Source organism: Vibrio sp. B1ASS3 (assembly GCF_905175355.1).
GTDB classification, from domain to species: Bacteria; Pseudomonadota; Gammaproteobacteria; order Enterobacterales; family Vibrionaceae; genus Vibrio; species Vibrio owensii.
Map to the genome: position 1 here is coordinate 1,211,103 of NZ_HG992743.1, position 57,671 is coordinate 1,268,773.

The following is a 57,671-nucleotide window of genomic DNA, read 5'->3' on the forward strand; positions in this document are numbered from 1 at the left end:
CATTGAATTCGACACGTTCTTCACGATCCAAACCCTCCACAGGGTGGTCGAAAATCAGCTTATTCCCCCGTGTAAGAACGGAAATAAAGCAGAATACCTTCACGGTCATAGATACTTGAAATAAACCGCTCAGCTTCATGCATCGCTTTACGTGCGATAGCCTCTACAAAATCTAACTCTTTATCTTCGCCTAATGGATATACGGAGTCTGGAAAGTTGTATTCCGTGCTATCAATAACGTCTTGCGCGCTTTTATTCGCGTACGCATCAAGCTTTTCTTCTGTCAGTAAACCAAGCATGATCACTTTCTGCTTCATCTAGTCACGCTTTCCGTATACAAGCCGAACTGCTTTACTTCATAGGAGATCACCAGCGCCCCTATCAGCGTTATCGATGTCATGAACAGAAGTGAAGACACGAACAACGACAGGTATAAGTTTTTTAGCTTCATCCTGAACCTCTTCGTGCGTTATGTATCGGCAACTTTCGTCAGTTCAACGATGTTTTTTACATTGAACTTATCCAGAACGCGTCGCTTGTAGGTGCTAACAGTCTTGTCACTGATAGACAGGACATCTGCGATATCTCGGTTACTCTTCCCTTGCAGTAGTAACTTCATGACGGCGCTTTCACGGCTGGATAACGTCGGTACATTTCGATGTTCTTCTACCGTTTGTTTGAATTTGAAGAACGAGTACCCTTTCGCTACGGCTTCTATCGCATCTTTCAAAATTTCATGGTTTTCGGACTTACACACATAACCATCAGCGCCCGAGCGAAACGCCATTTGACTGTACATGTGGCTGGTCTCAGCAGAGAAGAAGATGACCTTGCCACTGAAACCATGAGATTTAATACGCTTATAAAAATCGTACCCATCACAGTCCGCGAGATTCACATCCAAAATGAGCAGACCGATATCCGATTCTTTCAGTGTTTTTAGTGCGTCTTTTGAGCTTGTTGCCGTCATAACTTCATTTGCAATGCCTAGGCTTTCGACCAAGGATTTAATAGCAATGCAAACCAGTGGGTGATCATCAAAGATCAAGCAGTTCATTTTATTCATCATTCTTTTCGTTCAATATCGTTATTGCTTCTAATGGCATAGGTTTATCGATGTAATAGCCTTGGCACACATCAACGGTGTATTGGCGCATGGCCTCTAGCGTCACCTCGTCTTCCACCCCCTCTGCGACGACGCTAATGTTTAAGCTTTTTGCTAGTGCGCATATCGCTAACACTATGTTTTTCTTTTTCGGGTCATGAACTAACCCTTGAACGAATGAACGGTCGATTTTCAGCTCGTTGAAAGGCAATTGAGCAAGCTTTTCTAACGAGGATGAACCGGTACCGAAATCATCAATACTGATCGTTACTCCATTCATTCGAAATTTAAGTAGGTTCTTGTAGAGCGCTGGACTGGTTTGAAATGTGTCTCGCTCTGTTATCTCTATCGTAAATCGGTCCGGACTGATGCCATGCTCCTGACAACGGAAGATAAATTGGTTCGCAAATTCCGCGTCTTCTAGGTTGTCATGATCGACATTGAGGGAGACATGTTGCTTGAGTCCGCGATTTTTCATGTCGTATAACGCGTTGCTAAACACTGCATCAAATAACTCTGCTGATAAGTGACAACGTTCCACGATCGAAAGGAAATTATGCGGAGCGAGCACGCCGTAAATCGGATGAAACCAACGAGCAAGCGCCTCATAACCGATAATCTCGCCGGAGTTGGCATCTGCTAAAGGTTGGTAATAGTTTTTGACTTTACCCTCAGCCAATGCGAACAAAAACTCTTGGTCCTGAACGCAGATATCTTGTTGGAAATGTGTATTTTTAGCCGGCTCAAGCCCCGACCTTCTTAGCATTTCGACTACTTGGCTTTCATCGTAGGGTTTAAGTAACTTACCCAGAACTTCAAAACTGAACGTCTCACACATGGCGCGTACAGCCGTGACGATTGTCAGTTCCATCGCACTGACCAGCACGACTTTGCCGCGATAACCAATCTGGTTAAGCATTTCCATCATGTCGATGCCATCTTTGTTTGGCATTTGCAGATCACAGAAGATAATGTCGATATTCGCCGATTTTGCGTGGGCAATGGCTTTATCGACGTCATCGAATGACGCAACGTCTACGTCGTGACGCAGCAACATTTGCTTTAACAGCGTAATTTGCAGTGGATGGTCATCAATCACCATCGCGTTTAGTGGTTTATTCATGAGCTTTTATCCAATGTTCTGCGAGGTTGATTTCTTGTTCGATTCGGTCAATAAGGCCAGTGACATGTGATTCAAAGTCGGCGTCGCTCGCCTGCTCTGCTTCAACACACAGTTCGGCTAAAATGCTAACGCCAATGGCACCGAGTGCTCCTTTAATGCCGTGGATAATGCGTTTTTTCTCTAATTTACTTTCTGCTTGTTTTAAGTTGGAAACGTCTTGTGTCATCGAGCTTTTAAACACATTCGCGATCTCATGCGCATCTTGCTTCCTAAATTTCTCGATCCACTCAGGCCACTTCGCCTCTTTTTCCTGACCAAGGTAAGGCAGCAGCTTCGACTTGAGTTTTTCTAAGTCATAAGGCTTGTATAAGATGTCATCAATTCCGATGTTTTTGGCTCGCTCATTGGCTAAGCGAGAATCCTCTGCTGTCACGCCAATTACAGGGATCGAAGCGTGCTCTGGTGTTGCTTTGAGCTTCTTCACTAGCTCAAAGCCATCCATCTCTGGCATATGGAAATCGGTCAGCACTAAGATCACTTGATCGTCACGGTTAACGTATTGCCACGCTTCTAACCCGTTACTGACGATCACAGGCTCAATGCCAAGCTCTCGCAGTTGCATCGTAATCACGCTTTGGTTAATCGGGTTATCTTCTGCAACCAAAACCGAACCGTGCTTCCAATACACATCACTGAGTTTTTTAGTTTGCTTTGGCTTCAATGAACAATCTTGTGTTAACAGCGCCAAAAGTGTGTCGGGGTACTTAGCGTCTGAAGGAGAAAGCTCACATTCGCGGTTCTCCCCACACACCAAATTGAGACCTTGGAATTTGCCTTGAGATGAAAACTTACCCGCCAAGCATGGCGCTACATCCGTAGACTCCATTCCCCAAACCAGACACCAATCACGCACATTCGCAGGTAAGGTTGGTGAGAAGGTATAACGAATGGCCTCTTGCGGTTCGGCTTCGCAGAAAATCACTGGTAGCTTCACCACCATTGTCGTGCCTAGGCCGAATTGGGAATCGATGCAGAGATCCCCGCCCATGCATTCCACAAGGCGGTCAACAATGCTCAAGCCCAGCCCAGTGCCACCGTACTTACGTGTGATCGTGTCATCGGCTTGCACGAACGGTTGAAGAATGCCGTCAAGCTGTGTCTCCGTCATGCCGATACCTGTGTCTGCAATCTTCAGGATCAACTGCCCTTCATTCATAGCAACGCTGACGCTGATTTCACCATCGGTGGTAAATTTCACCGCGTTAGACAGTAAGTTTGTGGTGATCTGAACCAAACGCACGGCATCAACTTTCAACCAAGGGTTCACAAACGGTTTGAAAGTCACACGGTAATCCAAACCTTTGCTTACGGCCTTTGGCTCGAAGCTACGCACAACATCACTGAGTGTGGTCACCACATTGGTTTTGGTCGGCGTGACTTTTAATTGTCCCGCTTCAAGCTTGGAGTAATCAAGAACCTCATCCACCAGTAGGTTCAAGTGATTAAGAGAACGCATCGCTTGAGTGATGAGTTCTTTACTAGACTCTCGATTCGTCTGACGGGTCAACAAGTCCAACAAGCCATGTGCTGCAGACAGCGGAGTTCTCAGCTCGTGGCTCATTGTCGCCAAAAAGTTTTCTCGCGCACGAACCGCTGTTTGTGCCTTCTCTTGGGCATCAATGAGCGCAAACTCTCGCTCTTTTTGCTCGGTGATGTCTTGTAAAACGGTTAGAACGAACTTCTTCTTACTGCTCGGTGAAAGAATCGATTTACGCTCTCGATAAACATGCTGAATACCGAGCTTACAAGCATTGGATGCGGTCGTATCCGATATACGCTTTCCTGCAATCACTTGGCGCAGTTCGCGTACGTTATCCACCAGGAGTTTCGCCCCTTTTCGGCTTTGAATCGTACAGCCTTTGCAGCGATTATTGCGGTACAAAGAACAGTTGCTCATCTGGATCTGGTTGTCTTCACCGTGGATAAAAACAATGCTGTTGATCTCTTGTATTATCTCCATCAGCCACTGTTTTTCTTTTTCTTCGTTGGTCGCGTTGAGCTCAGCCAGGTTCACTTTTAACTTAAGATGAGCCAGAACGAAGTAAACAATAGCAAGCAAGATGACGAACACCACCGCGACAAACAGAACGATGGTAAAGATATGCTCTTCGTCGTATCCATAGACCAAGTTGAAGTTACGGTATGTACGGTTGAGTTTGTCTATCTCTTTGGCATCGATCGTGTCGATGATGCTGTCGAGGATCTTCTTTAACTTGGTGTTGTGGTTTGCTACAGCAAAAGCAATAGAAAGCGTAAGGACGTCTTTCTCGCTGATAAGCAGCCCATCGATATTATCTTGCGCAATCATGCTGTGAACGATGTCGTCCGGGACATAAGCGACATAGATCTCCCCCGATTTCAAATCGCTAAGCAACTGCTTTAAATCGTCGTAACGAGTGAAACGCTCTTCTTTCCATGAATCTAGATTCACCAACCCCTGCTTCTTTAGGCTCATTAATATGCCCGATTTCGCATCGTGAGGCGGATGACTGTCTACATCGAGCGCTTCAATCGCGACAAAGTTGTTGTGCATAAAAGGTTTGGTGATGAGCCAATCTGAAGAACGCGCATGATCTACGTAGGCGACAGGAACAATGTCGGCGCTAAATGCAGTCAAACCACTGTTTAAGCTGCTGCTAGGTTTTAAATACTCAAACTTGAGTCCCGTCCTAGATTGAATGAGGTCAATAAAATCCGGTAGGAAGCCATCTAAACGACCAGTGTGCGCATTTCTGAACAGAAACGGGAACGCCTCTTCGCTACTGCTGTAAGTGATGGTCTCTTTGTTCTTGAGATCACGGCGATATTCCACCAGCAACTTGTCGTTGACGTGATAAGGATTTTTCGATGCAACAGAGCGAATGTTTTTACCATTGCGCTCCCAGCTTAGAATGCGGTCGATTCTATCGACAAGCGCTTGGTTTTCCTTAGAGGTAATAAAGCTCACATCCTCCTCGTTTAACCAACTTGGGATATCAACCGAGCCATTCACAATGTCGTTCTGATCTAGATATTGGTTGATCGCGACATAGGTTGAGATCAGCGCATTTGCACGGCCAGCTCTCACCTCTTCAAATGCTTTGGCTCGTGTTTGAACTTCGCGAATTTTGGTTGCGCCCATTTCTTTCAGGAACTCGCAATAGACGGTTCCTACCACGCATACCCATTGCAGTTCTCGAGGGTCACGTTTGTAATAACTGTTTTCACGATACCAAACCGCAACAGTGCTAGAGAAAAAAGGCTCTGAGAAAATGAATCGCTCCTCGCGCTCCGGGGTTTTACTAAAACCGACAGCCCCATCAATCTTGCCACTTTCAATATCATTAAGGATATCGGGAATGTTGTGATAAGAGCGCAGAATAAGCTTGAGATTGAGAACCTTCGCAATGTTCGTCAGGTACTCTAGGTTAATACCATAGAAGGCGTTCACCTTGATGCCGGCATTAGGGTCATCGGACATTTGTGCGATCACGCCAACCACAACGACATCACTTGGTTCTTCCGCAGCGAGAGAATAGTTTGAAGACGCAATTCCGATGAATGCGGCAAAAAATACAACAGTTTTTCTTAGAATGCTGAACATAACGACTTCCACAACTTGGGAGGTCAGACTAATTTGCACAGCTTAAATGTCAAACTTCGCGACTAGGCAAATTAATGTTATCTTATTGATTAAATGCTAATTTTTTACGGTTAGTAAGGGCATTCTGACAACATTATCCACCTTGGACTACAACGAAATTGCGTTTACCATCTCATCATCAACACGAAACTGTTTGCACAACAAATAAACAGCATAACGTGCGTCGCAATAAACTAAAAAGTATAATTCGACACCATTTTATGATGAAAAAAAGGCCACGCTGGTTAAGTGTGGCCTTGATGATTATTCAACCAGACATGCTATTTCATTAAGACAATGAAACTGATTTTTCCCGTTATTCTTGGCTAGATACATCGCCATATCGGCTTCATTGATTTTCTCGTCCAATGTCGAACCGTCTTCTCTCGACCAATAACTCACACCGATGCTGGCAGAGATGTCACACGTTACGTCACCAAACTGAAATGGCTTGGATAAACTTTCTATGATGCGTTGTGCAATTGGCTTACAACTTGTCGCATCCCTTACGGCAATCAAAAACTCATAACCAGCCAAACGCGAAACTAAATCTCTACGGGCAACGCAGTTCATCAAGCGTTGAGCAACGACTTTGAGCAGTTGATCGCCTATCGCGTGCCCATATTTATCATTGACGGCTTTAAATCCATCTAAGTCAACAAACAAGATATGCTGAGAAGCACCGATATCGTGCTTTTCTTGCAGACGGCGCATTGCTTTAGAGCGGTTTGCAAGCCCAGTAAGCGGGTCATGATTCGCTTGGTAGTTCAAACGCTTCAATTCAATATCAATGGTGAGATCAGTAAAGGAAACCACAAAGGCTTCTGCTCGGCCCGCTTCACTCTTCAATACACGTACTTTCAACTCACAAGGCATCACCCGCCCTTGTTGGTTTTTGAGCTCTACGTGCGTCTTGTAGTGCCCAGTTTTGAGCAATCGCAGTTTGACGGCCTTTGTTACTTCAAAAGGCGACAACAGCTCTAACGTTTTTAACGCATCTACTTCACCAAACCACTGTGTCGCGGCGTGGTTTTGAGTTTGAGTGGCTAATGCTCGATTAAGCACTAAGATTGCGTCTTGGTTTTGATCGAACATCAGATCCAACAACTTTCGTCGCTGCTCGGAAAGCGTTTGCTCCGTGATATCTTGCAACTGAATCAGACTGCTCTTTTCCGTGTCCATTGGATTACAAGAGATGAGATAACGTTTGGTCTTATCCAAACTGCGAACTTCAACACCTTTTACGGTGGTGTGCGTGTCGATGGCAAACATCACACGCTCAATTTTTGACAGAGGCTCAAAGCGGCTCACGAGCAAACGTCTGATTTCAGAGTTAACCTCCATGCCTCGTAATTCTTTAGACGCAATCGGGTTAAAGTACGTCACCCTATGACTCGAAGAAACCACCAGGACGCAACGCTGCATTGCATCGAGCGCACTGTGTATATAACGGTTTTTGTCCTCAACGCGTTTTAAAACCTGTGCGACCTGAGACTCACGCTCTGCCAAGCTCATGGTCATTTCATTAAAGCACTCTGTCAGCTTCCCTACTTCATCCTGGTGGTAAACAGGCAGAGCTTTACGAATCACCCCGACTTTACTCATATGCTCTATTGAGCGATGCAGAGACAAAAGCGGCAACGAAATAAGTGAGTGCAGCAGCTTCGCCAACGCCCATGCACACATAGACAGCAGCATCACGATAACGCCAAGCGATAACCACATTTTGCGCTCATTGATGAGTAAGTTTTCTAACGATACCCAGATCTCTAACGCGCCAAGCTTTTCATCACCTAAGACCACATCATAATGACGCATCACGACATTAAGGTGCGAGCATTTCAAGGTACGGCTTTGCCATTCACAGCCTTTTGGTAGATCTTCAATAGATGCGATGGTTTTATCATATTGATTCACCACCAGCGCTGAAATCACATCAGGATCAAAACTCAAGTTAATCAGTTGTTCTTTCGCGGTGTATGAATCGTCAAACATCAATGCTGCTTGAAGTGTATTCGCAACCCCCTGACCAAGAATATTGGTACGACGCTCTAACGCGCTTTCTTGGGCTAGGACTAAGTATTGAATGGCAAGCGTACCAAGACCTATAACTATGAGAGTAATCATAAGCCAAGTTGGAAGCATCATTTTGTGACGCAGTGGCAATCGAGCGAGACGGGAGCGAATCATGGCACCACCCCATCTTCGACTAGAATCGATATACTGAGCAACTGTGCCCGAAGCTGTACTTGAGTGGGTGCCACATGGTCGCGCGATACCATAGGGCGGATGCGGTTATTCACTTTCACAAATGCAACCATTCCTCCCATCAAAACAAACTGTTCACCATTGCTGATTAACAACGAATGAGGATAAGTTTCTCTCAGCGTTTCAATCTGGGAAGACTTCGCTTGTGGAATATAAAGAATATGGCAAGTACTCGGCTTTACATCGCTCGACAGGTCATAGTAACGAGAGAGCTGAGGCTTGCGAGCAACAATGCGTTTTAAATGCTCAGCGACGGAGTCACCCTCAGACACACAATATTCTACAGGCGCAATAGACTTGCCTGTTGCCCCCCAATCGGCGAGTAAAGCAAATCGGTACAAGTAGACCGCTTTCAAATCGGCATCGTCATACTGGCCGAACGCGAACGTCGCACTCAATAGTGCCCATAAGGTTATGCCCCATTTAAAGGCCGAACTCTTCTCGAATCGTCTCACCATCTGGCGTAATCCCAATCTAGCGTCAACCAATACTGTGTGCCATTAGCAAAAGAGTTGTAATTGTTAGGAAACTCTTTGCTTTGGTCAGCCCCTAAGTTCTCGACCGACGCGGTAATCTCTGGCATACAATCGTTGTACTGCCAGCTTAGAGATGCATCAAAGGAAACGACTTCAGGCCAGTTGTAGTCTTTATTGGCAACAGACACTGGATTCAATGCGGACTCGTAATCTTCATGCAGTTCCGATTCAGAAACATATTGACCACTGACACTTACCCACCATTGCGGTGTGATGTCCCACATTACTTGTGCATTCACAAAGTGGTTTGGCTCATTTTCAATCATTCGTTTTACAGCATCATTATTCGAGCAGATGGCACCTTCACAATGACCAACAATTCGCTTATAGCTGTAGTTTGCGTTGATTTGGAGATCATCGCGGGGTTGCCATTTGACTGCGACCTCTCCACCAAAGCTTTCGCTCCATATCGGGTCAATCAGCTTAGATGTATATTGCTCCACCACAGTGCCAATAGTTCCCGGAGATGAGCCCTCCGCGATAATGTTTTGAGTCGCAGATTCAGTTTTATAAACGCGAATGTTTTCATGTCGGGTGTAAAAGGCACCGATGCTGAATTGCAAACGGTGTGCATCCCAAAAACGATAACCAAGTTCATACGTAGATACAGACTCGACATCCAGATCTTCATTGCCTTTAAGCAACGTACTGTAGTAGTAATCGTAATAGTTGTTATCGCTGAACATTACGTTCTGCATGTATTGGTTTTCACGCAGGTAAGTACTCAACTCAAGGCGTGACGGCGTCACTATCGTTTTCCCCCAACCTGCCCAAATTCTTTGGTTGCTTGCAAGTTCATAACTCAAGCGAACTTGCGGTTGCGGATCGATATCGTGAGTCAGGTTATTGTATTGCCAACGGTTGCCCAACGTTAACTTGGTCTTGTCCATGACGGAAATATTCCAGTTCATGTACAAGCCATAAGACTGGTTAAGAAAATCAGGGTCTTCCGCTACACGTAAATAAGGCATTGTCACCTCATCACGCTTTGAAAAGGTGCCAAATTGCTCGTCAATCAGGCGTACGTTGCCACCAAGGGTTAACTCGGTACCCCATAAATCAGAGAAAGTGTAATGTGAATCAAGATCGGTTCTGAAAAACTGGGCATTAGCATGAGTACTGTCGTTAGAGCTGTAGGTAAACCAAACTTCGTTTTCCCAGCTGTCACCATTGGCGCGATCAAAAATATGATGGCCACCAACGAAGTACTCTTGCATCGTCATTTCGGTTTCAAAAGAACGCATGGGCTCTGCACCAGGCATGATGAAATGCGGTTGGAAGTTACCCCAGTTGTAATCTTCACGGGAACGAATGCCACCGCCCTGAACACTCAATGTATGTTCATGTTTCTGATAATCCAAACGACCACCGAAGCGCTCGTTATACACATTGAAATGCTGAAACGGCTGTACACGTGCTTCATCGCTGGTCCACGGCATGTGATCAACGAACTCGCCGTAAAGACTGTAGTTTGCGTATTCACCAGCAGAGCCCGCATGATGGAGCTGATATTCACTGTAATCGTAGTTTCCGAAACTGGCTGACACCTTCCCTTTTGCCGCACCGTCTGCTTCTTTTGTGATGACGTTAATAACACCGGTTACGGCGTTGCCGCCCCATACTGTGCCAACTGGACCGAGTACAATTTCGATCTGAGCTATGTTGTCCATACTGACGGGGATTAAATCCCAATCCACACCAGAAGACATCGGGTTAAACACACTACGACCATCAACCATGACCAGCATTTTATTGTTCAAGGTTTCATTTTTGCCACGCACGGTTACACCCCAATCGTAATTGGAGTATTTCGCAACATGCAGTCCGGGTGCCAAAGATAACGCATCAGCCACAGAACGCGCACCAGAGCGTTTAATCTCTTTTGCGGTAATGACATATACAGACGCGGGTGTATCTGCGAGGGATTGCGAGGTTCGAGTGGCCGAAACAACCTTGGTTTCAGCCAAGGAGCACAATGGCATTTCTAGTAAAGAATCTAGATCATAGTTAGCAGAGGCAGGAGCAACAGCTCCGAACATGGATGCAATCACGAGGTTTAACGACAAACGCATAGGGGTATTTCTCAACGTTTGAACGCAAAAAATGGTATCTGGGGGAAGAGGTTCAAACGTTAAATTACAGTGTATCTATATGAGTACAGTGTACCATTTGCCCTAATGTGGTTCATTTTAAACCAACGCCAATTACGCTGAGTTATTTTTGTCGAGACGATTAATTGATGTGCCAGATGGTCGGTGTTGGGGGTAGAGAGTAAAAAAGCGCCTAAAGGCGCTTATTGTATATGACTTACCTGGAAAATAGCTCACGAGCTTAACTGTCTATGCATCATAGTTATTGGTTTACAGCAAATTAATGCATCATCAGATAGTGAAAGTAAAGACCGCAATATTATTGCTTACTATTTAAGGATAATAAGCGAGCGCATTACTTCGCACTCGCTATGCTGCTAACCGAAACGATGCTCTATTATTGTTGGGGATTGTTTAGACAATTCCTCTGCCAAATCAGGTGAAAACCTTAAGACGCCTTCTTCATAAACAATACCGTAGCTATCATGCCCAGTATCATATTGGCTTTGGAGAACAGCAGGTAAAAAAACATACATGTTTTCAAAACCTTCGCCATTTGCTTCATAAGAAAGTACAGTTTGCGAACAAAAATCGGAAGGCACCTTTAAAGTATCCCTAACAAACACTCCAGGTGTTGGGAAGAAAACGAGAACTAAATCAGCAACTTTAGGGAACAGTGAACTCGAGATGGTTTCCTGAAACATACCATTTTGCTTATATTTCTGCTCTATCATGCAAACTCCATAGGAATGAATTCAATACCAGTAACACCTTCAGCCTCAAGCGCGACCTTAACACGCTCACTTACATAGTAAGGGTCTTTATAAGTTGATAAGGTGAAGCAATCATGCTCGATATTCGCTGATTTAAATTTATCTAAGTCTAGAATCTCTTCCAAAACACTAGAATATCCGCCCAGTGTTTTACTGAAATCCTCTGCCTCAGAGGCATCAGGATCGAGTAGATCATAATGAGCCGTCACATTAATGAAAGCAAACTCAGTTAAGACATTATCATTTTTTACGTCGACAGGGATGAACTGTATACCTCTAAACCCTTTATCAAAAAAACTTGTTGTACTTTTTTACTTGCCAACATTCCTATGGGAACTTTTAAAAAATCAGATACTCCTTTTTCGTCATACTGCGTGTTCAAATAAACTGTTGGCTTATTTTTTAAGTACTTAAATTGAGGTTGGTAGTATTGAAGTACAGAGTTCCATGGGCTTTTGACAGTAAACGTCCCTTCGCCTGATTCGAACTTTTCAAACATTAAGTAATAATTCATTTTAATAACCTAGCAATAAAAAGCGAATGCACTTTAGTGCACTCGCTATGTTGCTAGCCGAATCGATGCTCTATTGTTGTAAGAGATTGTTTTGACAAAGCCTCAGCCAAATCAGGTGAAAACCTTAAAACGCCCTCTCCATAGACAATACCGTGACTAGCATTACCAGCGTCATACTGACTTTGAAGAACAGCAGGTAAAAAAACATACATATTTTCGAACACTTCGCCACTTTTCTCATAATATGCAGCCATTTGTGCATAGAATGTATTTGGAACGTTCACAGTATCCCGAACAAAGATTCCAGGAGAAGGGAAAAAAACTAAGACTAAATCAGCTATTTTAGGAAATAATGACTTCGAGTCAGTCTCCTGAAACATACCTTCTTGCTGAAACTTTTGCTCTATCATGCAAACTCCATAGGAACAAATTCAATACCCGTTACTCTTTTAGCTTCTAAAGCTGTCTTTACGTCCTCACTTATGAAACAAGCTAACTTATAATTTGATAAAGTAAAACAGTCATGTTTTATTTCTGCTTCGAGAAACTTACTCTTATCTATCAAAACATCAGAAACTCTACCATATCCACCGTAAATACTTTTAAACCTCTTCGCTTTCGATGCATTGGGCTCAAGTAAATCGTAGCTAGCAACGTAATTCATAAACGAGAAACTAGACTCTACACCTTCATTGTGAACTTCTACCGGAATGAACTGAATACCTTTAAAGCCATTCATTTCAAATACTTCTTGAACTTTACTACTAGCTAAATATCCGAGTGCAATTTTTAAAAAATCAGACATGCCTCTCTCTTCATAAGTCTCGTCTACCGTTAACACGGGTTTATGAGTTAATAACTTAAATTGAGCTGTGTAAGAATCTAATTGCTGAGGCTCTTGTTCAGAAAACGAGCCTTCACCTTTTTCGAATTTCCCAAATAATAAATAGTATTTCATACCTAAACACCTAGCTTTGATGCAACTTTACCTTTGTAAGTAATACGTTTGAGTTTTCCATTTCGAGTCACTCTGAAGTCGTGATGTAACTCTATGTTTTTCCTAGAATTCAATCTGTGAATGCATGTTTCGCTTTGTGCAGTTATTGATGCATGAGTTAATTGATTACAACACCCTTTCCCACCACTATCATAAGTATCATGAAATTTATCATTCAATGCGCCGTTTCGACTAAATGTAATTATATCTTCATATATATCATTACTAATATCTATTAGTTCATCACATATATCTTTTGCTGCCGCCTTATCACAATAGTACGACGCATGGATAGCATCTGAGACCAATTTCAACTGCGTTTTCACGTTTATTGTGTAAGGACTAGGATGCGGACCACTATGCAAAGGTAGTTCATAAAAACATGCTAATTCTGGAATAGTCGGAAGGACAACAATATTGTGCCAATCATTTAGCTCATAGCCGAGAGCAGGTAATTTTTTATACAATAGCGAATTATTTTTCATTTCATCTACGGTAATTATATGATGAGCAGCTAATATACTCCCTACAGAAAACTTTTGTCCCTGCTCTATAACACCAGCTAACTGTGCTTGAATGAACTGTCGTTTCGCCTCTCCCTTATCCCAAAGATGTTGTGGTCTTTTGTAAGCTCTCCCATCAGGCGCTAAGTCATAGCATCTGGCATATAACGGATGTATATAAGGAGAGGAACTAAGTCTTCCATTTTGCTCTTTCAAAAAGACCCAAGGATATTGTTTGTTCTTTTTTGTTCCTCGTTTTACGAATCCAAATTCACTGTCACTTTTTTTATAGTACTTCCCTTTAAAGCCTTTCTCTTTGCAATAATTAGCAGCGGAATCACCTTGTTTTTTCTTTCCTACCTTTTTATCGCAGAGCCAACACTCATCAGGCTTCTTATTTTTCTTATCTTGACTTACTTTTTCATCATGTTGTGGAGACTCCGCACTTCCTTTACTAGAGTGAGACCCAGCATTGGATTTGTTTTTTCCTCTTTTTAAGCTGAGATCAACCTTGTCTTTCAAAAACATTAGAGCATCAGGTATGTGCTGCTGGGCTTGCTTTTCAACAGTTTCAACTTGAACTTTGAAATTGATAATTTCAGTTGCATACTCGTTGTAACCAAATAGCGAAGCTTTTTTCGCCAATTCATCAAGAACTTCAGTAAAACTAAAAATTGTTTCGGAAATAATTTGAAGGACTTCGAACTTGATGGCGTTCCAATCAAGATTCAAGATAAACTTCTCAACATCACCTTTACCATACTCCCGAAGCATTGCGAAAAGGTCATCTCTAGACTTATCGTGCTTTACTGCTTTACCGACGCCTTTCATGACAGAACCTATCGTCGGTACTGCACCAATACCCGATAATGCGAGATCTAACCACGCATCTGCGTTGTTTTGGTTTTCTTCTTCCGTCAAAAATAGAATGTTTGCTGTTATATCCCTGGCATCTAGCACTTGGTCAATACCGGGAATTACTCCCAGCATTGTATTTAACATTATCTGACCAGTTGTAGGATCTTTATTAAAGTCCCCTACAATGACACCCCATAACCAACCTCTTACAGTCGAAGCCTGATTTCTGGTGGCTTCCCAAAAACCAACTTCTCCTATTTTGGTCTGTTCGATCAACAAATGAGGATCAAAACTATTTTTATAAAATGGGTTTTCGTTAATGTACTTTTCATCTGGTTTAAAGTCTCTAATATCCTCTCCATACTCAATCTCAAATATGCCCTTAGAAATACCGGAGATCGTTGCTGAACCCTTTGTATCGAGGATACCTTCAAACACAGAACCTGAAGAGTCCGTCAACTTATAAGGGGCTTGAAAACCTTCACCATCATCGTAAGTTACCTTAACAACAACCGTATACGTCCCTTCCTGATCTTCCGTAACAGAAACCGATGGATTTTGAGCGCCACCCAAACACATGGTATTGGCTTTGTTCATGGTCATTTGATCGGATAGGCGACATACGCCCTTGCCTTCAAACTTAACCGTTGGTGAGGCTGAAATGAATTTTGCTTCGGCTTCTATGGTGCCAGATGCAACGCCTTTTTTGTCGCCGCCCGCATCACCGGTACTTTTTGAGAATGTACTGCCTTTGATTGCGACACTGTTGCCACCGTCCATAGAGATAGTCGTTGTGCCACCAGCAAGGTCTGCTGATTTAGCATTGTTGCCATAAGGGATAGGAACGATCGGCTTGCCGACCTTCGTTAAACAAACATCTGGGAGCGTTGCATTCGCTTCACCACCTGAGCCTTTATGAACTATCGAAAGTCCATTTGCACCAACTGTTACGCCCATAACCAATCCATTTGAATTTTGTTGATTGAATAATAAAAGAGATCGCATATTGCAATCTCTCTAAATGACTAGTGAATTTCACTAAACCGCTAGTGAAATTCACGACAAAGCTTAAAACTGGCAGAAGATCTCATTTCGAGATCTTCTGTTTATCGATACACTTCAAGCAATTGCTGGAACTTTAAATCTATAACGATGTAGGTCGCGGCATACATGATCGCGAAGGTTATCGCACTGATGCCTAAAATCAGTTTGGGTGAAATCACCCTTTTTAACGGTTTCTTGAGGTATTTAGCCTTAAGGTTAACGAGAGAGACTTTCTCTTGCTCTGCCAAACGTTCGTCACGTACTAAGCGATAAATGGTATTGCCGATTTCTGCGAGTTTTTCGTTTCCGCGTTCTTCACGGCCGTATTTGCCCTGAAAGCCAAGTTGAAGCAGCAAATACAGAAACTCGATAACGTGACGATACTTGCGTGGGTCTGCTTTTAAACGCTCGAGAATAACGAAGAACTTATCACCGCCAGATGTTTCGTTGTGGAACTCTGACAACAAACTGTTCTGGCTCCAATGGCTATTAGCGCCCCACTCTTGTCGGCAAACCGATTCATCAATCGCAGCACACAAACAGTATCGGATGACCAAAATGGATGCGCGATCCAATTCCATTTCATTGAGCTTACGTTCACCTTTTCTTATCTCGCGAGCCACTTGTTCACGAAACGGCATTGGGTCATCAAGCCAAGGAATCGACGACATACAAGACAAACTGGCTATCAACCATGAGAACTGATCGACCAAAGGGTTGATGCCCATGTTTTCGATGTTTAGGTCTTGTACCGCGATATTACGAGACAAGTCAGGCGCTGGCATCACCTCCATCGGTTTGCCAGGCTCTGGTTGGAATAAGACTACGGTGACATCGGTTTCTGCATAACTCATAGACGAACAGCCCATAGTTGCAACGACAAGTTAGCAAAGTCGCCGGCTACGTGAACCGCTATCGCAGCAGTGTTTTTCAGTGCCACCCACTCTTCGCCTGTCTTATCCAGTTCGAAGTAGGTGTAGCCAGCGTGGTAAGGCAACGCACGAGGCACAACTGGCATTGGTTTTATCTCGATACCTGGCAGTTGCAGATTGATCAAGTCACGAATGTTGTCGATAGAACCGATCTTCGTTTGGCTAACAAACTGGGTGTGAAGAACATCCAAAGTAACATCTGCTTTAACCGCAAGGATAAAGGTCGTTGTGTCGATGATCTTACTGTCTGGAATCGCTGCAGTTCTAATACCGTAGTTTTGGTCTTTCAACGTCAGTGGGATTGCGCGTTGCTCTGACATCACACTTAACGTCATTTTTGCGCTATCAAGCGTACGCGATAGACAACTGGTTAAGTCGCCATGGTTGTACTTAGTGAACTCGACTGGTCGACGAGATGCAGAACACAAGGTTGAAAGCTCGCCTTCTGCTTGAAGAAGAATGCGATAAAACGACTCAGGGTGAATACCTTCTGCACTGGCGAAATGCCAAAACAATGGTTCATATCGGTTGAGAGCTTGAAGCAGCATAAAATCAGAAACTGAAGATACACCTTGCTGGTCAACAACACCTAAACGCTGAACGATAGACTCTGCGCGATGTTTCAACATAGAGGCAAACTCGGTTGCGAACTTGTTCAGTACAGTTGAAGCATGAATATCAATACAAGTCGGAATAAAGCTATCATCTAAGATGACACTGCCATCTGGCTTCACTTCTGAGATCTTTAGAATTGGAATAGATGTGTACGCACTCTTGTCTTCATGGTCATACATCAAGCAAAAGTTAAGCTTACCGACCACGATGTTTGCCATGTCTTCCGAATCATAACAAGCGTCGACTGCTTCTTGCGATTCCATCGTATAACGAGCACCGTCTTTCTTAGTGCCGAATAGTTCAGAACGCTCAGAGGGTAATGGACAACAAAGATAAACCACTTTATCGGCAATTGAAGGATCGACATCTTTTACTTCTGGTAGTTCAGCGAGCAGCGGCAGGTCAAAAGGCGTTCGGTCTTGAAGAATGCCTTCAGCGCGGGTAATACCAATTTTGCCCAGCGCTAACAGCTGAGAGTTAATCTCTAAACGCTTAATTCCCCAATGCAAAGGCGATGCATTAGCGCTCAACATACTCGACAGTTTACTTTGCGAACGATCGAGTTGCTGAAAGTGCTGCGGCTTCATGAACATTCCATCTTGCCAAACAACTGGATTGTATAAAGACATGATTTTATTCCTTAAAAGTAAACTTGTTCAATGCCGCGAGTGTTGTCAGAAATTAACTCACTGCCTTCTAACTTAAGTTTGATGTAGTACTCGCTCTTCTCTTCAATCACTTCAACTTTGCGCCAAGAAGAGCCATCAATATCGCGAAACGCTACCGAAAATCCGACAGCGCGAGTGGCAGGGTCAAGCTCCAAAAATTCATGGATTTTGTCACCCGGTTGCATTTGGTATTCGTAACGTTTGATGTATTCATCGCCTAACGACGCTTTGTCGTTTTCAAACAGTGCGAAGAAATCTAAGCTGCGAAATAGCACTGGTGATGTCAGTTCATGAACACGCAAAATAACTGGGGAGGATTGACCACCTTCACGAACATTAAGCACAGAAGATGCCTCAATCACTAATTCGACTGAGGACGTTTCGGGTGTAATTCCCGTTGATTCTTTAAATTGGTCCCACATGGAACAACCGGATAGCAAAGCACATCCGAGCAACATCGCAATACTACGCATGACTTCCCTTAATCGCTTTGGTGTAGTTTTTCTTGATCAGACCTTTCAATGACATCTCATTCATCTGGCGACGGTTATTGGCGTAAAACTCCACATATTCACCCCACAACTTTGATTTAGTGGTGAACATAGATTTACTTGCCACATCGCTTGCAAACGTGACAGGGTCATTCGTCTCTGACTGCTCGATCAGCAACTCATTGAGTGCCTTATTAAAAATAATTTGATGGTCGTTGAGCTCATCCAACATTTGCTCTACCAATTCGTTAGGAGATAGAAGGTTCTGGCTGTTTAGCGTCAACATCAGTTCCGCAAGATTCGAATCCGCTTCAGTTAATCCCTGTTCACCTTTAAGTGATTCCACCTCATGAAGGTCTTTTTGCAAATTGTCGATACACAGACGAAGACACGTTCCCATTTGCTTAAACAGCAAGGCTTCGTCGCTGATCAAATCTGGATTACTGATCCCTAAACCTTCGTAGAAGGCTTTACTAATGTCAGAGGAAGCGCCTTCTTTCTCTGGGTTCAACGATTCATTGCTAACAAAGCCCACTTTCGTTTCTGTAACTTTTGATTCTTGCTGAGCAGATTGCGTCGAAGGAATAAAGGCTTGTGTTACCTCCTCCCATTTCTGACCAACAGGTTCTGTTTTTTGTACCGACTGTTGGACTGGTGGTGGAGTTGGTTGTTCAAATTGTTGTGGGCGAGATTGGTGTACTTCAGGTTGTACTTTCTCAGCTTGAGAGATAAACGCTTCAGAGTTGTCTGTTCTCTCTGAATTCACAAAATCTTCAGGAATAAAACTGTTTTCTCGACGAGGCTGTGTTTCTGGTTCAACAGATGCATTACTCGTGGCGGTTCCAGCCAACCAATCTTCTGGAATTAGGTTCGGAATATCGAATTCAGAGTGGATACTGAAACTATCATCCACAACTTGTCTTGTGTTTTCGATTGGCTTAGTTTGCACGGCCTCAGGCTTTTCGACATCACGGATAAGATGGTCATCTTCACGCTGCATCGAAAACTTAAGATGTGCAATAGGATCATCGCTGTCCACATCGTCCTGTTTCGTTTCCATGAACAGGTCTTCTAACGCGCCGACTTTTTCGTCTTCCTCAACGACAGCCTCACCCAAATTAACTAGCGGATCATTTGAGACACGTTCTGGAGCAATATCGGCAGCAATATCTTGAGCCGCTGAAACATGCTCTAAAGAAACACCAATTTCGTACTGGCCAAGGGATACCACGTCACCGTCGACAATCGAAACTGGTTGGTTTTTAAGAATCTTATTGCCGTTTACCATAGTGCCATTGGTTGACACATCACTGATGTAATATGTGTCGCCGTAAACACTAATAAGGCAGTGGGTCCCGGAGATAAAACGATTATGGTCAGTTAAAGGCAGTGTACAACTTGGCGCACGCCCTACTGAGCCACCACCTTCGGGCATTTCAATATGCTTAGCGCCCGTATATTCCTCCGGGCACTTTGAAATGAATAGGACTAGCTGATGTGTTTGCATTGCTAAACCTTAAAATAGTAAAGAGACAGAAAGCTCTACCCCACCAACTCCGTCATTGACTACCGGAAGAATGTAGGAAGCTTGAGGAATAATCTGAATATGTGCATCTGGGTTACTGCCCAGTTTGATTGCAGTGCCGAGAGTAACAACTGCACCAAGTTCGAATTGGTCGATGTCATCAATACTTTCGTAACGAAAGCCATCCGAGTCTACTTTCCAGCGATTCGAATACTGCGAGTAACCAAGAGAAAGCCCGGCGCCAACGTATGGAGTAAAGATACTCCAAGAGCTCAGTGCGTATTGAGGAACGACACGAAGCTCATAGTTTGTGACCTCTTGGTAAATCCCATTTGAAGGAGCGTCAACATCCTCTGTAAGGTAATTAAGACCAAGCCACCAGCGCCAGCGGTTGTTGTTTTCGTCGATCGGACGTGTGTGCACAAGACCATACCGCAACGTATCTACGTCTCCGCTAGAACCTTCGTCATAGTCAATGCTCTCAATCGTAAGCATACTGACCGAGCCACCATACCGCTCACCTTTCGCGACAGCAAAAGTAGAGAACAAACACATGGCTGAGATTAGCCCAACTTGACTTGGTTTTAGCATTTCATCCCTCTTGGAAAACCTAGTAATAATATTCAGGGACGAAAGATATCAAGTCTCTTTTCTTTTTCAATATGGTTAAAAATAGCCCCATTAAATAAGGCAAATTACCTATAAATAAAAGCAATATAACTACTGATATATTCATAAAATCGGCAAAGGTTATTTGTACAGATATTGTGGTCACAATCAAAACAACTAAATTAGCGCGCTCTTAATTAGAAAACCCACTATCATCTAGATTCAGAAATGTTAAACAAATGATTAGTTTTCGATATTGAGACACTTTCGAGACCGACATTGTCTTAATTTTAATAATTTGATCTTAATTCAAAAAAATAACTTTTCTCATAACTACGCTTAATATTAGGAAATCCATTAATTTCATTTTTTGTCTCAACAATTGGAATATACATCACTAAAGCTAATACCAAACAAATCAACATAACCGACTTTTTTTTGTGAAGGAACGTCACACTAAGTTAATTTATATTGATTTAGATATTATTTAAGATTCAAATTCTTTCTTTTGCCTATAAAATCCCTCAAAAAAAGATGATAGCAGTGCATTTATAATTAAATGGTCAACTTCTGCCTTCCATATAATCAGTTGGAATTAAAAAAATATGTTTTTCAGCGACTTCACTCGAAGACCGATCGATGAAAGTAACCCTAGTGGATCAAATCCTAATGGCTTAGATGATTTTGACGAAATAAAGCGTCAAATAAATAACTTAAATAAAGTAACCGGAAGAGTCTCATGGAAGACTGTTCAGACTCTGTCAAAGAAGATTCTTAGCACTCAAGGTAAAGACTTTCGATGTAGCTGTTACTTTACGGTAGCCGCCACCCACAACGATGGCTTAAAAGGCTTAGTTGAGGGTTTGAACTCGTTGCTTGATTTGTGTGTCGTGTATTGGTACACCGCCTACCCTGAACACGCAAAGGCTAATGCTCGTATCAGTGCCATCGAATGGATGGTTGAATACACCGAGAAACGAATCAAAAAACAACGAGTTTTACCAGAAGAACTTCCTCTCATCGAAGCGGCACATCAATTATGTTTACGCATCGAGGAAGAGTTGCGTCTTCACTATGGCATTAAGGCTCCATCTTTTGGTCGTATTCGTCGTATCTTGAATCAATGGATTGAAGAGATTAAGGAAGCGAAAGCCAAAGAAGTCATGGCATTAGAAGCGAAGCAAACTAAGCCAGAGCCGCCTAAACCAGTCACTGGAATTAAAGTTGATATCGCACCACCACCGAAGACCAATGCGAAACATATACCACCAGCTCAAGAGCCTGAAACATCCAAATCAAGCCGCGTTGTGCTGCTCTCCGTGGTTGGACTACTGGGTGCGGCTTTGGCTTCTCACTTTATTTATAAGCAACATCAGTTTCAGACACTAAAAGTTGAGATTGAGCATGCCTCTTTGACAGAGCTGACGAACATCGTCGGCTCATTTAGCGTTGAAAACAAAGATCACTCCCTCTCTTTACGTTCAGCAACGATAGAACGATTAGATACGTTGATGACGGATTGGACGCTCGATCCTGTAAAAGTAAGCAGAGTAAATACGATTGATGAGCTCACTCATGAATTGACGGAAATCTACCCTGACTCATCTTCGGCTCAACAACTTCGTGAGAATTTTTTAGATCAACGTTCTCGTTTCGAAAATGAATTCGATGTCATATACAAACGCTTTACCTATGCTAGGACGGTATTCGCTAATGTCGCTAATCAGAATTCAGATAAAGACTCTAAGAAGGCGTATGAGTATAGCAATTCGCTATTTCCCCTTCTGGGTCGAATAGAGTTTGCAGAAAAAAATGCGCAGCAAAAGGAAATTGAGCGCTCCCTCCTTTTACTGAACACCTACCTATATAAGATTAATCAGTTAAAAACTGCGTCAAACGACAATAAATAACAATACAAGTAAAGAAGTTATAGGCTTATGTTCAAACAAAAAATACTAAGAAACCCGATCGTGGTTTCTACCATAGTGGCTTTAATCTTGGCTGTAATATTTGCAGCAGTATATTTATTCTTACTCGAAGATGCAGATAAGCTTTATCTATGGATTGGTCTAGGAGTCATTGCTACCTTTTATCTTATATTCCAGTTTTCACTGTGGCTTAAGAAAAAGAACAACTCAAAAGCACAACGTTTAGAAACCGAAGAAGAGGCGCTTTCAATGGTGATTCGCCCTCTTCTTTCTAACGCTGGAAAAAAGCCAATTTATCTAATGATTGGTAATAAAGGTTCTGGACGACGCCAATTTTTGTTTAACTCCAGTGCGATTAAACCGATGGACCGTTCTCGTACGGCAAAAAATGACTTCTTTGAATGGTATGAGTCTGACAGTGCCGTTTATGTCAAACCAGACCAACGCCTCGTATTTCAAGAGGTATCCAGTAGCGACGCATCACTGTGGAATACATTCGTTGATGAAGTTATTCGTCATCGCCCAAGAAAACCATTTTCTGGATGTCTATTCTTTACAGACTTTGAATTCATGATCGTTTCAGAATCAGAACAAAAAGACTACACGATTACTGCCCTGTTGCAGAGACTAAGCTCTATCAGCGAGAAAACGTCTTCAGCACTGCCTGTTTACATGATGATGTCTAAGCTTGATAAGCTAGATGGTTTCAAAGAATACGTTCATTTCAGCTCTCTTAAGACTCGAGTAGAGTTTCTTTCCATTCCTTTAAAAGAAGCGAAAGGCGTAATCACTGAGTACTATCGTGACGGATTCCGTAACTTAGTGAAAGTGCTGGAAACGAATGCGTTAGACGCATCCGCAAACTCAGCGGATATCGACGAAAAACAAGCCATTCTTGCTTTCCCAAAACAGTTTGAACTTTGCCAAGCAGAAATTAGTTATGTACTTGAACGCCTTTGTGATGCAAACAGTGGTGTTTACTCTCTCGATATTCGTGAGATCTTCTTCTGTTCTAGCTTGCAAGGCGGTCGTAAGTACAACTTGTTGGCGAAAAGCTGCAGCAATTACTTCAATTTGCCGATCATTGCTTCTGAGCACACACAACTTACAGAAACCCCTTACTTCTCTCGTTTCTTGATTGATTCTCAGATCTTACCGGAGAGCGACTTTGCGGGAGAAAACAAAACGTATCTGCGCTTGATTCAGCGCCAAAGCCATTTAGCTATGCTGGCATCAGTTATTCTATTAGCTGGCGGCGGCTATTTCTTTGTCACAACACTAGATAGCAACTTACGTGTGATTAACCAACTGCTCGGCATTGACGACAAAGGGCAGGTAGAACAAGAAGCAAGCTTTAATCAGCTATTAGTGAGTGCGACTCGTGCAATTCAACCTTCATACAGCGCATGGTTAGAAGGTTCTCGTGCGCTTGATGAAGAAGTACTACCTTTGAACATCAGCCGCTTGGACCAAACGACAAGACTGGCCTACGAAGCACTGCTCAAAGAAGTCTCACAACAGCTCATGCCAGTTGTTGAGAAAGGCTACCGTCTGGAACTGACTCATAATCAGCACGACATTACTGCGACACTGCCTTTACTCAAAGGCTACTTAATGCTGAATGATCCATCCAAGCGCGATATTCAATTCCTACGTCGTCAGACGCTACAAACACTGAACGATTTGAGTGACAAACCAGATGTTGTGAATCAGGCAATGCGTTACTTGGATGCTTATTTCCGTACCCAGTTTGCCCCTGTCGACATCAACATGGACATTGTTCGCGCTACTCGACGCTCATTGCTTGCTCACTCTAACGTAGATCTTGTTTATGCTGGTATATTGAACCAAGCAGATGCCATCGACCTTGGTACGCTCGATCTTCAACGCGCGGTTGGCTTCGAATTCAATAACGTTTTCAACGAACCACTCGACGATAACCGCTTGGTCATCGATAAGGTTTACACTTCAACAGGCTTTAGTACCTTCTATCGCCCTCGTGTGGATTTGATGTCACAACAAGTGATCAGTGACAACTGGGTTCTTGGTTTATCTAACCACGTGATCCCTACGAAACAAGAGCAGGATGCGTTTAAGACACAGGTACGTAAGAAATACACCGATGACTACATCAACTACTGGCGTAATGCACTGAGTGAACTGAAAGTACAGCACTACAGCAATGTGGGCGACTTAACGAATGCAATCGACCTGATTTCCGGTCCGTCTTCTCCAATGACCACTGTATTAAAACAAGTGTACGCGAACACCCAGTTTTCTCCGGTTGGTGAAAAGAATGCATTAATTGCCAATGTAAACCCTAAGCTAGCGGAAGTTGCAGATACGGCCTCAGAAGCAGTAGAAGAAGCCGTACAGCCAGATTACTTACTGATGAAACGTGTTGAGCAAGCCTTCCACTTGTTAAACCAACTTCAAGTCAGTGAGACACCTAACTCCCCTACTCCATGGGATGAAACCATTGCAGCGTTAAGCCGTGTTCGTACTTACATGAAAGACATCGCTGATGCACCAGATCCACAAATGGCCGCACTTGCAGCAGCCCAACACCGCATGAACAGTACAGAAGCGGATCCGCTTATCAAACTGAAGCAGATCGCGCAGAAGTCTCCAGAGCCAGTGCGTAGTTGGTTACTTGATGTGGTACAGCAAAGCTGGTCAGTGATGATTGCTGAGTCCGCAAAAGGCATTCAAACCCAATGGTACAGCGAGATTTACACCAAATTTAAAGAGCTAGGGCTTGGTAAATACCCATTTGATCTGAACGCGACAGAAGAGATCTCAATTGAAGACTTCGAGCTGTTGTTCGCATCAGGTGGTTTATTAGACACGTTTATTCAGAAGAACTTCGCACCGTTTTACGATACTAACTTGTGGACACCAAAACAGGTAGATGGCGAAACCATGCCTCTTTCTCCTGCCCTATTGGTGCAATTGCGCAACTACAACGTTATCCGCGATACGTTAATCAATAAGAGCACAAACCGTGTTTACATCCCGTTCAGTGCGAAAGTACTAGACCTTGATTCGAGTGCTATCAGAGCCAGTCTGAAAATTTCAGACACTGATATCAACTACTATCATGGTCCGAGCCGAATTCGTGAAATGGAGTGGCCGCCGCAGAACGGTGACTTCAATATAAGAATCACGATCCAAGATGTGACAGACGAAGGCAAACAACACGTTCTAAATAAGAGTGGTCAGTGGGCGATATACAGATTGCTAGGTGATTCGACCCTGACAAACACTCATAACGGTAGCTTCGTCAGTGACATAAAAGTGTCAGGAAGGGATTTGAGCCTTCGTATCACCCCTTTGACACAGAAAAACCCATTCACTCTAGCTGAGCTGTATAACTTTACACTCCCAGAGTCGATTTAATAACAATATAAAAACCAGAATAGGCAGAACACATGATTTCAAACATGACTTTACAAGGCTTAGACAAGTTAGATCGTAAAATACTTTCCAGTCTGTTATCTAACGGGCGAGAGTCGATTGCGAATCTATCTCGAAATATCGGTTTGTCTCGTACTGCTGTTGCAGAAAGAATTAATAGATTGGAAAAAACGGGGATTATAAAAGGCTACACTGCACAAATCCGCGTTGAAAATGAAGGTCGCAAAGCTGCCAGCTACCTACTGATTTCTTGCGAAAAGGGCAAAAAAAACGACGTAACAAATGCCCTTAAAGAAATTCCAGAGGTACGACTGACAAGCGTTGTAGGTGGTAGCTTCGATATTATCGCGCTTATAGAAGCACCAGACCTTCAGTCTATTCACCATCTATGTAATGAGATTGAATCTTTTAGCGGTATTCAGAAGCTCGACACGACGGTTGTTCTTCATCAACCAATCAGCCGATAAGTTTTTGGTTCCCGCCAAATATTCTATACAGACGAAAAAGCCGCGAACAACTCGCGGCTTTATTGTAACTGGCGTTTTCCCCATCATATGCTAAGCATTAGATGCTGCCAATCAGGCGAATCTTAGCGTCTTTGTCACCCGGATTACCAAGCCAAAATGTTTGCCCTAACTGGTTCCCTTCCCCATTCCCCAGTTGGTTTTCAGGGATAGTATCGAGGTTAACCGTTAACTTAAGATCCCAAGACATCGGGTCACGCAAAATAAAACGCATCAAACCTACTAAGGTTTTATGTAACTCACCATCGTATGAAAACTGCTTAAAAGTTTCAAAATCAATGTTGTCGATGCACAAATTAAACTTACCGTTTAAGTCTGCAATGCTTTGCCCCAAATGTAAGCTTTGACCCAACACACAATTGGAACGGTTTAGTTTGTTTCGCTGACTCTCAGCAATTTCAACACGCCTATATACCCACTCTTCGATACGGACACTAGGTAACGAAAAGTAGTGTGAAACTATACCTGAAATCAACTTAGGAGAACGTGTGCGTGTGGACAGTTGATTCACGTAAGAGAGAATTTTCGCTCGATCTAACTCAGCGACGTCGCAATCTTGCATTACGCCGGATAGACCAGCCAAATGCAGTATACGCCCGGAAAAAGCGTCGTTCGCACCACTTTGATACTGTACATGGTAACGGTATTTCTTCCATACGCGATATAGCAAACTGGTATAGCGATTATGGAAGAAATCAAAAAAGTCTTTTACCGGATTGTCATCTGGGTCTCGCCCTGCAAGTTTCTCAGTATAAGAAGCTGGCAGTGGTGAGCTAGAACCATGCAATCCAAGAAAGTTCGTTTCTACGCGTGAATACTGCTGCCCGTTTCTTTCCATATGAGTGATAAAGTCCATATCACTCTTCGGAAAACACAGATTTGGCGACACACTGAACTCAATGCGTTCTTGATGGAAGTATTTGTTCTCACCGACCGCGACAAAATTGGAATTTGGCTCAAGTTGGTAGTGTTTCTCCAACAAAAGCACCGCTTGGTAGAAGCTAAACTCATTCGACTTATCAGAAAGTGTATTAATCATAGAATCGTCTGCTGTCCAATCAGGCTTGCCCAGTTGTACACTTCGCCAGTGGCTTCATCAAACACCTCCAGTTCAGTAAAAGAGTTCACACTCGAATACAGACGGATGAATTCGTTCAGTACCGTTGCCATAAGGAACATATCGCCTTCATTCACGAAGAACTTAGAGTTAGTCACCAACTTGAATTGGTTACCACGTACAGAAACGCCACGGAATACGCGGTCAATTGGTTTCATCTCTGACGAGATAATGCCATCAAGTCGATGAATCGACGCGCGGTGGGCTTGTCTATCGACACGAGAATGGAAGTCGTAAGTCGAGAGCAACACTTTCAACACATCGATATTCGCTAAAGACAAGTAGTTGAGCGACATGTTAGCAATCAGCTGCCATTGAAGCTCGCCGTTCACCTGAGGGCTTACCGATTGTGTTGGCTTAGTGATGTTTTTAAACGTCGCATACGTTGGTGACTTGTGGGTCGCGTAAGTGATGTCACCCACAGAAAGACGTTCTGCCAAATCCGCGTTGCTGCATTGCAGTTTCATCAATACGGTTTCAGTCCCAAGATCCGCAATGTCGCCATTGTGAGTATGGAATGAGATATAGCGCTCTAACCCTCTTCCGCTAACTCGCTCACCTACTTTGGATTTGTAGAACTCTCGCTTATCACGTTGGTTGATTTGGTGCTCAAACGACTCAAATTCGATTAACGGTTTACGGCGGCGTTCGTCCTTGCTCCAACTTTCCACTTGCTCAATCCCATACACTTCATAGTGTTCTTGAGTATTGCTTTGAGGGCGAACTTTATATTCATTACGGCGATGCTCTAGACGAATTGGATCACCGTCTTTTTGGAACAGGTTCACCGCAGGCGTGCAGTGCAACCTTAAGTGTTTATCTTTAAGCACCACTTCTGAAGGCAAAGCACGCTTAAAGTGGAATTTGATTTTGACCGTGCTACGTTGCGGAATGCCTTTTAACCACTCTAATCCCTTGATGTCGAAGAACATGAACTTATCTGGCAAAGAGAAGAATTCTTGTAGCAAGCGGTAACCTGCGAAGGAGTTTTTGCTGTAAGGCAGCAGCGCCTCATCTTCTTCATGCCCTACTGGCTTAACGTATTCTGGACCAAGACGATGTTTGTAGCCGCCACCGACATCCAGTTCAACGTAATCCAAATAACGGAATAACCATAAAAACACCGTGCGAGTGATATGAATCTCACCATGCAGGTGTAGGCGCAGCGTATCTAAACCGATACGAGACAGCTCAAGGCCATGCTCCGTCGATAACGTCACATCAATCGCTGAACTGGTGCGGCTGTTGGTTTGTTCGATATTAGTGATCGTGATTGGATACAGATTCACATCGTAGCAAGTGCGGAACAAACACTGCGTTCCTTCTACTTGTTCACTCGCCATCTCCGCGCCACGTTTCACCACGGTTTTCTCAGTAACACTTCCCGTATGTGGTTTCAGCTCGCTGATGCATAAAGACGGAATTGAACGCATGTAATGCGGCCAGAGCAAAGTCATCAGAGATTGCGTCAGCTCGGGCAGTTCGTCGTCAATCTTTTCACGGATACGTCCGGTCAGAAAAGCAAAACCTTCAAGCAGTCGCTCGACGTCTGGATCGAAGGTTCCTTCAGAGAGAAAGTGAGTTAACTTCGGGTGATATTTGGCAAACTCACTACCCGACTCGCGCAAATACGTGAGTTCATCTTGAAAGTATTTACTGTTACTCAAGTGGCACCTACTAAACGTTAAATTGGCCGTCGGTTCCCATGTAGACATCGATCGACATTGGGACTTTACCGCCGTTATGGGAAACTTCGCCGCGAATACCAAAGCCAAGTTGTAATGGGTTATGGTGGTCTTCACGGTAATGAACCTCGACATTCAGCAGTCGGGGCTCAAAGCGTTCTATGGTTGATGTGATGTTTTTTTGAATGTGGCGAACGAGGTTTGTGTTATTGGAAAGCACATCGTTGAAATCAGGCAGGCCGTACTCATCATCAATCATGGCGTTGCCAGAATGTGTGTTCAATAAGTCGGCAAGGTGCGAATGAATAGACTCAATCAGATGCTTGTGAGACACCACTTTCTCGTAGCAGTTTTTTGGCTCACCCAATTCAATCCGTTCTAGAAGACGATAACCTTTTTCCATGTTCGGTCCTACGAAAAAAGCAGCCAGTCTTCACTGGCTGCTTGATGGTTTCAGTAATGGGTTATTGGTCTAGTTTACCAACTAGAGACAAGTCGAAGCTTGCGCCCATGTACTTGAAGTGAGGACGTACAGACATCGATACTTTGTACCAACCTGGATCGCCTTCTACGTCTGATACCTCTACCTTCGCAGCGCGAAGTGGACGGCGACCACGAACTTCCGCTGGCGGGTTCTCCTGGTCAGAAACGTATTGACGGATCCACTTGTTCAGTTCGATTTCTAGGTCAGAACGCTCTTTCCAAGAACCGATTTGCTCACGCTGTAGCACTTTGATGTAGTGCGCCAGACGGTTGATGATGAACATGTAAGGAAGCTGAGTACCCAGCTTGTAGTTCATCTCTGCTTGTTTGCCTTCAGGCGTGTTCGCAAACACTTTTGGTTTTTGAACAGAGTTTGCAGAGAAGAACGCCGCGTTGTCAGAACCTTTACGCATGGTTAGAGCAATGAAGCCCTCTTCCGCTAGTTCGTACTCACGACGGTCAGAAACAAGGATCTCAGTTGGGATCTTAGTTTCGATTTGACCCATTGCTTCAAAGTTGTAAACCGGTAGGTCTTGAACCGCACCACCACTTTGAGGACCAATGATGTTCGGACACCAGCGGTATTTAGCGAATGACTCACTGATCTTAGATGCCATCGCGTACGCTGAGTTGCCCCATAGGTAGTTGTCGTGGCTGTCTGTTACCTTCTCATCGTAGTCAAACGCCTTAATTGGGTTATCTTCTACAGAGTAAGGTGTACGTAGCATGAAGCGAGACGTACATAGACCTAGGTAACGCGCATCTTCGTGCTCACGCAGACCACGCCATTTCGCGTACTGTGGACCTTCGAATACAGACTTAAGATCTTTTAGGTTTGGTAGCTCTTCGTAGCTGTCTAGACCAAAGAATTTAGCCGATGCAGACGTGATGAACGGTGCGTGAGACATTGCACCCACGTTCGCCATGTATTCCATCAGTTTGATGTCAGGCGTTGATGCTGACATGTCAAAATCACAGATTACTGCACCAACAGGTTTACCACCGAATTGGCCGTATTCACGTGTGTAGATCTGCTTGTAAAGACCAGACTTCACCACTTCTGGTGCGTCTTCGAAGTCATCAAGAACTTCGTCTTTCTTCGCTGAGATCAATTCAATTTGAATGTTCTCACGGAAGTCAGTGTGGTCAACAAGGTACTTAAGACCACGCCACGTAGATTCAACCGCTTGAACTTCTTCGCTGTGAAGAATCGCATCAACCTGGTTCGACAGTTTTTGGTCGATTTCAGAGATCATCAGATCAACCAAAGATTGGTCTACTTTCTCTGTGTTCGAGCTGCTTAGTAGCTCACTGATGAATGCTTCTACGCCGCGTTTTGCAACGTCAAAACCTTCATCACTTGGCTTTAAACGAGTTTCATTAAGAATGCTATCCAGAAGTGAGCCTGATTCAACTAAGGCTGCTTCTTGTTCTGGCGCTTGTGCTTCTGCAGACATGATATCCCTTACTCTTCTTTCGCTTCTTGGTCGGCGCCAATGCTTAGTTCATCCAACAGTTTCTTTCTCGCTTCTTCGTCTTGAAGAACCGATGCGATCTTCTTACGGAACGCAGGAACGTTTCCTAGAGGACCTTTCAATGCAACCAAGGCTTCGCGAAGTTCAAGCAAGCTGTTTAGCTCAGGTACGCTTTTCGCGATTGCTTCAGGAGAGAAGTCCTTCATGTTTTGGAACGTCAGATCAACGCCGATTTGACCACCTTCTTCTTCAGAAAGACGGTTTTCAACATTCACTTTAACGTTTGGAGACATGCCTTCTAGCACTTCGTTAAAGTTGTCTTTATCGATATTGATTGGAGTACGTTCTTCGATTGGCGTCTCATCTGCACGTGCAGTAAAGTCGCCAACTACCATCATGCTCAGCGGCAGCTCTACGTCATCTTGCGTATCACCAGTTGCTGGAACATAACGGATATTAATTCGCTCTTTAGGAGCCACCGAGCCGTCACGTGACATAATTAGTTCCTTATTTAACTCTTTAATTAGTCATAAATTGCTTTCCACTCTTCATACTTCTCAGGCAAAAGATCCTTACTTCTGAATAACTGATGGAGTGTTTTTCGAATCAGGTCTTCCAACTGTGACGATAAGTGGGGTTCCCAGCTCGCGAGATTAAACGCTTTTTGTACTTCCCAACCCTTCTCAAGATAAGGCAGACACAACGGGTATAATCCAACAGACTGGTAAGCTGCTATCAATTGTAAATACAGCATAAACTGTCCACGTCCCGAGCTATCCAGCTCGAGTTTGCGGGCAAGTTCTGCGGCATATTCCCCTAGGTTTTCTAGAGTGATATCCTCCATCGGCAGCGAGTCTTCTTGCGAAATAACAACCGTTTGAACAACGGATTGAGACGTCGAAGAAGTTGCATCCTGAGTCGATAACCAGCTCAAGGTCGCTTCATCTGCAATGGTAAAGAATTCTTAAATGAGAGGTGCTCGATGCCCTCTAGCGAATCAACAAAACGCTGCACTTCTTGTTTCACAGCCGTCGCTGCATCGTCGAAGCCCAAATTAATGAGCATCGAATACACGAAGTAATGACCTGTCAGCCAAAACGGCGCATCCGTTAGTGTGCGCTCCAAACGTTTAATGATGTCGATGTCGCTTTCTTGATTGGCTTTGTCTCTGTATTCCGCCTGTTGATCGGAAGACACTGCCAAGCTCAATGGCGTTTGATTGTTTTGATGATCAGGCAGACCATCAATATCATCCCAAGTCAGATGACGATAAATTCGGTAAGCCAGCGGATCACTTGGATTTGCATGAAGCATGACTTCTGCAACCTTCTTCAAGGTGCGCTTAGAAGCCGTCGGTGAAGAGAAGTCCGTATCGACATCCACTTCTTTTGCTACCGCTTTCTTAACTGGTGCAGGTTTAGGGGCCGGCGTAACCGTCTTTGCTGGAGCGGTTTGCACTTCGCTCTGTGCCGGCTTTTCTACTGCGGCAGACTGTGCAGTTGGCGTAGATATCGCCTGTTCAACAGTGACCGATGCGTCATCTATTTGGTCATCAGCCGCAGCTTGTTGAGATAAGACGTTGAGCTGAGTGCGAATCTCAAAGAAATCCGCTTCTGAGTCTTGGTAAACATCGTCGAATTGTCGCTGAACCTCTTCAATGGTCGAAATACAGCTTGAAACCAACTCCCATGACTGAGCACTTTCTGCTAACTTACCGCTTACCAATTTAAACTGATGGTTCAGCCATTCGACCGCGCCATCTCTGCCCCGCTTTCGCGAAGGATACAGTTCAACGCCAAAGCGATTTAACGCCTCACTAAGCAGCTTTAGACCTTGCTCAAAGCCTTGAAGACCAAACTCTTCCGTTAGCGCGCGTACAAGGTAACAAATGGCTTTTAAGTCTTTGCTATGGTGCTCTAGCACTTCAGTCGCATGCGTTTTTACGACGCCCCAATCGACCGTTTCACCAAACAGGGAACCGAATTTCTTTACTTCAGATTCCATCATCTCGTAGCAAAACTCGTAGCGAGCATCTTCACCCACCGGCGTTGCATCAGAGATAGGGGCCAATAAGCGTTCGATATCGATAACAGACATTAGCCTCTCCCCTCTGCTAGATAATCTCTCAGAGCGCGTTCAACGGCGATTGCACCGCGTGCCGGGCGAGAAAGTTGATGACTTTTATCGATAGAATCCGTAGCCATGCTCTCAAGCAGATCGGTAATTTCACTAAACTTCTTCGGCGCGTTTCGCTCAAGGTCAGCCAGTGAATCGTGCAATTTTTGCTTATCAAACACCGACTGTTCAGTCACGGTGCTAAATAGAATGTATTCGCTACGAGCAACAATCAGATCCTTGACCTTTTTGTTCAGCGCCGGCGTGTTACCAAAATAACTCTTAGCGGCCTTCGCCTCTTCAATGGCTTTGGTGTAGTAATGATCTTTTGCGTGCTGCTCGATAGAGTCGTTGATGTTTGCCATCACCTTGTTTGGCAACACTTGGCTGTAGAAGTAAGCTTCCGATTGATTTAGCAACCAAGCCGCTTTCATCTCTTCGTCAGCCAACTTAGCTTCACCATCAAGGATTAGATTAGCAATCTGCTCGTCTTTGCTTCCCGCAACAGCAGAGATTTTCATCGAATCAACCGACGCGACATTCAAACCTGCCATTACTTTGGTTAAGGTTTTGTCTGCGTATGGGAATAAAGCACCATCATCGACCAATTTTTCTCGTAACGTCACCAACTCTTTACGCAAATCTACTAGCGTCTTCGGTAAGTCATCCGCTAGAGCTTGATAAGAGGTCAATTGCGCCTGATTATTTTTGTACAGCTTAGACAGTTTCATTTGCTGCACTTGGTAGGCTTCACGATAAGGTGCCGTCGACATGACGTCTTTTTCCATATCATTGAGCGCCTGCTCAATCGCCCAAGGAGGCTGAGCCAAGAAAGAAGCGGTTTGTGCTGGTTTGATCGTACTCGCCAAAGGAGTTTCGTTTTGTGAAATTGTCGGTTCCGACTTCACAATCGTTTTCCACTCAGGCTGGCTTTGTTCGTATAAGTAATGGCCTGTAATTGCCATCACGCTCAATACCAAGCTAGCTTCGAGCACTTTAAAGCGACCGTAGCCGGCTTTGTCTTGCGGTTTACAATGCGTCAGCAATAAGTCGGCATTACGCAAGCTGCTGAAAATCGGCGCATTCGACTGTGAATCAATAGATTGAGTGTCAATGCGTGCAAGTTGCTGTGCAAAAGAAATCGCAGTGTAGCCATGCCCTCTTGGGTTATTAATCACTTGCTTAAGCAGCTTCCAAATATGGTTTGGAATTAATGCCGGACGCTTGCGATCTTTTAATTGCTTGTGCCAAGCGTCACCAAAGATCGAACCAATAAATAAATGGCCCGTCAGTAATGCAAGTGAATAAACATCGTCTTGTGGCTCGGTTGTACCTGTCTCAAGATAAAGAGGTGAAGCGTAACTTAAACTTGCCTCAGCATGAGACTCATTTTCACCGATGTAGCGCGCGGCACCAAAGTCGATCAACTTAACGTAGTCGCCCTCACTAACAAGAACATTTGACGGCTTTATATCAAGATGGCAAATACCTCGGGTATGCATAAACTCCAGCGCACCCGCAAGTTGATACACTAACCAAGCAATGTGGTCGTGGCGAAAACCTTTAGAGGAATGGCGTTCCATCTTCTCTGCCAGTGATTCACCTTGAATCCACTCGTACATTAAATATGGGCGTTCGAATTCGTTACCGATCTTAATAAAATCAGCGACGCTTGGGTGCTGAGAGAGCTCTAATCTGCTTGCTTCATTGACCAACATTTTATTGGCAATATCTGGGGCGTCTTCATTGACGACTTTACAGCAGATTTGTTTTTCTGGTTGACCCTTTTTGGCGAGATGATAGACGGTCGTCCTACCATTTTTCGATAACAGTGTGTCTAGCACATCAAATTGTGAAAAAAGTACATACTCAAGCTTTGGCTTATTTTTTTGCGCCAATCTTTGCTCGTTCTGTTTCTTTTTCTCAATGGCTTTAACAACCAATTGATCAATATAACCTTTGGCTGCTCCCTGCTTATCAGACACTTTGCACTCTTTTATCGAACAAATATTATTAGGCCGAAATAATATTTGCTGAAACATCCTTGTTTCAAGGCTGGTATTTAAAACGAACAGTAACGCTATTACTTTAGTTATAATTACTAAGTTATTAGACTCTTTGACTTACGCTTTCACTACATAAGTTATGTTGTTTTCATCGATTAAATACCTTACCGAGATTATGAGAGCATTTTAATAAGGTTTTGCGTGTTGTTTCGTACTAGCACGCCAGTAATTGAAGCAACCCTTTGTCGCCATTAAAATCAAACATTAATAGCGATGCAGGTTGGTTAAAATGATGATTTTTAACCGTAAATCCAATCAAAGCGAGTGAAGAACTACTGCCCATCGTGCCCCATAACTCATTGATAAGCTGCGGCTGTTCTGGATTGGTGAAACGTTCTGCTTTGGCCCCCAATGCAAAGCCGTAATCTTCCGTGTGCATACGGAGATTCGTCATATCGGAATACACTTCACCAAATGAATCGAGCTTTTTACTCGCGCGCTGAACAAGGCGAAACATGCCTCTTCGGTCTGACGTATTTAATTCCGTATCAATATAGCCAAGCTGCGCTTGAGGTTTAAGTTTCAATGTTTCTACCGTATTTCTTCGGCAGAGAATTAAACCAGCCCCTCCCTCACTCGGAATAATGCCCCACGGATTATTGGTACTCATGACCATGGCATCATCAATGAGCGCTTGCATCGTATCCACCATAGAATCGACGCTAATACACATCATGGCATCGTATTTATCCAAAGACTTCATAGCCTGTAGCACGAAGCTAGGCCCACTGGTATGCACTGCTTCGACCACAGAAAGAAAGTCAGAATAGTCACTTTCACCAAGCCATTCTTGCATCTTCACTAATGAAATTGTCGTTGGCACAGCAATAAGTAATGGAATCGGCTTCAAAGAACGAGGTAACTGCGCTAGCAAGGAATCCAGTAAATTTGCAGTTAATTCGCACGCTTTTTCAAATAACGCGCTCTCTTTTGTGTACTCGATTTTGGCAAAGGTAAAACGCTCAATGCCGTCTTTACCAACCACTTGATCAAATCTGGCTAAATCAGCGTTTGCGACACTGGTTGCGATATCCAGATTCATGCCAGTAGGTGTCATCACTTCCATCCCCAGTACGTAACGGCCTGTTGAATTATGCATGCTCGCTTACCTCTTCCAACTTAGTGATCGATGTCGACACCAGCAAATGCTCTTTCCCCTGACAAGGAAACGCCGCGGTGTAACTGATTGATATGGTTTTCTTTTCAGCATCCACGAATAAGGTGTACATCGCCATATCAGCTTGGTAGCTGTTGTCTTTGAACGTCGCGATTGCGCGATATTTCTCTTTAGGAATTCGGAATGAAAGCGTGTCATCATGACAGAAACCACTCATCATCAAGCGCTCACCACCATGAAGAAAGCCTTTGCATTGTTGGTCAACAGGCGCGCTTTGTAAGAACCGCTTATCAAAGTCGAGCGGTAACATTGGCTTGCGGTTTTCAATCCAATCCTCATCAAATGTCCCCGCTAGTTTTTGGCGCGATTCAAAGAATGGAGGAACAGGACCAAAGCCCGCTACGCGAAGGTTTTTCGAAGTAGAACTCCACTCTTCTCTCGGGTAGAAAACCGAAGGCACTTTCTGTTCGAGCAGTTCTTTGTTGGAATCGGCAACGCCGCCACCAACTCGGTTACGTAAATCACCACCAATTGCACAGGTGTAATCTATGTCTTTTTCAATAAAGGGAATAGGCTTACTGAGCGTGATACTGCCACCATGTTCAACCCAAACGCGTTCACCATGAATCGCGAGGGTTTTATCAATGTGGCCATCAATCAACACGCGACACTCTTGGTATGTCACTGGCTTTTTCGCGTAGCTGCGCGCTTTGCCGTAAACAAGCACATCTGTGTTGTCTTTGGTATACGCAAACTCGTGGTCAACTTTCATCGCAGAGAAACCTTCTTCGCCCAAATATTGGGGATCATCAAAGATTTCACTTTCACCTAATTCGTGCCAAACCACACCATCGAATTGCCAAGTACGTTTGGCGACCACAACCCACACTTCATCGCCGTTTTCGTCACGTTGAAAACGACCTTTAAGTGATAGCTCAGGGTGCGCCTCAATATCCCATAACTGCATTGCTATTCCTTAAGTTGAATCGTTCGCTCGCAGAAGGTGCGGCCTTTAAATTGTTGAAGTTCCAGTCTTGCTGATGAATCGGCATCGCCATATCCCAAGGTACGTAAGCTCTGGATTGAATGCAGATTTGGCGCCATAACCAATCGCGGAACAGCACATCAACGTTGGCATCTTGCATCGCAGCTAAAGTAGACTCGAAGCTCAATGCGTAACCCAAACGGCTTGGTAGATTTTGGATGTGTTTTTCATCTTCCACCCATTCATTGAGCAGGTCGACGATCTCTTCCCACTCATATTCAACACCAACGTCTTCGGGAGTAAGGGGTAGAAGCTTTCCGTAAACCACATACAAAGCTTGAATCCAAGTTTCACCGTCATCTTCTTCCAGAGTTTCCAAGTGCTCGATGATTTCTGGCACTAACTTCCAATCACCACTCAGGGCAAAATCAACGGGAGCTAATGAAGAGGAAATATCAAACGCTTCAAACTCTTTAAGCTCTAATAGCTTCGCGAAGGTCAGTACTTGAGCAGAAGGCAAACCACTCGGCACAATACCAAAACACTGACGGAACCAGGTGCCTCTGTCGCGCTTAGTGATCAAACGTTCAAACAGATATTGTTCAGAGTTCGCATTGTCATTAATCCATTCAATCCCCTCTTCCACATCTTGCAATGCCAGTAGAGGTAGCGCGATATTAGAACGAATAATTTCCGATTTGTGCCAACGTTTAATTAACGCAACACTCAAAGCTTGACGCAGACGCAAGCACTCGAAGTACAACGTACTCGATTTTGCCTTCCCCTCAATCAGTTCAGACATCACGCTATCAATGTGTTCAACTGGAGATTGCGTGACAATGACCATAGCCGTTTTAGTATCTAACGCTTCGAGTAAGCTCAATCCACATAAAAGGTTATCCAACTCAGAGCCCAACTCACCCTGAAGCATCAACCAGCCGTAGATTTCTGGCTCTTGGCCTCTTAATTGATGAATCAAGCCCGGTGCTAATCGATAAAACGACAAGTACACCTGCTTGAGCTCTTCAATTTGACGCTCAATCAGTTTGAGATACTCCAACTCACGACTTGGATAGCCCCGCTTGTGAATTTGAATTCGCTGCTTGATTAAAAATCCGATGCTTTCAGAAGCAATGGACAGCTTTTCATTACAAAAGCTCAGCCAAGTTGGCGGTAATTGGGAAAGGTCGTTCACAGCACGCTCAGCTCTTGCTAACACGCCTTCGACTTCTTGATTGGTTATTGGTGCCTTTAGGTGCTCGACACCGATTCTTTGTCGCATCTACTTATCCGTTTTTAGCGTGCGATAACGCGATTGCAATTAGTTAACTCGAGTGGCTAGTCAATTCGTTACCACGAGATAAAGAGTTAAAACGAGCTAACTAGTTAATTGCGATCGTTCCGCCTTGAATTTTTTGTGCTTTCTCTGCTTGAGAAGTGACGTATTTCGCTTTAGTGGTAATTCGGCCATCACGCCCGCTGTAGCGAGTTTCTGTCTCACCACTTCTGACGATCAGTTCTTGCTCGGTCTCGATGACCATCTTCTTTGCTCGCAGTACAAACTCCTCAGAGTCGTCCAGAATGGAGAAGAAAATGTCTGTCACGAGAGGCAAGCTTAAGTCGTCGTTCAAAAATTCGATTCGACAACTTAATCGATTATCGATAGCCATTTGAAGTTCAGAGCGGCGAAATCCACGCCCTAACCTTGCGGTAAGTGGTTGGTTAAATGGGTTGCCATCAAAATCAACGCGAACACTGCCCGTTGATTCGTTGATAGCGACTATGGTTCCAAAACGCGAAAAGCAAGCCGGTGAATCGGCTTGCTGCTTCGTGATGGTTTCTGTAATAAGAGGTTGTTTTTCCATCATTAGTTAATCGCTACGTTACCACCTTTCACGACGACTTTATCGCTACCTTCAATGGTGATTGAAGAACCAGAGAGCTTGATTGAACCGTCGCTGTTCATCACTAATGAAGAACCGCCGGTTTTCAGCACAATCTTGTCACCACTGATGATTTGCGTTGCGCCATCGGCTTTGTATGACGTATTACCTTTCACCGACACGGTTAAGTTGCCGCCAACGGTTTGGTTATCATCCGCACCAATGTCTGAGCTCTTCGATGCACCAACCGTTAAGTTGCTGTTCTCACCCACATCCAGATCATCATTCTTACCAATCTTAGTCGTGCGGTTATCACCAATTTCCAAATCAGAATTGTTTTTCACATACTGAGTTTCGTTGGCGTTGTAAGTGACAGTGACATCTTGCTCTACGGTTTCCGTAAAGGTGCTGTTTACTTGTGTTGTCTTGTGACCATCAATGGTTTCTTTGTGATCACCGTGTACTTCGTTAGTTTGATGACGCGCTACCTTTAAGAACTCATCCTGACCGATATCTCGGTAACGGTTGTTGAGTACTTTCGTCGACATGTCTTTTTGAGCGTGAATGTAGACTTCTTCTTGGTTCGCTTCGTCCTCAAAGCTCAGTTCGTTGTAGCCTGTGCCTTTGTGCGTTTGAGTACGGAACGTGGTACGCGTTTTGTTTTCTGGCAACGAGTATGGAGGGAAATGCAGGCCGTTATAAACCGCGCCTGTCACTAGCGGACGGTCTGGGTCCCCTTCAAGGAAGGTTACTACAACTTCATGGCCAATACGTGGCAAATAAACCGCACCCCAAGTTGGAGCCGCCATAGATTGGCTAACGCGAATCCAACAACTCGCATGTTCATCATTATCGCCATAGCGATCCCAATGGAACTGAACTTTGATTCGTCCAAGCTTATCGGTGTAGATCTCTTCGCCTGCAGGGCCTACGACAACAGCGGTTTGCGGGCCATCAACAAGTGGCGCTGCCATTTTTGGTGCTTTAAATACCACATCGCGTGGAATACAAGAAAACTGGTTGTAGTAGGTAGTCGGCATCCCACTGGTTTCGTCTTCATGCACTTGTGGATCTTGCCCAGTGTGCATGACGGAAAGCATGATGTAATCACGGTTAATTTCTGAACGAGGATGTTCGCCGATATTGAAGCTGTAACCAGACGCCAAACGCATTACATCACTGCTTGCTTCCACTTGTTGGTTGTCCACAATGTGCTCAGACATCCATTCCGTCGTTCTCACCTGCCCCATCGCAGGATCAACATAACGACCTGGGTAATCGAACTGCTTCAAATCTTGGTCAAGGTCACCCGCGTGCGTCATCTCTTGCGGGATCTTTGGCTGCTCGTAGTTGTAATCCGTGTACGTAACCTGACCAGTTCGAACGCGGTTAACAAGCTCTAGGTCAGAGATGTGCTCGCGATCTGCAACACCGCCGCCGTCAGCGTGGAACACAATGGGCCCGATGTATGATGCATTGATTGGTGAGCTCACCAAGGGCGCGATCGCATCGTTACTATCAACAATCACCATGGTGTGGTTTGAATCGGTATGGTCGAAGTAATACCACATACCGTGCTCAGCCATCATTCGTTGAACGAAGTGCAAGTCAGATTCGCGATATTGCAGAACGTATTCTTTTGGAGGGTAAGTACCCGAAACTTCAAATCGGTAATCAGTGACCGCTCCATCATCTAACACTTCCGTGATGATGTCTTGCGCTGACTTTTGTTGGAAAATGCGACAATCTTGGCGCTGAGATAAGAACCAAGCTTGAGGAACCAAAACCAATTGATAGCGAGAAAAACGACGCCCCGTACCTAGGTAACGAACTTCGTTTACTACGCCGTTGAATACGCGCGCAGCACCTACACCCTGTCCATAAAGAGTCAGCGTGCCCGCTTTACGAATTAGAGCATCAAAAGAGATATCTGGATCAAGTGAAAGTAATGAGAGACTGATGTGAAAAGGCTTCGAAAGCTCTTCATTCACTTGAAAGCTTTCTACTCGAAACTCGTGCCCACACCCTGGCACTTCAAATTTAAATTCTACGTCATTCACCATATCTTTTACCTGATACAAATAATCGAATTAGGGCCAACAATTGTTGGCCCTGAATCTTTACGCAAAAAGCAATTATGCTTCGCGTGGAGCACGCCAGTCGTCGTTACCAGCTGTACCACAGTTTTCGTGAGTTACTTCGATTGCACGGTAAGTCAGCTTAAGAACTTCTTCTGTCACGCGGTCTGCAGTTGCAGCATCTTGACAGTGGTTCATGCGAGTTTGGATATCTACAAGTAGCGCATCAATCAGTTTGATTGAGTAGTAGTGCTCTTGCTTACCTTGAACTGATGTACGGTAGAAACGAATCACACACTCAGGAAGTTTTTCACCAGATACTAGTGCGTTGAATAGTAGTGGAGAAGAACGGTCTTGAACTTTAGTTACAACAAGTGGGCGGTGTACACGTTGACCTGTTGGCTGACCGCTTTGTGGGTCACGTGGCACTGTTAGTACGTGGTCTAGCTCTTGTACTAGGAACTCATCAACGTGAGCTTCTTGCCAAGTGTTACCTACAGAATCTGCAGAGTAAGTATCTTTAGTGATGTGACCTTGAGTTTCACCTTGGATAGACATATATGCTGGAGTTGGCATCGTTATTTCCTTTTCTAAAATCTGTTTTGTTTAAATCACCAAATCGCTTATCACCGCGACTACTTGGTATAATCAAACTCCATGCCAACTTTTATAAACCTTTAAATACAACAACTTAGAGAAAAATCAGCTTTATTTATCAATTTATTAAGTACAATTTATTGGATGAAAAACCAAAAAGTTGGATTCAAATAATAATAAATTGTTTCGATTATAAAAAGTGAAAATAACCATATATTTAAGGCAGAATAAAGTTAATAACACTGGCAATTTAGGCATATTAACCAATAATTAATTCAGAATAACAATGAATATTTATCAGTGGTAAATGTTCACACTAATATCATCATTAAAATCACCAACAAACGATAGTCAAAATATCTTGATAAAAAAACCGCACTGTCACTTTTAGTATAATAGCCGCTACCTCTTTTCCTCTAAAGAATAAAATGGCTATGATAAATATAAACCTTTCTTCATTAATTCAGCGTCTACACCCGATTGCAAAAGTGGCATTAGAAGACGCCGCTGCACTTGCAGTCTCTGAAAAAGCAAACGAAGTTCAAATTGAGCATTATTTACTGAGTCTATTAGAAAGGCCAAATAGTGATTTTGACGTCTTATTAAGTCATTTTGATTGTTCTGAGAACTTATTAAGACAATCGGTTCGATCCACACTCGACACCAACGCCAAAGGAAATGGCAGCAAACCTGTTTTTTCTGCTTTATTAATCGAATGGTTACAAGAAAGCTGGCTGGTTTCTTCTTTAGATCTATCCGAAACACAAATCCGCTCTGGCGCCCTACTCCTTACTCTTGTTAGCAACCCTCTCCGTTACGGTCAACATGGTTACGCCTCTATCCTTGAAGCGGTAAACCCTGACAGCCTTAAGCGTAACTTTGCAGAGCTAACCAGCCACTCTATTGAGGCACAAGTAGCGACTTCTGAGAAAACACAAGCTCGTGAAGATGGTTCCGCACTGAGCAAGTTCACGACCGACTTCACTGGTAAAGCACGCAAAGGCGAAATCGACCCTGTTTTCTGCCGCGACCAAGAAATCCGCCAAATCGTGGACATTCTTGCTCGTCGCCGTAAAAACAACCCTATTGCTGTTGGTGAGCCGGGCGTTGGTAAAACCGCAGTAGTAGAAGGCTTGGCACTTAAAATTGTACAAGGTGACGTACCAGACAACCTCAAAGGTGTTGAGCTTTACGGCTTGGACATGGGTCTTCTTCAGGCAGGTGCAAGCGTAAAAGGTGAATTCGAAAAACGCCTAAACGCGGTATTGGATGAAGTGAAAAACTCGCCAACCCCTATCATTCTTTTCATCGATGAAGCACACACCCTTGTTGGTGGTGGTAACCAAGCGGGTGGCAGCGACGCTGCAAACTTGTTAAAACCTGCCCTAGCACGTGGTGAAGTGAAAACCATCGCTGCAACAACATGGTCGGAATACAAGAAGTACTTCGAGAAAGATCCTGCCCTTGCGCGTCGTTTCCAATTGGTAAAACTTGACGAACCGTCTCCTGAACAAGCAGCATTGATCATTCGTGGTCTTCGCCCTGCATACGAGAAGTCACACAATGTTTACGTGCGTGATGACGCCATCACTGCTGCGGCAGCACTTTCTGCTCGCTACATCTCCGGCCGTCAACTGCCAGACAAAGCGATCGATGTGCTAGATACTGCGTGTGCACGAGTGAACATCAGCCTTAATGCCATTCCTGCTTCTGTTGAGACTCTGCAGCAAGAACTTGCAGCTCAACAGCGCGAGCTAGAAGCTCTTGAGCGTGATGCTCTGCAGCAAACTGGCGACAAGCACAGCCTTGCTAATATTCCAGATCTAAAACTGGCAATGGAAGCAACGAAAAAAGAGCTGGCAGAGCAAGAAGCGCAATGGCACAAAGAAAAAGAGCAGATCCAAGAGATGATTTCTCTACGCTCTCGCTTGCATGAACTGGTCTTTGGCGAAACAAATGAAGAAGAGCTTGTTGCAGACGAAGATTCAGAACAAGAGCAAGACGTTTCTCCATATGCAGAAATGGATGAAGAAGCCGTTCGCATTGCAATTTCAGCCTGCCAAGAGCAGTTAGACGCAATCCGCAATGGCAACCCACTGGTTCACTTTGAAGTGGGTCCAGATGAAGTTAGCCACGTGATCTCGGACTGGACCGGTATTCCAATGGGTAAGATGCTTCAAGACGAAGCAGAAACCACGCTAAAACTGAAAGAAAGCCTAACACAAAGCATCAAAGGCCAAGAATACGCAATTGATGCACTGTCTGAAGGCATTCAAACTGCAAAAGCAGGCCTAGGCAACCCAGACGCACCGACGGGCGTATTCCTACTGGTTGGCCCAAGTGGTGTGGGTAAAACCGAAACGGCTCGTGCGATCGCTGATCAAATGTTTGGTGGTGAGCGCTTTATGACGACCATCAACATGTCTGAGTTCCAAGAGAAGCACACGGTATCTCGCCTAATCGGTTCGCCTCCGGGTTACGTAGGTTACGGTGAAGGCGGCATGCTGACAGAAGCGGTACGTCAGCGTCCATATTCTGTTGTACTTCTTGATGAAGTAGAAAAAGCCGATCCAGAAGTGTTGAACCTGTTCTACCAAGTGTTCGACAAAGGTACGCTGAACGACGGCGAAGGCCGCACCATCGACTTCAAGAACACGCTGATCATCATGACCAGTAACCTTGCAACGCACGAGATCGAATCTTTAGTTCATCAATCAAAAGACATCGATGCAAACATCATCGCAGAAGCTATCCGCCCTACTTTGAACCAACACTTCAAACCGGCGCTATTGGCACGTATGTCGGTACTGCCATTTGTTCCGCTGTCTGATGAAGCAATGACAGAAATCATTCACCACAAGTTGAACAAAGTTTCTCAGCGTCTACAGAGCCATCACAAGCTGTCTCTGAGCTACGAAGAAAGTTTGGTTGAGTTCGTACTAGGTAACTGTCGCCTTGCTGAAACGGGCGCGCGTAACATCGACGCGGTTATCAACCGTCAGTTACTGCCTCAGCTATCGACTCAGCTACTAGTGCATGACAAGGATGATTCACATACGCAAATCGAAGTGTCTGTCGATGAGCAAGGAACACTAACCTATGCGTTCAGCTAACCATAGCGAACTTAGCAACGCCCTACTTGCGATCAGTCAGTCTTTGGCTGATCGCAGCCAGCTTACCCAAACCTTGGATGCTGTGTTGACCGCTGCGAGACAAATGACCCTCGCAAAGCACGGCATCATTTATGTTTTGGACCAGACTGGCCAGGCGTTGATTCCAAGTACCGCTCACCATAACGATAAAACGATTGTTTCCCACCCTTGGGAGGCATTGCAGATTGATTCCGCTAGTGAGAACGACCCATTTAACTTTGCCATTCGCAATGGTGAAGTGGTATTGATTAACGAGTTGTATAAGTACAACGGCTATGACTGTGACAGCATCTATCAAACTGAGCAGACGCTAGGGCTAAAAAGCGAGAACTTACTGGCTTGGCCTTTGATTGATAGCGAAAGTAAGACCATTGGACTCTTGGTCTTGCTCGATTTAAGTGTTATCGACAATGAGGCTGCATTGACTGAGTTTTGTCGCATGGCGGCGAGTAATATTCGCCAAGCCGTTTGGTTAGAGCAATATGGGCAAGTGATTAAGAGCCTCAGTGCCGATAATCAAGCCCTAGTGCGTGAGAACACTCAGCTCAAAAAGCGCACCCAAAAAACCTATCAGGGCCCTATTGCAGAGAGCGAAGAAATGCTCAATGTCTTGAATCGTCTTGATAAGGTGCTATCTCTTCCTGTCGACGTTCTGTTGCGTGGTGAAACTGGTGCCGGTAAAGAGGTGATCGCGAAATACATTCACGAAAACTCTAACCGAGCAGAACAACCTTTGATCGTTCAAAACTGTGCGGCTATTCCAGAGCAGTTATTGGAATCTGAGCTTTTTGGGCATAAGAAAGGTTCATTTACGGGCGCAGACAAAGACAAAGTCGGCCTGTTTGAAGCAGCCAACGGCGGCACACTGTTCTTGGATGAGATTGGTGATATGCCAATGCTACTGCAGGCAAAATTGCTGCGTGTGCTACAAGAACGTAAAGTTCGCCCAATCGGCACCAGCAAAGAGATTGAAGTGGACGTGCGCGTTATCGCCGCTACTCACTGTAATCTGATGCAGCAAATCAAAGATGGCGGATTCCGTGCCGATTTGTTCTATCGCTTGAATGTCTTCCCGATTACATTGCCGCCTTTAAGAGCACGCAAGTCGGACATCCTCCCTCTCGCAGAGCACTTCGTGCAACACACCACAAACACGCTAGGTTTACCGCAAGCGCCAGGGTTAAGTGCCAACGTCCGTAAACAGCTTCTTGCGTACCCATACCCAGGTAACGTGCGTGAGCTCAAAAACATCATCGAACGCTCGGTACTGCTGTCCGATTTTGAAACCATCACTCACATCGAATTTGGTGAACAAATTCCACAAGATACGCCAAGTGTTGAAGTAAAAGCGGCATCACCTGCCCCAGAACAACCTGCTTACGAGCCAGCACAAGCGGATTTAGAAGACGCTTCAATGGGCCTTAAGGACGTTGTCAGCCAATACGAGCGCACAGTGATCATCGATTGCTTAAATGCCTGTAATTGGCACACCAAGAAGGCCGCAGAGCAATTGGCACTTCCAATGAGTACCCTTAACCACAAGATGAAGAAATACGATATTTCTGCAGCTGGTTAAGCGAGAAGCGAGAAGCGAGAAGCGAGAAGCGAGAAGCGAGAAGCGAGAAGCGAGAAGCGAGAAAATCTTACTTCAGTTTCCATTGATAAGAAAAGAAAAACCGCCCGAAGGCGGTTTTTTTTATTTTCCATCAAACAACCACTTTTTGAGTATTTGCTCTCGTTGTGCAGATAGTGGAAGCTCCTTCGCTACTGAGTAATCTTTCATGATTGGTTCCGCATTCATCCAAACACTCAAAGGGGTAGCCTTATGGGACATCTTACTACGGTTTAAACTTGCTAAGTTGGAATCAGCATCGTCAGTCGTTCCTGCAGTATATTCAGAAATAGCTTTAAACTCCTTCTCACTCATCTCATACCAACTCTGGTTGTAATGGATTTCTCGCGAGTTGAACAAAGTTGGCGCCGTTGAATCTATAGCTCGAACAGGGAGCCTTTGTGATGAAGCGTTTAAAGATAGTCCAGCTTTCCCATCAATATCGAGCATGATGTATGGGGCATCGTTTCCTCTAGTAATAAACGGGCGTAAGCCAGTCATCTCTTTCCCGGTTGCATTAATGTATTTTAATGATATCTCGACTGCGTATAGATCAGTGTCGACAAAGTCTGGTGATAAAACACCTTCCTTAACCACCAAGTCGTTTACAAGCTTACTTAGGTTGCTAGAAAGATGATCCGATACCTCACTCAGGCTTTGCGGTATTGATTTAGGTTTGAATGACACCTCTTTCTTCTCGAGGTTCACTTCTACCTTTCCTAATGGATACAAATCTACATCTTGATGTTCAAAATTATAGAGACCTCTTGCATCGTTTGCTTTCAAACGAATGTCCACGGGTAAGCGGTGACGGTCAAACCCTCCTCGCTCAAGTATTTGTTCTACATTTTCAACAGATTTTGTACTGACGATGAGCAACAACTTCGTTGCTTTTTCAGAAGTACCATAGGATGGCTGCTTCTTCGTCCAGCCGATCGCCTCCATTATATCGTCGTGCTTACTTCCGGGAATGAGGCTCTTCACGCTAGCGTCATAAATGTACAAATTTGCCTTAGCATCTGAGAATAGCTCCGGATATTCGACCGCTTTTTTGCCCGCTCTTGCTAAGAAAGTTTTCTCATATAAGAATTCATGCTCTTTTGACATAGTTAAATTAAAGATGGATGCCTTATCCGTACTAGAGGTAATCTCCTTACCGTCTTGAGTTTTAAGTACGAGCTCTCTCTTATACGTTAACTTTGATTCTGTTTTACTGACATTTGGTACACCGACTTCTAGAAGGTAACGCATCACATAAGCCGCTGAGTGCTGTTCATCTACCTGACCAAACACCGACTTCCATTCTTTGCTACCGTAGTCATCAGCAATAGGTTTGATGCCACTCATGATGTTGCATCCAAAGTAATAAGTAGGACTTACAACAACACCGTATAGTGTCGTATCTGTCTCTAACATTTGTTTCTCTGTTAAATACGCCCTCTCAGTTTCAACTAGTGATTCCGGTGCAATTTCACGAACATATTCAGTAGTGTAAGACCCAAAATCGTCAAAGAACCTATTTTGCCGCACAGGTCTAACACCCACAGGCACAAGAGTAAGCAAACCTTCTTCTTTGAACTTGGTCAGCGTTTCATCCTTCATATCAAGAATAATAAGTACTCTAATTGGCATAGTCGGCGTAATGGCTTCACCGCTATTAACCCTGTCTTCGAGTGGGAGCCATTCATCATTGACTTTTACGGAAACCATATGCCCAGCAAACATAGAGTCATCGAGCTTAGATAAATCGGGCGCTTTTAACAGAGATCTAAGCTTAGTTAAACTAGGGTCCGCAACAGTATGTATAGGACAGAATTTTTGATATACCTGCGATTGTTCAAGCGCTTTTACCCCAACCTGAGATTGCTTCGCTCGGTATGTTACGTAACTCGTCATTGCAGCAAAACTCAGCACACTTTCCGAAGCACTACGGTAAATATTCTTTGTTTCTAGCCAAGCTTCATCAAGGTGGAAAGAAGGAAGCCAAGTCCCCCCCAAATCCCAATCATCACTTAAAAGATAGGTCTTTATATAGCCTTCAATATCAAGATCTCTTTGCCCTGACGTCAAGTGATTAACCGCGTAATATTCCGAAATGTAATTCGTTGTTTTGTTCTCTTCTTTTATTTGAGATTCAAGTAGAAGCAATCGCAGCAGCCCATTGAGCGCTATAGCGCGTTTTATATATGCCTTGCCAACAACACTCAGTTCATCGAACGCAGGTAAACCGCGATACAGTAACGCCTGTCCTACCACATCAAATTCAGAAAAACGTTTCTGCTTCTCTTTGTATTCTTCTACTTCTTTATTAAGAATTTTGGCTGCACCATCCAAAGTAGAAACCAAGGTTTCGCCTGACCAATACAACCCATATGCTAACGCAGCTCCTGGACCAAGCATTGGCGCAGCAAAGCCTAATGCAATATCAAAGGCTTGGCCGGAAAATTTCCAAATTTCCTCATGGACTTTCATCTCTGCTAAAACCGCTTTCTGTCGATTTTTCTCCAGAGCTAGCAGCCAACTTCTACAAGCAGGATATTCAAAAGCAGAGTTGAGGTAGAACTTCATCTCCGCTCGACGACTTAAGCGTCTATTGCTCGTATCATTATCGGCATAAACGCCTTTACCTAGGGCAGATATTCGATGCTCCCACTTAATAGCATCAGCGCCAAGATCTTCTAAAATAGAAGATTTAAGCGCCGCAGCACGTTTTTTTGAGAGTTTAGTGTTGTATTCCATCGAGCCAATATCACACGTATATCCTTCAATGTTCAGCAACATTTCTGATTCTGTATTACGCAGATATTCAGCCACTTTAGAAACGAGCTTCTTATCGGAATTGGTTAGTTCATCATTTGCACTATCAAATTCAAAAAACAGTGTGAGATAGCTTGCCTCACCCTCTTTTGCCTGTTTTTTTTCTAATAGCGGACTACCATTAACAGTACTTTATGACTTACACTTTTATCAGAGAATGCTTCAAGGAGCGCTTTTTTATGCTCCGCTTCAGACTCAAGCAGTGCCTGACGATCTTTTTCATCACTCAATAAAAGTGTTGATATTACCGATTGTGTTTTCTGACCATATTCCTTTGATTTATCAATATAGGCGTTAAACGCCGACTCGGAATTCTCAATACCTTTCGGAATTTCAAGGCCACTAGAAACAAGCTCTGCAAAGCCAAAAGGCTTATCAAGTACATATTCAATAGCTCGAGCGGCTGGCTTTAAAGGGGTTAAAATCTTATCGTCAACCTTATGCCAGAAATGCTGTAACGCCGGTGGAATCGTATAAATGCTAGGTATTGGGCTCCCAAGATGGTTTGACCAGTTAAGAGCGCTTGCTAAGTCAGAAATAGGCGTAAGTGTACCTTGTGCAGGTGGCTTGAGGTTTTGCGCAAAATCTAACAACGCCTTCGCTTTAGCATCAATACCGACCGCGAGTTTTAAAGCATTTAAGAGCGGATCTCCAGCTTGTACTCGATTCAAACCAGCGCTAAACGCTTTATGGACCGTCGTCATACTGAATGGGTCCATCACACCAGAAGCTGACGCGGCTATCACCTCTTTATATTTACCAATTGAATTGAGAATATTAATCGACGGTTGCACACCATTGGCAGGTTTGTTTTCGCTAGTGTAAGGTAGATTTTTACTCCAATCGAGCCAGCCTTTAAACGTGTCTGGCGCATGTTGAAACAGTGACTCTTCAACAGAAATAGGATCACCAGACAAAATGATGCTGCGCCCTGCTATTGAATAAATAGGCAAGTGTAAGACTTGCTCAGATAATGAGTAACAATTGTTTGGGATATTTAACTTGGCAACCTGAGCCATTTGGCTGTCCGACGATTCACGCTTTGCGCTCCAATATCGCTTAATTCCTTCTAAATCTATATCAAAGCGAACTAATTGCTTAATTTGGTCATCCTCATCTAGGTGACCGCCCGTGATCCAAAATGTGGCGACATATTGAGTCACCTCTTCTGCATCTTGGGCGTCACTCGCTTGGTTGGCAATATCATAGTATGTTACCGGCCTTACTCGGCTAATGATTTTATTGCCAAAATCCTCAGTATCTCCTTTGATGATTAAGTTTTCTGGCTGTCCGGACAAAGTAACTTCCGCGCCCTCAAAATAGTCGGCAGAGAAGAAAAGATTGATAGTCCAAACTTGAGGAATGCGTAGATAATAAAAATTATGATTATAGTTTTTGCTATAAATTTTTTCATACAGGCGTTTATACGCGCCTTTATTTTGCCCAAACTGCGCTTCTGCCGCTTCAGCTTTATGGATAAAAAACTCGGCTAATTCGGGCGCTAAAAATGTTCTTTCGGCTGAATCCTTGCTCAAATCCTCTTCGATTTGCCAGTCTTCTACAGAGGATAAACGTATCGCTTTTCCTTGCGAGCTGACCACTTCTTTAGCTAATTTAGCTAATCGCTCAGTCCAAGCTGTATCTTCAGACATAACCGCAGCGGGAATTAAGTAAGGTGGGATATAGACGGGTTTTAGCTTATCAGTCGTACTAGAAATCAATAGTGGCGAAGAAGGCTTGTTCCCAGCAAGATCTTCAACCGATTGAACCTTGGTATTCCAACCTTGTAGCCGGCCTGACGAATCACTGAAGTATAATGGTGACTCATTCTTACTATTGCTACCATCCGCAGTTTGACCAACTGTTAACTCTGGAAGGGCCAGCGTAAAACCGGGTAATGGATAGAGCCCATTGCCAGTAATGGCCTTTCCATTTGGTCCGACCAACTGCCCCATCAAATAGAGAGAGTGCTGTTCAATCTTAGCCCTAGCCATGATTACGCTCCTCTAGAACGGTTCTTGCTTTTTTGATGTCAGCATAACTTGGTAGCGGATAGAGTGACTCACTCCAATTATCCGCTTCTTTATGCTCAATTACATAACGGCTAAAGCCTAAACCAAACGCAGATAGTCTTTCTCCATTCACACCATATGTATATATCATTTCTGTAGTAGGGCTATTCTCAGTGGGTTGGTGTAATACGCGGGTAATATTTCGACCATGAGCGGGGATGAACCACATATCACCGCCGTTGAAAGCCAACAAATCCACTGTAGCTCGGAAGTTACCCATTTTTTTAGATGGTCTTCCCGAGCTGTACACCTTCCCTCCACCCTCACCACCGAGGCAATAAAAGCCATCTCCATACTTTCCGCCCCAAACATTACAATCGTAACTATCCGGAGTAAAATCACCGCGATCGATCAGTTTTAAGGTTTTGGCATCGAACACAAATGTGTTACCGCACTTTGGAACATCACTCTCCCCAAACGTTTCGAGATACTCTTCTTTCCTGCCTTTACAGCCAAATCCCGCTAAACTCGGATTAAAACTCAAATAGATGGCTTGCTCTGATTGGCTCATGTAAGGCTGAGCAAAAGAGGTCAAGTACTCTGCCCATGAACCATTCACATCGGTAAATTTTACTACCTCTTTGGTGTCTAGCTTAACCCGCAGAAGTTCATCGCTTTTTTTCACAACAACTTGTGTGCTGTCCGTATCCCACATAATGTCGTGGCGAGTTACACCAGACACCTCACTAATGTTTGTTACTTCTCCGTTATCTAGATCGTACAACACAGTGCTACTTTTCTGAGGGACAACAAGATAGCGGCCGTTAGGCGACCGTGACATATATTTAGCATAATCAATCCCAGTATTTGGCGCGGGCGGTAATATCCCTTCAGGGATCAGCAACTGAGGGTTAGTACCATCAATGTTTAATGCCCAGTAACTGACCTTTGACTTGTCTTCTCGGTTTTCGACTGTAAACAGCACCTGAGGGAGTTTCACATTCTCAGTATTCCAATCAGCAACTTTCGGATTTATTGGGAGTTTAAATTCATAATCATGAAGCCAACTCTTAGTGTCTCCTCGATTTGTATCCAACCAATCGGCTAACAGCTCGATTCGAGCTTTCTCATCAAAGTAAGGTTTAGTGGCAATGTAACCAACACCTGCGGCGACAATAGTCGTCAAACCCAAGCCGAGTAATATTTTCTTTTTCATTCTTAATCCATTTTCTAGTTGGGTTATAAAGACCAATCCAGCACTAATGACTCAAAACGTTGTTTTTCTTCTGTTGTCATACCTTTAGGCTTATCGTTTAACTGAGCCTTTGGCGGGGGTTCAGTAGCGCTCTCAGGTTCAACAAATAAATCGTTGTAAGCAACCCGATCAAAAAGTATGTGACGACTGTCTGAGTCTTGGTCATGTACCAGGGACATAGTAAAGACCCCGTCCAATGGCAGCCCGCTTAATAAAGCTTGCTGCCAATCGTGGTCTTCCCCTTCATAAAACTCTAAATCAAAGACGTCTTTATAATCGCTATTGTGATCGATCACATAGAGTGAATTCAAAGCGGTGATGCCAGATGTACCAACATCCACCCGGAATAATAGGCCACTGTTTTTTCCATCGACATAAGCAATCACGGTGTTGCTCTGGTCATAGCTGCGAACGATGGCCTGTTGATCACTCAGCCATGGCATGTCGTCTTCGGTAACTTTGTGGATGGTTGCGCTGTCTATATCGGAAGTATATTCTTTTGCACTGAATGACTGTGCGTCACTGTAACTGCTTAATTCATCTAATGGCGTGCTGGATTTATCTAGCAAAGCAGCATCCGATTCTAATGCTTCAATTTGAGCAAAGCGCTTTTGCTTTGGTGAGAAAATGATCTTGAGTCCATTTTCTCCCTGTTGGACTTCACCCGATATTTTGTAAGGTGCCCAGAAATGCGCCATGGCAAAACCGCTTGCGCTTCTTTGTATTACCTGAGGTGTGTCTTTTTTCTTTTCTTCTTGCTCTAGGGTACGGTAATACTCGACGTCAACATCTTGGTAGTAACCTTTCTCGTTTATGACCATCTCACGCCAAAGCTTCCCTTTCCAGAACACATAAAGGAAACCACCACGCAAATCAGAAGCTTTTGCTTTGTCGTTGCTACCATCTAAGTAAGCCAATGGTCTCACCGGCACCAACACGTTATCCCACTCATCCATCTGAGTTTCTTTATCAACGGGTTGCAGGTTCTCTGCGAGTTTAAGCAAGATCGGCTGAGGCTGGTCGGAACAAGGGATTTTGATATAGAGCGTTTTGCCCTCAGCTTCGAGATCTTTAAATGTCGCTAGGCTGCGGTGTTTGTTTTCTGTATCGGCCTTGCCTACAGTAACTTTTTCTTTTTGAGCGTCGGTTTTTCCCAACATCAAACATGCTGCATTGCTAGACCACTGCCCCGCAAACTCGACAACAATTTTTTGGTCTGGGCTTGGCTCAGAAGGTACATGCGTGTAACTGCGAACTAGAGCAACATCGTCAGTAACCTGCTTGTAACCCGCTTTAAAAACTTTGCTTTCATTCGAAGCTGATACAGAGTCAACGAGTGTTTTAAGTCTAGGGAAGCTTTGTAACTGAGAGTCCGTTAATGGCGACCTACGAGCAAAGGAAGATAAGGAGACCCAACTACCTTTCCCAAGTTCGGCTCTGATCGCTGCTAGCAAACCGCTGGTCGTTTTTTTAGAAGAAAGAGAAATCTTTTGCGCAAACTCTTTAGGGAGGTTTCTAAGGATGTCATCTGAATTTCGCAAACGCGAAAGCTGCCCTATACACTCGTCTGGTGTAAGAACATAAGATAGCTCACTGGAGGATAGCTTCGAGCTAGGTATAAATTTGCAAACTAAATGCATTTGAATTCTCCACAACCAACATCGTATATATGGTTGCGGTGACATTTAAGCTGATAAGGCTTACAAGTACGATTTGGTGCGCTAATGCTACTAATTTAATTTATAACATTCAATCACATAGAAAAATCAACAAATAAGCTAAAAGCCACCCAAAAGACACATTCGCTAGCAAATAAGTCATTTTAACTACAGAACAAGACAAAATAACTAGACATTGAAATCAAAAAGAAGGATTAAAATAAAAGGGATTTTTTTATTTTTTTGGGCAGAAGTTAACAGTTTCGATACAGACAATAAGGGAGCGAAGAAAGGCTCTAAAGCAATGACCTTCCTCAGTAACAATAAATAATAGAATTGCTACTGAGGAAGTATGAATAAAAAAGGTGAGTGCGTGTCACACCCACAAAAACGCGTAACCGCTTTGAAGTGATGCTAGGCTGGTGTCACTTCATTACGATTACACAACTGTCAGGTAGTACCCTACCTTATGCAGAACTCTATACTTGGGGTATAGCGATGGATGTAACTATATAATATTGCGACATATTCTCAACGTGGCATATTCACCACCACATTCTGGAATTAACCACCACAATCACACCAATACCATCTAAAAACAAAATAGATATAGTCATTCTAGATATTTGACCTTGTATAAAGACCATCAAATCATCTGTCGCAATTATTAGAAAAAGCTAATCATTTGACTTAGATCACTTAACACCAAGTAAAAAGAAAGCGAGCTAAATGCTCGCTTTGTATTACGCAACCTTTTTCAAGGCTATATCTTCCTTATCTCTATACAGATAATCAGAGACGGAAAGCACTTTAACGATAGTGCTCGAATAATTAAAAGTCGTGTTGACCTCGGTAGCACTTGCAGATAGCGAATTGGTGCCATTTGAATAGACAGTAATAGTGCCCTCTTTCAAAGAAGACAAATCTAGATCAACGGTCCATGTTCCATCACTGAGCACAGATACATTACCAGTAGTTGGTTTATCATCAGCGTCAACAGCTCTGATTTCTATTATTTCACCCTCTCTGAAGCGAGTACTTGTTCCATTAACAGTTACTGTTGTATTACCAGACACATCACTGATGGTTACCATAGTGATCGTTGGTGTAATTGGCATTGAGTGGCTGCTGTCATCTGCGCCTGTGTTACCAGACAAATCTTGGTAGTCTTTCACCACCAAGCCTACGGTCAGCTCTGACGTGACGGGCACGACAACGTCACCAGTCCAGACTTTCGCATCCGCTGTCTTAGTCAGTGTGATGGCGGAACCACCCAGCTCTGCACTCGCTGCTTGCAGCGCTTTATCGAACTCCAGTGTGACCGTGACATTTTGCCCTTCCAACTGGTGCGTTGGATTGAAGGTCGCACTGGTCAAGGTTGGCAATGCCTGCGATAGCGTTAAGGTGCTCGTTTCTGTCACCTCGACGTTAGATGCGTTGGTCCCCGTCACCACCACGTTGTAGGTGCCATTTGGCTCTCCACTGATGTCCATCGCGTTGCTCGTCCAAGCCCCGCCGCTTTGCACCGTGGCATTGCTGCTCACGATAGCCGTTTCACTGCCTTGCGCTTTGATTTCTACGCTCACCGTTTGGCCTTCAAAGCGTGTTGACGTCCCCGCAATCTGCAATGAGGCCGCATTAGTTCCATCCACATTGCCTACTGGCGTGATCGCCAAGGTTGGGGTAATTGGCATTGAGTGGCTGCTGTCATCTGCGCCTGTGTTACCAGACAAATCTTGGTAGTCTTTCACCACCAAGCCTACGGTCAGCTCTGACGTGACGGGCACGACAACGTCACCAGTCCAGACTTTCGCATCCGCTGTCTTAGTCAGTGTGATGGCGGAACCACCCAGCTCTGCACTCGCTGCTTGCAGCGCTTTATCGAACTCCAGTGTGACCGTGACATTTTGCCCTTCCAACTGGTGCGTTGGATTGAAGGTCGCACTGGTCAAGGTTGGCAATGCCTGCGATAGCGTTAAGGTGCTCGTTTCTGTCACCTCGACGTTAGATGCGTTGGTCCCCGTCACCACCACGTTGTAGGTGCCATTTGGCTCTCCACTGATGTCCATCGCGTTGCTCGTCCAAGCCCCGCCGCTTTGCACCGTGGCATTGCTGCTCACGATAGCCGTTTCACTGCCTTGCGCTTTGATTTCTACGCTCACCGTTTGGCCTTCAAAGCGTGTTGACGTCCCCGCAATCTGCAATGAGGCCGCATTAGTTCCATCCACATTGCCTACTGGCGTGATCGCCAAGGTTGGGGTAATTGGCATTGAGTGGCTGCTGTCATCTGCGCCTGTGTTACCAGACAAATCTTGGTAGTCTTTCACCACCAAGCCTACGGTCAGCTCTGACGTGACGGGCACGACAACGTCACCAGTCCAGACTTTCGCATCCGCTGTCTTAGTCAGTGTGATGGCGGAACCACCCAGCTCTGCACTCGCTGCTTGCAGCGCTTTATCGAACTCCAGTGTGACCGTGACATTTTGCCCTTCCAACTGGTGCGTTGGATTGAAGGTCGCACTGGTCAAGGTTGGCAATGCCTGCGATAGCGTTAAGGTGCTCGTTTCTGTCACCTCGACGTTAGATGCGTTGGTCCCCGTCACCACCACGTTGTAGGTGCCATTTGGCTCTCCACTGATGTCCATCGCGTTGCTCGTCCAAGCCCCGCCGCTTTGCACCGTGGCATTGCTGCTCACGATAGCCGTTTCACTGCCTTGCGCTTTGATTTCTACGCTCACCGTTTGGCCATCAAAACGTGTTGACGTCCCCGCAATCTGCAATGAGGCCGCATTAGTGCCATCCACATTGCCTACTGGCGTGATCACCAAGGTTGGGGTAATTGGCAATTCATACGATGTATTGTCCTCACCCACATTACCTACTAGGTCTTTATATTGACTCACCACTAGGCCAACACCGAGTTCTGGTACGTCTGGGACATTAACGGTTCCGGTCCAAACTTTCTTATCAGCAGGATCAGCCGTTAGCGAAGTAACATTGTTCGCTCCTAATGTTGCCGTTGCTTCTTGTAACTCTTTGTCAAACTCAAGCTTAATGTCTACTGCCTTTCCGATTTCTTGATGCAGAGGATCAAACGTTACTTTAGTAAGCGTAGGTAACACACCTTCGACCCCCAGAACCAAACTATCCCCTTTTCCGGGGATAGTGTTGATGCTCTTATAGCTCTCATCATCGACCCGAATGGTTATGTCTTTATTTTCTCTTTCTGGTGTTATGTATTTGACTGTCCAAGTTATGTTGTCGGTGGTACTCCAAGATAAAGGTTTTAACTCACCGCCATTATTCTCATCTAACTTTACGTCTGAAATATCAAATTCTGTGACTTCTTCAGTAAACGTAAA

38 protein-coding genes and 2 pseudogenes (2 of these 40 cut by a window edge) are annotated in these 57,671 nt (G+C 44.2%); 5 read left to right on the plus strand and 35 right to left on the minus strand.

Translation table 11 applies throughout. The annotated features are described in order from the left end of the window. The 17 genes and pseudogenes from KJB05_RS23910 to KJB05_RS23990 form a co-directional block, all read right to left on the minus strand. Positions 1 to 451, minus strand: a pseudogene (locus KJB05_RS23910) (GGDEF domain-containing protein); it reaches 914 nt to the left of the window's first position. Positions 452 to 469: 18 nt separating this feature from the next. Continuing rightward, positions 470 to 1,069, minus strand: a complete 600-nt coding sequence (locus KJB05_RS23915; protein ID WP_061009560.1) for a response regulator transcription factor — start codon at positions 1,067 to 1,069, stop codon at positions 470 to 472. Next, positions 1,059 to 2,228 carry an EAL domain-containing response regulator gene (locus KJB05_RS23920; protein WP_208445183.1) on the minus strand — a complete coding sequence of 390 codons (1,170 nt, stop codon included), beginning with the start codon at positions 2,226 to 2,228 and terminating at the stop codon, positions 1,059 to 1,061. Before KJB05_RS23920 ends, KJB05_RS23915 begins: the two co-directional genes overlap by 11 nt. Further along, a complete protein-coding gene (locus KJB05_RS23925; RefSeq protein WP_208445184.1) occupies positions 2,221 to 5,871 on the minus strand; it encodes a transporter substrate-binding domain-containing protein in 3,651 nt (1,216 codons plus the stop codon). The genes KJB05_RS23920 and KJB05_RS23925 overlap by 8 nt, the downstream gene beginning before the upstream one ends. A gap of 303 nt (positions 5,872 to 6,174) precedes the next feature. Beyond that, a complete protein-coding gene (locus KJB05_RS23930; RefSeq protein ID WP_208445185.1) occupies positions 6,175 to 8,100 on the minus strand; it encodes a diguanylate cyclase in 1,926 nt (641 codons plus the stop codon). Continuing rightward, complete coding sequence (locus KJB05_RS23935) at positions 8,097 to 8,636, minus strand: YfiR family protein (protein WP_208445186.1); 540 nt, start codon at positions 8,634 to 8,636, stop codon at positions 8,097 to 8,099. Before KJB05_RS23935 ends, KJB05_RS23930 begins: the two co-directional genes overlap by 4 nt. Then, positions 8,630 to 10,786, minus strand: coding sequence for a TonB-dependent receptor (locus KJB05_RS23940; protein ID WP_208445187.1), 2,157 nt, complete (start codon positions 10,784 to 10,786; stop codon positions 8,630 to 8,632). Before KJB05_RS23940 ends, KJB05_RS23935 begins: the two co-directional genes overlap by 7 nt. 395 nt (positions 10,787 to 11,181) lie before the next feature. Further along, positions 11,182 to 11,538: a hypothetical protein gene (locus tag KJB05_RS23945; RefSeq protein ID WP_208445188.1), complete on the minus strand. Its 357-nt coding sequence runs from the start codon at positions 11,536 to 11,538 to the stop codon at positions 11,182 to 11,184. Continuing rightward, positions 11,535 to 11,786, minus strand: coding sequence for a hypothetical protein (locus KJB05_RS28825; RefSeq protein WP_050548302.1), 252 nt, complete (start codon positions 11,784 to 11,786; stop codon positions 11,535 to 11,537). The genes KJB05_RS23945 and KJB05_RS28825 overlap by 4 nt, the downstream gene beginning before the upstream one ends. A gap of 358 nt (positions 11,787 to 12,144) precedes the next feature. Continuing rightward, on the minus strand, positions 12,145 to 12,501 hold the full coding sequence (locus KJB05_RS23955) for a hypothetical protein (protein ID WP_039839050.1): 357 nt from the start codon (positions 12,499 to 12,501) through the stop codon (positions 12,145 to 12,147). Further along, positions 12,498 to 13,049, minus strand: a complete 552-nt coding sequence (locus tag KJB05_RS23960) for a DUF1629 domain-containing protein (protein WP_025572630.1) — start codon at positions 13,047 to 13,049, stop codon at positions 12,498 to 12,500. Before KJB05_RS23960 ends, KJB05_RS23955 begins: the two co-directional genes overlap by 4 nt. A gap of 2 nt (positions 13,050 to 13,051) precedes the next feature. Next, entirely contained in the window at positions 13,052 to 15,406 is a 2,355-nt protein-coding gene (locus KJB05_RS23965) for a PAAR-like domain-containing protein (protein ID WP_208445190.1), read from the minus strand. A gap of 149 nt (positions 15,407 to 15,555) precedes the next feature. After that, positions 15,556 to 16,347 (minus strand): type IVB secretion system protein IcmH/DotU, encoded by a 792-nt coding sequence (icmH, locus tag KJB05_RS23970; protein ID WP_005449458.1) that lies wholly within the window; start codon positions 16,345 to 16,347, stop codon positions 15,556 to 15,558. Beyond that, positions 16,344 to 17,669, minus strand: a complete 1,326-nt coding sequence (gene tssK, locus KJB05_RS23975; protein WP_208445191.1) for a type VI secretion system baseplate subunit TssK — start codon at positions 17,667 to 17,669, stop codon at positions 16,344 to 16,346. The genes icmH and tssK overlap by 4 nt, the downstream gene beginning before the upstream one ends. A gap of 11 nt (positions 17,670 to 17,680) precedes the next feature. Continuing rightward, on the minus strand, positions 17,681 to 18,181 hold the full coding sequence (gene tssJ, locus KJB05_RS23980; protein ID WP_005449460.1) for a type VI secretion system lipoprotein TssJ: 501 nt from the start codon (positions 18,179 to 18,181) through the stop codon (positions 17,681 to 17,683). Then, positions 18,174 to 19,706 carry an FHA domain-containing protein gene (locus KJB05_RS23985; protein ID WP_208445192.1) on the minus strand — a complete coding sequence of 511 codons (1,533 nt, stop codon included), beginning with the start codon at positions 19,704 to 19,706 and terminating at the stop codon, positions 18,174 to 18,176. Before KJB05_RS23985 ends, tssJ begins: the two co-directional genes overlap by 8 nt. Positions 19,707 to 19,715: 9 nt before the next feature. After that, complete coding sequence (locus KJB05_RS23990; protein ID WP_005449462.1) at positions 19,716 to 20,315, minus strand: hypothetical protein; 600 nt, start codon at positions 20,313 to 20,315, stop codon at positions 19,716 to 19,718. A 623-nt stretch (positions 20,316 to 20,938) separates the two neighbouring features. Between KJB05_RS23990 and KJB05_RS23995 the strand changes: the two genes are divergently transcribed. The 3 genes from KJB05_RS23995 to KJB05_RS24005 are packed head-to-tail and all read left to right on the plus strand — an operon-like array spanning position 20,939 to position 26,145. Further along, positions 20,939 to 22,243, plus strand: a complete 1,305-nt coding sequence (locus KJB05_RS23995) for a type VI secretion system ImpA family N-terminal domain-containing protein (protein WP_009696475.1) — start codon at positions 20,939 to 20,941, stop codon at positions 22,241 to 22,243. A 27-nt stretch (positions 22,244 to 22,270) separates the two neighbouring features. Next, positions 22,271 to 25,660: a type VI secretion system membrane subunit TssM gene (tssM, locus tag KJB05_RS24000; protein ID WP_208445193.1), complete on the plus strand. Its 3,390-nt coding sequence runs from the start codon at positions 22,271 to 22,273 to the stop codon at positions 25,658 to 25,660. Positions 25,661 to 25,692: 32 nt separating this feature from the next. Then, a complete protein-coding gene (locus KJB05_RS24005; protein WP_005449466.1) occupies positions 25,693 to 26,145 on the plus strand; it encodes an Lrp/AsnC family transcriptional regulator in 453 nt (150 codons plus the stop codon). A gap of 97 nt (positions 26,146 to 26,242) precedes the next feature. Here the strand turns inward: KJB05_RS24005 and tssG are convergent, their stop codons facing one another. From tssG to KJB05_RS24070, 13 genes and pseudogenes are all read right to left on the minus strand, one after another. Beyond that, positions 26,243 to 27,241 (minus strand): type VI secretion system baseplate subunit TssG, encoded by a 999-nt coding sequence (gene tssG / locus KJB05_RS24010; protein WP_208445194.1) that lies wholly within the window; start codon positions 27,239 to 27,241, stop codon positions 26,243 to 26,245. After that, positions 27,238 to 28,986: a type VI secretion system baseplate subunit TssF gene (tssF, locus tag KJB05_RS24015; protein ID WP_033005698.1), complete on the minus strand. Its 1,749-nt coding sequence runs from the start codon at positions 28,984 to 28,986 to the stop codon at positions 27,238 to 27,240. Before tssF ends, tssG begins: the two co-directional genes overlap by 4 nt. Positions 28,987 to 28,996: 10 nt before the next feature. After that, positions 28,997 to 29,407 (minus strand): type VI secretion system baseplate subunit TssE, encoded by a 411-nt coding sequence (gene tssE, locus KJB05_RS24020; protein WP_020195813.1) that lies wholly within the window; start codon positions 29,405 to 29,407, stop codon positions 28,997 to 28,999. A 61-nt stretch (positions 29,408 to 29,468) separates the two neighbouring features. After that, positions 29,469 to 30,944, minus strand: a complete 1,476-nt coding sequence (gene tssC, locus KJB05_RS24025; RefSeq protein ID WP_005437988.1) for a type VI secretion system contractile sheath large subunit — start codon at positions 30,942 to 30,944, stop codon at positions 29,469 to 29,471. An 8-nt stretch (positions 30,945 to 30,952) separates the two neighbouring features. Continuing rightward, complete coding sequence (tssB, locus tag KJB05_RS24030; protein ID WP_005437995.1) at positions 30,953 to 31,459, minus strand: type VI secretion system contractile sheath small subunit; 507 nt, start codon at positions 31,457 to 31,459, stop codon at positions 30,953 to 30,955. Positions 31,460 to 31,485: 26 nt separating this feature from the next. After that, positions 31,486 to 33,059 (minus strand): annotated as a pseudogene (tssA, locus tag KJB05_RS24035) (type VI secretion system protein TssA). Next, the gene (locus tag KJB05_RS24040) at positions 33,059 to 35,062 is read right to left on the minus strand and encodes a protein kinase (protein WP_208445195.1); all 2,004 of its coding nucleotides are present in this window, start codon (positions 35,060 to 35,062) and stop codon (positions 33,059 to 33,061) included. Before KJB05_RS24040 ends, tssA begins: the two are co-directional and overlap by 1 nt. Positions 35,063 to 35,297: 235 nt before the next feature. Continuing rightward, positions 35,298 to 36,242, minus strand: a complete 945-nt coding sequence (locus KJB05_RS24045; RefSeq protein ID WP_208445196.1) for a hypothetical protein — start codon at positions 36,240 to 36,242, stop codon at positions 35,298 to 35,300. Continuing rightward, on the minus strand, positions 36,235 to 37,227 hold the full coding sequence (locus KJB05_RS24050; protein ID WP_208445197.1) for a DUF2169 domain-containing protein: 993 nt from the start codon (positions 37,225 to 37,227) through the stop codon (positions 36,235 to 36,237). Before KJB05_RS24050 ends, KJB05_RS24045 begins: the two co-directional genes overlap by 8 nt. Then, the gene (locus KJB05_RS24055; RefSeq protein WP_208445198.1) at positions 37,208 to 38,527 is read right to left on the minus strand and encodes a hypothetical protein; all 1,320 of its coding nucleotides are present in this window, start codon (positions 38,525 to 38,527) and stop codon (positions 37,208 to 37,210) included. Before KJB05_RS24055 ends, KJB05_RS24050 begins: the two co-directional genes overlap by 20 nt. 100 nt (positions 38,528 to 38,627) lie before the next feature. Beyond that, positions 38,628 to 39,113 carry a hypothetical protein gene (locus KJB05_RS24060; RefSeq protein ID WP_208445199.1) on the minus strand — a complete coding sequence of 162 codons (486 nt, stop codon included), beginning with the start codon at positions 39,111 to 39,113 and terminating at the stop codon, positions 38,628 to 38,630. Continuing rightward, positions 39,113 to 41,191, minus strand: coding sequence for a type VI secretion system tip protein VgrG (tssI, locus tag KJB05_RS24065; protein WP_005438008.1), 2,079 nt, complete (start codon positions 41,189 to 41,191; stop codon positions 39,113 to 39,115). The genes KJB05_RS24060 and tssI overlap by 1 nt, the downstream gene beginning before the upstream one ends. Before the next feature lie 72 nt (positions 41,192 to 41,263). Continuing rightward, a complete protein-coding gene (locus KJB05_RS24070) occupies positions 41,264 to 41,782 on the minus strand; it encodes an Hcp family type VI secretion system effector (protein ID WP_009705234.1) in 519 nt (172 codons plus the stop codon). A gap of 455 nt (positions 41,783 to 42,237) precedes the next feature. Here KJB05_RS24070 and tssH point away from each other — a divergent pair, with 455 nt between their 5' ends. Next, complete coding sequence (gene tssH, locus KJB05_RS24075; protein WP_208445200.1) at positions 42,238 to 44,916, plus strand: type VI secretion system ATPase TssH; 2,679 nt, start codon at positions 42,238 to 42,240, stop codon at positions 44,914 to 44,916. Beyond that, on the plus strand, positions 44,903 to 46,531 hold the full coding sequence (locus KJB05_RS24080) for a sigma-54-dependent Fis family transcriptional regulator (protein WP_208445201.1): 1,629 nt from the start codon (positions 44,903 to 44,905) through the stop codon (positions 46,529 to 46,531). Before tssH ends, KJB05_RS24080 begins: the two co-directional genes overlap by 14 nt. Positions 46,532 to 46,651: 120 nt before the next feature. Here the strand turns inward: KJB05_RS24080 and KJB05_RS28830 are convergent, their stop codons facing one another. From KJB05_RS28830 to KJB05_RS24100, 5 genes are all read right to left on the minus strand, one after another. Further along, a complete protein-coding gene (locus KJB05_RS28830) occupies positions 46,652 to 49,381 on the minus strand; it encodes a hypothetical protein (protein ID WP_244142927.1) in 2,730 nt (909 codons plus the stop codon). Between the two features lie 107 nt (positions 49,382 to 49,488). Then, positions 49,489 to 51,378 (minus strand): hypothetical protein, encoded by a 1,890-nt coding sequence (locus KJB05_RS28835; protein ID WP_244142928.1) that lies wholly within the window; start codon positions 51,376 to 51,378, stop codon positions 49,489 to 49,491. Next, positions 51,371 to 52,612 carry a hypothetical protein gene (locus KJB05_RS24090; RefSeq protein ID WP_208445202.1) on the minus strand — a complete coding sequence of 414 codons (1,242 nt, stop codon included), beginning with the start codon at positions 52,610 to 52,612 and terminating at the stop codon, positions 51,371 to 51,373. The genes KJB05_RS28835 and KJB05_RS24090 overlap by 8 nt, the downstream gene beginning before the upstream one ends. Positions 52,613 to 52,635: 23 nt before the next feature. After that, complete coding sequence (locus KJB05_RS24095; RefSeq protein WP_208445203.1) at positions 52,636 to 54,291, minus strand: hypothetical protein; 1,656 nt, start codon at positions 54,289 to 54,291, stop codon at positions 52,636 to 52,638. A 761-nt stretch (positions 54,292 to 55,052) separates the two neighbouring features. Continuing rightward, positions 55,053 to 57,671: the end of a tandem large repeat gene (locus tag KJB05_RS24100; RefSeq protein WP_213053115.1), read on the minus strand. It continues 7,248 nt past the right edge of the window; 2,619 of the gene's 9,867 nt are visible here — the last part of the coding sequence; the start codon falls outside the window, past its right edge; the stop codon is at positions 55,053 to 55,055.

Coding starts and splice junctions, on each gene's coding strand:
- KJB05_RS23915 (WP_061009560.1), bottom strand. CDS start 1,069: ATGATGAATAAAATGAACTGCTTGATCTTTGATGATCACCCACTGGTT.
- KJB05_RS23920 (WP_208445183.1), bottom strand. CDS start 2,228: ATGAATAAACCACTAAACGCGATGGTGATTGATGACCATCCACTGCAA.
- KJB05_RS23925 (WP_208445184.1), bottom strand. CDS start 5,871: ATGTTCAGCATTCTAAGAAAAACTGTTGTATTTTTTGCCGCATTCATC.
- KJB05_RS23930 (WP_208445185.1), bottom strand. CDS start 8,100: ATGATTCGCTCCCGTCTCGCTCGATTGCCACTGCGTCACAAAATGATG.
- KJB05_RS23935 (WP_208445186.1), bottom strand. CDS start 8,636: ATGGTGAGACGATTCGAGAAGAGTTCGGCCTTTAAATGGGGCATAACC.
- KJB05_RS23940 (WP_208445187.1), bottom strand. CDS start 10,786: ATGCGTTTGTCGTTAAACCTCGTGATTGCATCCATGTTCGGAGCTGTT.
- KJB05_RS23945 (WP_208445188.1), bottom strand. CDS start 11,538: ATGATAGAGCAGAAATATAAGCAAAATGGTATGTTTCAGGAAACCATC.
- KJB05_RS23955 (WP_039839050.1), bottom strand. CDS start 12,501: ATGATAGAGCAAAAGTTTCAGCAAGAAGGTATGTTTCAGGAGACTGAC.
- KJB05_RS23960 (WP_025572630.1), bottom strand. CDS start 13,049: ATGAAATACTATTTATTATTTGGGAAATTCGAAAAAGGTGAAGGCTCG.
- KJB05_RS23965 (WP_208445190.1), bottom strand. CDS start 15,406: ATGGGCGTAACAGTTGGTGCAAATGGACTTTCGATAGTTCATAAAGGC.
- icmH (WP_005449458.1), bottom strand. CDS start 16,347: ATGAGTTATGCAGAAACCGATGTCACCGTAGTCTTATTCCAACCAGAG.
- tssK (WP_208445191.1), bottom strand. CDS start 17,669: ATGTCTTTATACAATCCAGTTGTTTGGCAAGATGGAATGTTCATGAAG.
- tssJ (WP_005449460.1), bottom strand. CDS start 18,181: ATGCGTAGTATTGCGATGTTGCTCGGATGTGCTTTGCTATCCGGTTGT.
- KJB05_RS23985 (WP_208445192.1), bottom strand. CDS start 19,706: ATGCAAACACATCAGCTAGTCCTATTCATTTCAAAGTGCCCGGAGGAA.
- KJB05_RS23990 (WP_005449462.1), bottom strand. CDS start 20,315: ATGCTAAAACCAAGTCAAGTTGGGCTAATCTCAGCCATGTGTTTGTTC.
- KJB05_RS23995 (WP_009696475.1), top strand. CDS start 20,939: ATGTTTTTCAGCGACTTCACTCGAAGACCGATCGATGAAAGTAACCCT.
- tssM (WP_208445193.1), top strand. CDS start 22,271: ATGTTCAAACAAAAAATACTAAGAAACCCGATCGTGGTTTCTACCATA.
- KJB05_RS24005 (WP_005449466.1), top strand. CDS start 25,693: ATGATTTCAAACATGACTTTACAAGGCTTAGACAAGTTAGATCGTAAA.
- tssG (WP_208445194.1), bottom strand. CDS start 27,241: ATGATTAATACACTTTCTGATAAGTCGAATGAGTTTAGCTTCTACCAA.
- tssE (WP_020195813.1), bottom strand. CDS start 29,407: ATGGAAAAAGGTTATCGTCTTCTAGAACGGATTGAATTGGGTGAGCCA.
- tssC (WP_005437988.1), bottom strand. CDS start 30,944: ATGTCTGCAGAAGCACAAGCGCCAGAACAAGAAGCAGCCTTAGTTGAA.
- tssB (WP_005437995.1), bottom strand. CDS start 31,459: ATGTCACGTGACGGCTCGGTGGCTCCTAAAGAGCGAATTAATATCCGT.
- KJB05_RS24045 (WP_208445196.1), bottom strand. CDS start 36,242: ATGCATAATTCAACAGGCCGTTACGTACTGGGGATGGAAGTGATGACA.
- KJB05_RS24050 (WP_208445197.1), bottom strand. CDS start 37,227: ATGCAGTTATGGGATATTGAGGCGCACCCTGAGCTATCACTTAAAGGT.
- KJB05_RS24055 (WP_208445198.1), bottom strand. CDS start 38,527: ATGCGACAAAGAATCGGTGTCGAGCACCTAAAGGCACCAATAACCAAT.
- KJB05_RS24060 (WP_208445199.1), bottom strand. CDS start 39,113: ATGATGGAAAAACAACCTCTTATTACAGAAACCATCACGAAGCAGCAA.
- tssI (WP_005438008.1), bottom strand. CDS start 41,191: ATGGTGAATGACGTAGAATTTAAATTTGAAGTGCCAGGGTGTGGGCAC.
- KJB05_RS24070 (WP_009705234.1), bottom strand. CDS start 41,782: ATGCCAACTCCAGCATATATGTCTATCCAAGGTGAAACTCAAGGTCAC.
- tssH (WP_208445200.1), top strand. CDS start 42,238: ATGATAAATATAAACCTTTCTTCATTAATTCAGCGTCTACACCCGATT.
- KJB05_RS24080 (WP_208445201.1), top strand. CDS start 44,903: ATGCGTTCAGCTAACCATAGCGAACTTAGCAACGCCCTACTTGCGATC.
- KJB05_RS28835 (WP_244142928.1), bottom strand. CDS start 51,378: ATGGCTAGGGCTAAGATTGAACAGCACTCTCTCTATTTGATGGGGCAG.
- KJB05_RS24090 (WP_208445202.1), bottom strand. CDS start 52,612: ATGAAAAAGAAAATATTACTCGGCTTGGGTTTGACGACTATTGTCGCC.
- KJB05_RS24095 (WP_208445203.1), bottom strand. CDS start 54,291: ATGCATTTAGTTTGCAAATTTATACCTAGCTCGAAGCTATCCTCCAGT.